This is a genomic window from Pantoea sp. RIT413, assembly GCF_003057675.2.
Taxonomy (GTDB): Bacteria; Pseudomonadota; Gammaproteobacteria; order Enterobacterales; family Enterobacteriaceae; genus Pantoea; species Pantoea eucrina.
The window spans coordinates 282,823-340,493 of record NZ_QBJB02000002.1; the positions used below are offsets into that span (position 1 = coordinate 282,823).

The following is a 57,671-nucleotide window of genomic DNA, read 5'->3' on the forward strand; positions in this document are numbered from 1 at the left end:
TGCTGCACATAACCCCCATCCATTTTTGAAATTGCTTAATGTTTGTAATATGTCAGGGACGCCTGTTACTAAAAATCGTGACGACAGCACAGTAGCTTAATTAGGAAATGCGTATTTCCTAATAGCGCAGCAGCGTTAATCCAGCAGGCGCAGCGCCATCTTAATGGTTTCAGCGCCATTAGTCACATCCTGAATTTTTCCCAGTACGCGCATACCAAACGCAATACAGAGCAGTAAACCGGCAGTCGTATCGGCATCCAGATGACTTGCTATAGAACCATCAGCCTGGCCCTGCTGAATCAGCGACATCAGGAAAGCGCGGTTGCGCAGCACTGCCTGGCGTACCAGATGAGATAACTCTTCATCAAGCGTCTGCAGCTCCACGGTGCTGCCTACCACCAGACAGCCGCGCCGTCCCTCTATCTCGCTGGCGGAATCGAGATAGAACTGGAGTAGCTCAGCGACGCGTTCACGACCCGTAGAGAATGCGTTCAGACGTTCGCGCAGATCGGTATTGCGAATGGCAATGTAGCGCTCGAACACGCGCAGAAAAAGCGAGCGCTTGTCCTGAAAAGCTTTGTAGATACTCCCCGCAGTAAGCTGCATAGCATCACCAAGGTCGGCAATAGAGGCAGCGTGAAACCCTTTCTGGCGGAAAACGATCATCGCATTATCAAGCGCAACATCAATATCAAAATTGCGCGGCCTGCCGCGTTCGCGGGGAGCTGTGGCAGAGGATTTTACTGGTGGCATTTTCAGCCCTTATGAAGCGATTATTTCCAAATTATCCCGGTTGCGTCCGGGCCGGTCAACGCCGGAGATTTGCGCTAGAGTTAAGTGGTTAAATTACATCGTATTGCGATAAATATTTCAGCCTTTGTGACAGGGGGATCAGCATGAAAGATGTCTTTATTGTGGGTGGTGCAGGAAAGATTGGTCGTGAGCTGGGTCAGCAGCTGACCCGTGCCGGCGTGGCGGCACGGGCGTTGTGTCGTACCGCTGAGCAGGAAGCCAGCCTGCAGCAGCAGGGTATCCAGGCTGTCAGAGGCGACCTGGTTGCCCTTGATGAACAGCAACTCACCGAACTGATGCAGGGATGTGGAGTCGTGGTCTTCACCGCTGGTGCCGGCGGAAAAGGCGGAGAGGCGATGACAAATGCCGTTGATGGCGACGGGCTGGCTAAGTCAGTTGCAGCCGCACAGCGGGCCGGTATTGAACGCTTTATTCTGGTCTCCGCCTTTCCGGAAGCGGGGCGTGGCAGGCAGCTTTCTGACACTTTTGAAAACTATATGCGCGTAAAAAAACAGGCCGACGTGGTTCTCGCCGCCAGCGCGCTTGAATGGGTTATTCTGCGTCCCGGCACGTTAACAGATGAGCCGGCAACCGGCAAAATCAGCGCCGGACCGGCAATTGCCTATGGCACGATTGCCCGTGCCGATGTTGCAGCCACCCTGGCGGCGCTGGTCCATCAGCCTGCCGTATCCCGCGTCATTATTGAGCTGACGGCGGGAGAGACACCCGTTGCAGAGGCGATAGACGCGCTGGTTTCACGCTAACCGGTTCAGCCGCGAGGAGACGTTATGGCACATTTACCGGATGCGCATCTGCAGGCAATCTGGCAAAAGCTGACTCATGCGGTCAGCGCGCGCTCAACCTTTACCCTGATGCAGCTGGCCAGCGTGGCAGAGAATGCACAGCCTAAGATCAGAACCATAGTGCTGCGCGATTTCAGCCTCGCGCCAGCTTCCTTACTGTTTACCACTGACGTGCGCAGCGCCAAAGTGCAGGAGATGAGAGATAATCCGCAAGTTTCGCTGCTGGGCTGGGATGCGGAGAACAGCTTTCAGCTGCGTCTTGAGGGTAAGGCAGGCTGCGTGGATGAAGGCGAACTGCGCCGTACCGTCTGGCAGAAGCTGCGGCCCGCTGCGCAGCAGTTATTTTACTCGCCTGATTCACCCGGTGAGATCCTTGATGATCCGGATGCGCTGCGTAGCGGACACGCCTCCGCTCCGTTAGCTGACCCCCCGGAAAATTTTGCGCTGATACGCATCATGATAGAGCGTGTTGAGTCGCTTGATGTTAGTAGCGAACCTCATCAGCGCTGTGAGTTCTTACTGCAGGCGAACGGATGGACAGGACGGTGGCTGGTGCCTTAGCTCGCCTGACTCAAATATTTTCAGCTAAGTGAAAATGTGGATGTTGAGATTTATTCATCCTGATTAAACGGGGTGCAGATTAATCAAGCCTTAAAAAACATAAGGTTATGCGCCTTTCGGTTCACGCCTGCCTTCATTTCAATTTAGTTATGGGCTTAATGAAGCCGCTGCCCATCTGAACATGAAAAAGCTTCAGGTTCGGTGAAATTTAATCACTTTTTTTCAGCAGGGGAGTAAGGCATAAAAGAGTCAGCCCATTGAGGAAATGGTTATATCAAATCAGCATTCAGCGTCGGTTGTACAGGCAGACAGAGAAGCAGGTTTACATCAGAAATTGAGGTGAGAAATTACGATGAACAAAGAATTTACCTTTTCAATTAAAAGCCTTCGTTTTGACGAAAACTATAATCCTTCTGCAAACACGCGTATCACAACTAACTTCGCCAATCTGGCAAGAGGTGAAATGCGTGAGGAAAACCTGCGCAACGCACTGAAGATGATTGATAACCGCTTTAACTCGCTGGCGCACTGGGACAACCCGAAAGCTGACCGCTATGCCGTTGAGCTGGATATCATCTCTGTTGAGCTGAATATCGATCCGGCGGGAAATGAAAAGCCGTTTCCGGTCATCGAAGTCCTGAAGACAACCGTAGTTGATAAAACAAGCGGGCAGCGCTTTGAAGGCGTCGTCGGGAACAATTTCTCTTCCTGGGTGCGCGATTACGATTTCAGCGTTGTGTTATCTGAGCACAATAAAAACCAGGCCGGTTTCAGTACGCCGAAAAACTTCGGTGATCTGCACGGCAATATCTTCAAAGGCTTCGTCAGCTCAGATATCTATAAAGCCAGCTTCAGCAAGCGTCCGATTATCTGCCTGAGCGTCTCCAGTAAAAATACCTATTACCGTACCGGTAATCATCATCCGGTTCTGGGGATTGAATATCGGCAGGACGCGGATTCGCTGACCGATCACTACTTTGCCAAAATGGGCCTGCAGGCGCGCTATTTCATGCCGCAGGGCAGCGTTGCGCCGCTGGCTTTCTATTTTGCCGGCGATCTGCTGCGTGATTACAGCGATCTGGAGCTTATCAGCACCATCAGCACGATGGAGACGTTTCAGAAAATCTATCGTCCGGAGATCTACAACGCGAACTCAGCGGCCGGACAGGAGTATCAGCCGAGCCTGTCACACAAGGATTATTCACTGACACGCATCGTTTATGACCGTGAAGAGCGTACGCATCTGGCGGTTGAGCAGGGTAAATTCACCGAACAGCATTTTATCAAACCTTACCAGACTCGTCTGGAGCAATGGTCTGCTGAGTTTGCGCACTGATTAATGGAAAAAAGGTTATCTATAGTGAAAAAGTTATTACCGACATCGACGTCTGGCAGTTTACCGAAACCTTCATGGCTGGCGCAGCCGGAAACATTATGGTCCCCGTGGAAACCGGCGGGTGACGATCTGGCAGATGCCAAGCGCGATGCGCTACGTCTCTGCCTCGACGACCAGCTGCGGGCCGGTATTGATATCGTCAGCGATGGTGAGCAGACGCGTCAGCATTTTGTGACGACGTTTATTGAGCATCTCAACGGCGTGGATTTTGAAAAGCGCGAAACGGTGCGGATCCGCAACCGCTACGATGCGAGCGTACCGTCGGTGGTAGGTGAAGTTTCACGCACTAAACCTGTATTTGTTGATGATGCAAAATTCCTGCGTCAGCTGACCACTCAGCCGATCAAATGGGCGCTGCCTGGCCCGATGACCATGATCGACACGCTGTATGACGGTCACTATAAAAGTCGCGAAAAACTCGCCTGGGAGTTTGCCAAAATCCTCAATCAGGAAGCCAAAGAGCTGGAAGCCGCAGGCGTGGATATCATCCAGTTTGATGAGCCTGCCTTCAACGTCTTCTTTGATGAGGTTAATGACTGGGGTATTGCGGCGCTGGAGCGTGCCATTGAGGGATTACAGTGCGAAACCGCTGTACATATCTGCTATGGCTACGGCATTAAAGCCAATACTGACTGGAAGAAAACGCTGGGTTCTGAGTGGCGCCAGTATGAAGAAATTTTCCCGCGCCTGCAGCGCTCAAATATCGATATCGTCTCACTGGAGTGCCAGAACTCCCGCGTGCCGATGGAGCTGATTGAACTGATCCGCGGGAAAAAAGTGATGGTCGGTGCCATCGATGTGGCAACCAATACTGTCGAAACGCCGGAGCAGGTAGCGGAAACGCTGCGTAAAGCGCTGCAGTTTGTCGATGCGGATAAGCTCTATCCCTGCACCAACTGCGGTATGACGCCGCTGTCGCGTCAGGTTGCTCGCGGCAAGCTGGATGCGCTGAGCGCCGGTGCTGATATCGTGCGCCGCGAACTGCTGGGCCAGTAATACGCCTGAGGGTGTATCAGGGCTGACGTCTGACGTCGGCCCTTTTTTTTATCATTCTTAACCGCGCCGTACGCTTTTGCGGCTATCCCGGCCAGGCGGTTCATTAGACAAACAAATATATTTATACGCAGGCGCTGAAAATAACTGTGCGGCGGCGCAGCAATATGCCATTCGCGCGTTGCTTCCGGCGTAATGCATCCCTTACGCTAGCGGCAGGCCCGTTAAACACAGGATTCCGGCAATGGCGGATGGAAGCAATACGATTACCGATTTAAGCGCGCTTGCAGCGTGCTACGGCGCGGTGGCGAAACCGTCGCTGACCAAAGTCACCGATCATATTCACCCGGCGTATCGTCCCTTTATCGCCGCCTCACCCTTTGTCGCGCTGGCCACCAGCGGACCGGATGGGCTGGACGTTTCACCCAGAGGCGATCCGGCAGGTTTTGTGCATATTGAGGATGAGCGCACGCTCTTGCTGCCGGACAGACGCGGCAATAACCGTATCGATAGCCTGCGCAACATTTTGCATGATAATCGGGTAGCGCTGCTGTTTCTGATCCCGGGTATCGGGGAGACATTGCGCGTAAACGGAACCGCCACCATAAGCGTCGATCCCGCCTTACTTACCCGCTTCGCGATGAATAATCAGCTGCCAAAAACGGTGTTAACCATCACCGTTGAGAGCGTCTTTTTCCAGTGCAGCCGGGCCATCATTCGCTCCCGGCTCTGGGATCCGGCAACGCAAATTACGCGGGAGGCGCTGCCAAGCACCGGTTCCATACTGAACAGCATTTCGCAGGATATTGACGCCGGTGCCTACGATGCGGCACTCCCTGGTCGCCTGAAAGAGACACTCTATTAATCCGGCCTGATGCCGCACAGCAACCTGCACTCTACAGCCTGCCAGCAGGCTGTTTTCAGTTCCGCAGACTACCGGGTTCTCAGACGGTAAATATCAGCAAAGTAAAGATGGCCTTTACGGGCATACTGCGCCTGCAGGGTAGCTTTTTCGCTTTCGGTGAGTACATCTCCATTGAGCAGGTCATGAATAAAGGCTTCGCGAACGTAAACTTCCATGTACCAGTCGCCGGTATAGCAGTTCTTCCATGCGCCTTTATCGATATCTTTTACCCGGTAAGACGGGTTCACGTGAAAAAAGAAAAAGAAGTTACAGACGGCAAAAATGGCACAGCAGACGACATACTCAATTGTGCCGAAGGAGTCGGAGTAGAGTAAAAGTGCCATGGTCAGCACAAACAGGAAACACATCAGGCCATACAGGCCCGGGTACTGACGGATAAACGATACGTCGAAATAGGGTCGATCGTTGCGTTTTTCCGCGCGGTTGATGCTGTCCAGCTCCTGCTGCAGAAGCGCATTAAGTTGATTGCTCATGTTTTAAACCTTATCTGCCCATAATGATGGAGTTAACGTTTTACTGGCTGTTGTTAGCGTCACGCTGCTAAATCGCCATACCGGAAAAGTGGATGGGATCGGCCAGCATGGCGGCCAGAATTTTCAGGCCCTCTTCACACTGCTGCCGCGACTGAGAACCGCCCAGACAGATGCGCAGCGCGTCAGCAGGAAGATTACCAGTGCAAAACGCGGCACCGGAGACGGCGCTGATCCCTTTTTCACGCAGCTTTGCCGCAATGTCGGAGGCGTTGGCGTTGACCAGACCGGGCAGCGGCAGCCAGAGGTGATAGCCTGCGCTGTCAGCCTCAAACGGGTATCCGGTCAGGCAGGCCGCTGCAATCTGCTGGCGGATGCCCGCCTCCTGTCTGATAGCGATCAGCATGCGATCTGCCGTCCCGTCATTGATCCACTGCCGCGCCAGCGCATTAGTGAGCGGGCTGGACATCACCGTCAGCGCCCGCAGCACGCCGGAAAGCAGCTGCATCATCTGTCTGTCAGGGCCCTTCACAAACGCGATCCGCAATCCGGGGCCAAAGCACTTCGACAGGCCGGTAAGATACCAGGTCAGTTCCGGTATTAATCCGGCAAACGTTGGCACCGGTGCATCGCTGAGCGCCGCATAAGCGTCATCTTCAATGACCGTAATGTTATAGCGCTGACAGCACTCAGCCAGCGCCCGCCGGCGCGCTTCCGGGATCGTCATCGTGGTCGGATTTTGCAGCGTCGGGTTGATATAGAATGCGCCGATCTCGCCGCTGCGACACAGCGCCTCAAACGCCAGCGGATCGGGCCCCTGCGCGTCACAGAGCACCGGCTGCAGCCGCACACCCAGATGACTGGCAATCGCCTTCATGCCAGGGTAAATCAGGCTGCTGACACAGACCGCACCTTTCCTGCGCTTCAGCAGCGTCATGATGCCCATCAGAGCGCTGTGAATGCCCGGACAAACCAGCACGTCGGCCTCGCTCTCTACGTGAAGTTTGCGCCCGATCCAGCGCATCGCTGCTGCTTTATCCTCTGCCGTCCCGCCAAAATCCTGATAGCGCAGCAGACTCAGCATGTCGGTCTGGTTAAAAAGGTTGATGGCTCCTGCGCGCAGCGCTTCCTCAACGGCGGCACCGGCAGGCTCTGTCGGCGCATTCATGGTCATTTCATAAGTGCTGGCAGGCAGAGCTGAAGAGGCTGATGCCCGCGCACGAATAAAACTGCCGAGTCCGGGGCGTGAGTCAATTAATCCTCTGCGCCGCGCTTCCGCATAACCGCGCGTTACCGTGGTGTAATTCAGACCCAGCGTTTCAGCCAGTTCACGCAGCGGCGGCAGACGGTAGCGTGAAGGCAACTCGCCTGTACTGATGCCCTCTGCAATGAAATCCGCGATGCGCAGATAGGCCGGACGTTGCGTCTGCTGCTGAAGCAGGGCTGCCCAGCGCGTAAAAAGCGGCGTAATCATATTAAATCCTGTCTCAGGACGTTACGCAGACAGGTATATCACAGCCATAATCAAGGCGTAACTTGATTGCATGGTTGATTGCATCAGTTTTTCCATTTGACTCACTTTGCGTGTTATCTGTACAGCGACAGGACGGGGCAGATTGCCGTAAAAGGAGGCTCTCGCTGCCCGCCGCGGGGAATAACGCTTTACCGATTAAAGATTGCAGGCGGGTCAGCCGATAACGCTTCTGTGCTGCGTCAGTTTTTGTATCGGGTCAGAGAAACAGCGACGTTTTGCCAAATCAGGCAGGCGTAAAATGATTCTCTGACTATCATCGTTCTTTTACGCGCGTGCAGGATAGCAAGCCGGGCGATCGGGATATCTGCCACAATACGTTTTATGCTCTTTGAGTATCGTCAGAATAAACCAGGTCCAGCTATCATGAGCACAACGATCAAACCTATCTTATCCGCCGTTTGGTCCACCAACGCCCTGGGGATCTGCGTCACCAGCCAGGAGTGCCCTGCCGGCCTGATGCCTGCGCTCAAAGGCGTCACGCTACGGGAGTGGCTGAGCATCGCCCAGGCTGATGAGGATGCAAAAATTGCGCTGCTGCTGACTGCGGCCCTGGAGCGCGTACAGCCTTTTCATATTGAAGTGCCGATCAACTGCCTGGATGGCACCCTGCGCCATGTCATCGTGTCAGGATTGCCGGGCGAGCGGGCGGAAGCGCCACACCTGCAGTACAGCGGTTTCGTACTGGATGTCACCGGACAGCGTAAGGCGCTGGAGGAGGCGCTGCGCACGGCCGCTGAATATCGCCTGCTGATTGAAAACAGCACGGATCTTATCGCTCACTGCGATGCCGAAGGGCGGTATGTCTCAATTTCTCCCTCCTACAGCGAAATGATTGGCTGGTCAGCCGAAGAGATGCTGGGCCAGCGGGTGACGGACTTTCTGCACCCTGACGATCGCGCACCTGCAGCCGCGGTGCTGAGTGCTATTTTCGCCGGGGGGGAGCAGCCGGACGTGGTGGAGGTGCACAAACGTCATCGCAATGGCCACTATATTACGCTTGGCACAAAAGCCTGCGGCGTGACCGATCCCTCCACGGGAAAGAACATCGGTGCGGTACTGGTATCGCGCGATATCACCCGCGACAAAGAGAAAATGCTGCAGCTGGAGCAGCAGGCGATGCGTGACGCGCTGACCGGCCTGCCAAACCGCTCCTGGTTTTATAAGCAGGTTGACGCCCTGCTCGCACAGCAGCAGGAGCAGCGCCTTGTCACGGTGCTGTTTCTCGATCTGAACGGATTTAAAGCCGTTAACGATTCAATGGGCCATGCGGCAGGTGACACGCTGCTGTTACAGATAAGCGAGCGGCTGCAGAGCTGCCTGGCGCCGGATGAGTCGGTTGCCCGACTCGGCGGCGATGAGTTTGTGTTAGCAGCCCGATGCCGCGATCGCCGGGAGGCCTCTGCGCTTGCTGAACGTCTGATTGCCAGCTTCAATGCCCCTTTCAGCATCAGCAGCAGGACGATAAGCATCGGGGCCGCCATCGGCATAAGCCAGGCGCGACCTGCGACATTATCCGCTAAATTACTGATTCAGCAGGCTGACACCGCCATGTACCAGGCAAAAGCCCGCCGTGACGTCGCATACCAGTTTTTCTGCCTGCCCTCGCCTCTGTGACGGGCATCAGGCTGGCTAACAGAATTACATCGCGATTTCTCTCCCCCGATCTGGTGGCTGAAAGGGTTACGCGCACGATAAAGCAGATCGCAGCTTTCACTGGTTTACGCATTTGGCTAATCGGTGTGGCTGTGATTTTTCTGAGTGTCGGATTAATAATGTATGTTAATAAACGGTACTTTTATTCTTTTCATTCTTTTTAATAACTAATTGGTTAATGAATTTTTTAGCTCCGCCGAAATAAATCTATGTGAAAGGCTTTTATCTTAATTTATGATTTATGCGCTAACGAAGCGTAAGCCAGGCTGGACAATGCATTAGTAACGTGATGTTATTGTCTGCGCATTGATTAATTTTATCTGACATTTCCAAAATAAATACGCTCTGCCGATGCCTGAAAGCCGTGTTCTGTTTTCAGGTTTTGCTTTTTTCTCAGCTGAGGAAAATATCGTGTTTAAATTAAATCCTGTACTTCTGGCCCTTATTGCAGCACAAGGTATGATGTTTCCGGTTTTAAATGCATCGGCGGAGATAATAAATCCCTATACGCCTGAAAATAATGATTATAAAGCGGGTGCATTGTATTTGCGTGATGGTTCAGTGCGGACGCTGACCGGGCTGCCGCAGTTTACGCCGGGCGTGAGTGGCGTAACCCGCATAACGCTGGGTGAGCTGCAGCGCGCGGGCCGGATCGTTACCGATACGCTGACCGGGCAACCCCGTATTAACGTCGGGCAGCAAAATCTTAATATCGTTATTCCCGATCCCGGGAACAACAGTTATAAATCCTTCCATGTTTATGACAGCTTAGCCTTTACAGATTTACCAGAGATCAATACAGAGACACAGGCAGAGGACTTTTATGCTGTAAACGATCGGCAATATATAGATGCCCGCATCGCCTCAGTTACGCGCGGCACGCTTAATATTAATATCGGGCGACCTGACAAAATCGCAGGTTCGGACACAAACCGCTGGTCAATGGCGGCCAGGCAAAGCCAGCTTTTTACCACGGCACAGCGCGGCCATCTGAACTGGAACAGTAATAATCGTATTACTTTCACCGCCGTTGAGGCACCTCCCGCAAATAATCAGCTGACGCTGAGCAGAGATAGCGTGGTGAGATATACCGGGACTTTCAGCGTAAACACGCGGAATGGCGGAGTCACCACGTTCACGGTAGCCTCCCTTGCGGAATTAAGAAATTACAATGACTGGTTAATCAATCAGCTGCTGAATGACAATATTACGCAGGAAGAGTATGGCAACGCGTTTAATAAAGCGTTTTCGCTTAATGAAGGCCGCGTGGTTTATCGCACCGGTGCCGGCAACCGCCGCGATGAAGTCAGGCTGCCGGCGGGCGACCGGATAGTGCTAAGTGCGAATGGTCGTGACGCCAGCGTGAAAATTTCTGCAGGGCGTACGCTTGAGGTCATCAACGCCAGCACGGCGATGCAGGCCAGCAACGGCGCGACCGCAATCATTGATGGCAAGCTCGCCGTGACCGCCACCGGGATTGCTGAGAGCAGGGCGCTGGCACTTCTCTCGGGCAGCACCGGAATCAACAATGGCACGCTGAACGCCGGCTTCCTGAATAACGCCAGCGGTACGGGCGTCGACCGCAGCACGCTGGGCTATATCGGTAAGGCCGTCGCGGTAAAAAGCGGCAGCCGTTTTACCAATAATGGCGTGATTAATCTTGCCCCCGGCGACGCGCCTGAAGGCCAGGAAAGCAGCGCCATCTGGATTAGTCAGGGCAGTGCGATTAACCGCGGCAGCATCAACGTCGGCGTCACGGATGTGGTTAATAACAGTTCAGCGGCAGGGGTTACGTTAGGCGCTGCAGGGCACTTTATTAACACGGCGCAAGGCACCATCGCCATCGGGCGCTCGCCGCAAAACCGCAAAACGGACAGAACGCAGGATGTCGCGGTTACGCTGAGCGGCGGCGTCAGCGCTATTGAGCAACGCCACAACAGCAGCGCGATCAATAATGGCCGTATTGTCATCGGCTCCCGCGTGCAGAACGCCGTGGGTATGCGCGTGGAAAATGCACCCTCTGCGCTGACGCTGAATAACGGCGTTATCGATATCAACGGACGGGCACAGCCTCAGCCGCTGGAAAACATCGGCATGCTGGTGCTGAATGCCGGGCAGTACGGGCGGGTGGGCAACGCAGGAACAATCAATCTTAACGGTGATAACAGTACCGGCCTGCGCATCCTTGCCATGCAGAACCATCGCGCCAGCGCCTGGTCTACCGGCACCATCAATGTCAGGGGTCATGCTGACCTCCCTGGCGGCACGCAGAATACCGCCGTCTGGGTAACCGGCGAACAGGGCGCTCAGGCGCACGCCGCGCTGGGCGGACGGATCAATTTACAGGGCGATGCGGCTATCGGTGTGCGTGCAGACGGAAACGCCCGGGTGGAGGTGGCCGCCAGCGCGGTGCCGCGCGCCGGAGAGGGCCGTAATCAGATCAGCTTCTTCATCAGTGGTCCGGACGCACGTCTCCGGCTGCCCGCCAGCGGCCGCTACGCCACCTCCAGCCCCGACGGTACGCTATTTCGCTTCGCGGATGGCGCAGACTTCAGCGCCAGCGGTACCACGCTCTCGCTCAACGCACCGGGCGCCACCGGTATCGTGGGCAGCGGCAGGGGCAGCGATATTGTGACGCGTGATGCAACATTCAATGTAGGTGCTGGCGCCAGCGCCATGCGGATAGAAGGCGGTGCGCAGGGTACACTCAGTGCTGCCACCCGGCTGCGCCTGACGGGCAAAGGCGCCAGCGCCGCAACGGTTGACGGGTATAAATATGATCTGAGCGGCCGCAATATCAGCGCTGATTACCTGCCGGATAGCCGCACGCTGCTGACCAGCCATGCCGCTATCAGCGGGCTGGCGGATGCGCAGGTGGGACTGGCGGCAGTAAACCAGGCGCAGCTGGTGAATACCGGTCGCATCACTTCAGGAGGAGAAGGATCGGTGGGGATCCTCGCGCGCCTGGGGGCGAAAGTCATCAACCAGGGCGATATCAGCGTGACGCGCGGAGGAACCGGCTTATACGCCGGGGGATTCGCCACTCCCGGGGAGAACCTCCCGACCACAGAAATAACCACCCGCGGCGTGTTAAATGTGTATGGCGGATCGGGCAGCCAGCAGACAACGCTGGGCGCGATCGCCAGCGGCGAGCAGGCGGTGCTGAACCAGAACGGCATTATCAATCTGTACGGGGCTAATGTGGTTGGTGCCCGCGCCGAAAAGAACGCCATTATCAACAGCGGGGCAACAAGTCGCGTGGTGTTTCATCATGCTAACCAGGTCGGCTATCAGGCGACGGACACGGACAGTATTATTTTCAGCAGCGGAGGCAGCACAGACGTCAGTACAGCCGGCTCAACGCTTTACCAGGCCAGCAACGGAGGCGATGTCTATGCGCGTGAGCCCGGTACGGTAACGCTGAGCGGAGCTGATACGACCGGCGTCTCGGTCTCCGGCAGTACGTCCTACGCCTACCGCACTGACCGGTATAACGTGAACGGCAGAGGGGCTGCGGCGCTGCGCGTCTATGAACTGGGCGAGGGGATTGTCACCAGTCCCATTGCACTTAACGGCAACAATACCAGCGGCGTAATAGCGTCGGGCGATCGGGCAACCGTCTATGCCGCTTCTGACATTACCGGGCGCGGCCGGCAGATCACCGCTTTCGACGCGGGTTACTATTCAGCGATCTTCAATCAGTATCAGGGCGTGGTGAATTTAACCGGCCCTGAGAGTACGGGCGCGCGCGTGCACGACAACGCGTCATTTCTTAACTTTGGCAGCGTGCGTATCGCCTCGGGCACCGGCATCGATGCCAGCAGTGGTTATGGTTACTACTATCCGCGCGAGAGCAGTCGTCTGCAGGTAGATGACGGGATCGCCGCGCTGCGGGTCGGCAACAGTGGCGGTCTGGCGGTTCAGGGTGATGGTCAGGGCTACAGTACCATTACCGCCAGCGGACGCGCCGATGGCGTGCTGCTGGATAACGGGGCGCAGTTTTTCCAGGCCAGCGATATCACGCTGGGCGCTTATGGTCGTGGCAGCGTCATCAATAACCGTGCCGGAATTACCGCTATTTCACTGCAAAATGTGCGGCTGGAAACCGGGCGCGGAGCCGGTATCCGTTCAGCCGTCTCTTTTGACGGCGAAGGGAGTGCGCAGATTGTCACAGGCGAAGGCGGAACCGGCTATCTGTTTGCGAATGAAGATGGTTCAGCAACGCGTAACGATCTGTTTATCGGGCAGGGCTATTCCATCACGGTGCCCGGTAAGGGCACCGCCATACGTGCCAATACAACCGGAGATGTTGTCACCGCAGGAACGATTGCCATTGAGTCCGCTAACGGCGGATCCGCCGTAGTGACGCGCACCGCCAGGCGGGTGATTAACCAGGGCAGTATCACGTCACAAAGCCTGGTGGCACCCATCATCGATTTGCGCGGCGGTGCGTCGGTCTTTATCAATGAAGGCACCGTGACGGCACCCAATCCGCAGACTGTGGTGGTGGCGGGTGGAGCGGCCCGGGATGTTGTTGCCCTGCTGGACGGCAGGGTAACCGGCGATGTGCATACCGGTAACGGAGAGGATACGCTGATTGTCACCGGCGGCACGCTGAAGGGCAGTCTGACAATGGGCAGCGGCGTAAATAACCGCGCCACCGTACAGAACATCAGCCTGGAAAATACCCGGCACATCACCACGGCTGGTGGCGCAGGCAGTACTCTCAACCTCCATGACATTACGGCGCGTGGCGGATCTTTTACCAGTGACGATCCGGTAAAAGGCACCAATATCGGCGCCGGCTGGAGCACGCTGAATTTTTCCGGCACCCGCTGGACGCTGACGGACAACCTTCGGCTGGCGCACAGTACCATCAATATTGACGCGGATTCGACCCTGCTGGCGGGAGATGGTGTTCAGCCGCTGCTGCAGGGCGGTAGCGCCACCTCGCTGCAGGTGAATAACGCCGGTACGCTGGATTTGACCAATGGCAGCAGCCAGGCCGGTAACTCGCTGACGCTTAACGGCGATCTGGCTTCGGCAAACGGCACGCTGCGGCTTAACTCGGCGGCCACCCGCAGCGATATATTGCGCGTTAACGGTAACGTCAGCGGCACGACGCTGATTGATGATGTTCTGCGCGGCGCGCCGCAGCTGGATCGCAACGGTGACGGAATCATCGGGCCGGCGGAGGGGGTTTCGCTTGCGCAGGTGTCAGGCAGAGCCGCTCCGCAGAGTTTTGTTCTGAAGCAGGGGTATGTCGCTTCAGGCCCGTGGCAATACAGCCTGTATAGTTTTGCCCCAGGCAGCAGCGCCGCCAGCGAACGTCAGCTTAGCGGCAGCGTTAATGATTTCCGCGACTACCGTCTGGCTAACACGTTTGTCTGCGCAGACGGCGAGCTTTGTCAGCCGCAGCCAGGCAATGGCAAAACCGGCCTGCGCAGGGCGGTAACGCCGCAGCTCCCGTCATATATCTCAGCGCCGGTTGGCCTGGCACTCTATACGCTGGCGATCACGGACGATCTGCACAAGCGGCTGGGCGAGCTGCGCCAGCAGCACGATCCCGATGCAGCGGGCGGTGAGATGTTTGTTCGCTACCTGGGAGCCAACCTGCACTATCAGAGCAACCGCGGCCTGAGTCACTACGGCTATGACGCTGACCTTGACTACAGCGCGGCGCAGCTCGGCGGTAACGTCATCCGACTGGATGGCGCAGACGATAGCCTGCGCGGCGGTATCGCCTGGACGCGCGGCAACACGCGTATTCGTCCGCACGCGGTGGATGGCTACAGCTCAACCGCTTTCAACAGCGACAGCGTGGCGCTGTATGGCACCTGGCAGCATAGCAGCGGCCTCTATGTTGACAGCTCGCTGTCATGGAACCGCTATCGTGGCGAAACTGACATCATGCGGCAAAAAGCGGTGGCTTCGCCGGAAGGCAGCGGCTGGGCGGCTTCACTGGAGTCAGGCTACGCCATTGAGCTGACGCAGGGATGGCGTATCGAACCCCAGGCGCAGCTGACCTGGCAGCGTCTCGATATGGACAGCCTGACCGATCGGGACCAGACGCGGGTTTCCTGGGATCGTTATGAGCAGACCGTTGGCCGGCTCGGGGCGCGGCTGGACCGCACGTGGCAGGATGAGAGCCTGCGGCAGTACACGCCTTATCTGCGCGCAAACTACTATCGCGGCTGGGGCGGGACGGCGAAAACCCGGGCCGGCTCTGCTGACGGCACGGAGAGTCAGCGTTTTGACAGCGGTAAGTTTGGTCAGATGTGGGATGTCGGCCTTGGCGGCACCGCGACGCTCACCCGGGATGTGTCACTTTATGCCGAAACCGATTATCGCAAAGAGGTTAACGGGAACGGCGCGCACGGCTGGCACTACAATGCCGGTGTTCGCTGGTCGTTTTAAGCGGCGGCCATTGCCGGCCTGAGCAGCGTTTCAGGCCGGCTGCGGCAGGTTTACCGCAGCCGCGCTGTTCAGCGACGGCTCAGGGCCAGACGGGCAGCAAAGGCCAGAAAAATGGCGCCGGTGGTACGATCCATCCAGCGAATGACCTTCTCTTTTCGCAGTATCGTTGCCAGCGGGCGCGTGGCGCTTATCAGTGCCATCGACCAGCTCGTCCCGATCACAATATGGATACCGACCAGAATAAAGGTCCAGAGTACCGGTGAGTGACCCTGCAGAATAAACTGCGGTAAAAAGGAGACATAGAAAATGCCAATCTTAGGGTTGAGTGCATTGCCGAGCACGCCTTTCAAAAACCAGTTTGAGCCTTTTTTAGCGGTATTATCCGCCAGCGCCAGCTGCTTTCTCGGACGCAGCAGCATGTTAATGCCCAGCCAGCTCAGGTAGAGCGCGCCACAATACTTCAGGATGTCGTAAGCCAGTTCTGACACTGCGATGAGCGCCCCCAGCCCGAACGCCACGGCGGCTCCCCAGACCAGACAGCCGGTGCTGATACCCAGCGCCGCGTGAACCGCCTGTTTTCGTCCCTCAACCGTTGCCGTTCTCAATACCAGCGCGGTATCCAGGCCCGGCGTCAGAGTCAGTAACAGCGCGGCAAAGCTGAATGCCAGCAGCGCATCCATTATGGTCATCATATCTCTCCTTCAGGCAACAGGTTGTTCTGGTCGCAGGCATCCATCTGAGGCAAACCTTTACTCAGGCTAATCCGGGCTGCTGAGCAACGGACGAGTGCAGCAGCAGCTTTTCGGCCGACGGGCGAACGGCTTATACAGCTTATAGCGTTTACGATAAACGCTCAATTATCGCCAAGGAGCAACACGCACCTGCTGCGTTACCCGACCCGGAAAAATAAATATCATCCTGGCAACGGCCGTCATAAAGAAATAAATATCAGATGCAGCGATCTGCTGTGAAAAAGTATAAATGCTGCCTGTGATAATAAAACCGGCGGGTGGTTTGAAGGCAGTATATATATATTTACGCGCGGTGACCCCTGCCGCTGGCTATAACGTGCGGCCGCTTCGCAGGAAGCGCTCGCGCTACCGTGAATCGCCCGGCAGGCCGTTGTATTCAGGAAGAAAGTGACCGTTTCGACATCACGCACGTATCACCGGACCGGACAGCCGGCTGCGGGTAAAAGCAGTCTGCCCGCATAATTAAAAAATCTCCTGAAAGAACGTTGCTTTATTTTTATTCTGAACTATCTGTTTATAGGGATATCCGGTTATTTTTTATTTCACGAGGACTAATGTATGAAACGTAAAATAATGGTCGCTGCTGCTCTGTTTCTGGGAACACTTGCCTCTGGCTCTGTTTTAGCTGCGCAGGAGATCACTAAAGAACAGGCCAGCCAGTATCAGGAAGTGGGCAAGATAAGCTCGATGAAAGAGCAGACTGCGCCTTCAGATGCCAAAGCCGATCTCTCCAAAAAGGCAGATGAACTGGGCGGTAAATACTACGTCATCACCTCTGCAAAAGAGGGTTCAAAGATGTCAGCTACCGCTACCGTCTATAAATAACAGCGGGTCTGGTGTATGCAAACGGCAGGCTATGGATGGCCTGCCTGAATGGCACCACGATCTCTCCCGTAATCATCGCTGATCACCTCCTGCACTCTGCCTTTCTCTGAATCGGTATAACCTAAACCACCGCTATTTCCGGGTTTTAACTCCCTATATCACTGAATATTATGATGTTTACATAAAGTTACATTTGCGATGGAATCTTTTAGAGAATTGCTAAAGCAAATGATTATCATTGTCTTTCTCATATGTTGCGGGCCTCTGCCTGCCTGCGCTGAACGGATAAATATAAAAACAGCGCATCACTGCTTAACCTAATACCAATGTTTAAGAGAGAGTTTATGGCTTTTTGTAGCAGGGAATCAGGGTTCAATAACCTCTTCAGCATCTCATTACTGGCACTGACCGTGCATTCCCTTCTCACTCCCGCCCGGGCGGCAGAGGAGGATGCGCAGGAGATGATCGTCAGCACTGATTCGGCCGATAACAGTGCGCTCAGTAACCAGAACTATGCGGTGCAGACCACCCGTGCGGGCACTAAGCTGATGCTGACACCGCGCGATGTACCGCAGTCTCTTAGCGTCGTGACACAGCAGCGCATGCAGGATCAGGATTTGCAGTCGGTTAATGATGTATTAACCAACGTTACCGGCATATCCACTAATCTTGTCGACAGTGAACGCTCTGAGTACTATTCGCGCGGCTTCAAAGTCAGCAATTTTACGTTTGATGGTATTCCGGCTTTAGTCAACGACGCATGGAATTATGGCGATGCGGCTTCCGACTCCGCTATTTATGACCGCATTGAGATCGTGCGCGGTGCAACCGGCCTGATGACCGGCGCAGGCAGCCCGGCGGCTTCAATCAACATGGTGCGCAAACATGCCGACAGCAAAATCGCCACCGGAACGCTGAGTGCCAGCTATGGCAGCTGGAATAAGCAGCGTTATGTGGCCGATCTCTCTTCTCCGCTGAACGGGGATGGCAGCCTGCGTGGCCGCATTGTAAGTGGCTACACTGACCAGCAGAGCTGGCTGGATCGCTATCAGAAGACCAAAAAGTTTATCTACGGCGTCATTGATGCCGATCTCTCTGAAAGCACCACCGTGTCACTGGGATATGACTACGAAGATAACAACACCGGCAACCCAACCTGGGGCGGTTTGCCGATGTTTTACAGTAACAATGCCACCACCCATTACGATCGCAGCCTGAATTCAGCAGCCAACTGGGCGCGGTATAATACCAACTCCCGTAAAGTCTTTGCCGATATTGAACATAACTTTGATAACGGCTGGAATGTTCATGTTAACGGCACGCACGCTGAAAACACATTCAGCGATAAGCTGCTCTATGTGATGGGCAATCCCGATCGGGAGAGCGGTGAGGGTACGACCGGCTATGGCAGTATGGATCGCGGCAAACGTAAACTGGACTCTGTCGATGGCTTCGCCAGCGGCCCGTTTGAGCTGGCTGGTCGTCAGCATCTGTTAATGGCGGGTGCCAGTTACAGCCGGCAGCACAATGCAACGTATAGCCAGGATGGTTTCAGCGATGCAGAAGCGCGTGAGATCACGGCAGCCGATATGGGTATTTTTGATAACCACTGGAGCGGTAATGTAGCGGAGCCGGCGTGGCAGGGCTGGTATCGCAACGCCAATGACACGGTGCGGCAGAAATCCGTTTACAGCGCAGCACGTCTGTCGCTGGCCGATCCGCTGTCACTGATTGTTGGCGCGCGCTATACCCAGTGGAGCACCACCGGCAGCAGCGGAGAGGTGACTAAAAATAACACTACGCCTTATGCAGGGCTGGTGTATGACATCAACGATACCTGGTCCGCCTATGGCAGTTACACTGCTATTTTCCTGCCGCAGACTTATCGCGATACCCGAGGCGGCTACCTGTCACCCGTAACCGGAAAAAGCTACGAAACCGGGCTGAAATCTGCCTGGAACGATGGCCTGCTCACCGCCACCGTGGCGATATTCCGTATCGAAGAGGATGATGTCGGTCAGGCGCTTGATGGTGTCTACCTGAATGGCAGCGAGCAGGCTTATGTCGCCGCTAAAGGTGCCGTGAGTAAAGGCGCCGAGTTTGAACTGAATGGTGCACTGACTGATAATCTGCAACTGACATTTGGTGCCACCCGCTATGTTGCGCGTGACAAAAGTGGCCGCTTTAACAGTTACCAGCCGCAGACCTCCTTTAAGCTATTCACCCGCTATCAGCTGGCCGCTATTCCTGACCTGACTATTGGCGGCGGCGTTAACTGGCAGAATCGGGTATTTAAGGATGTGACCAACGCCAGCGGTGAGAGCGTACGGGTGTATCAGGGCAGCTATCCGCTGGCATCGCTGTTTGCGCGCTATCAGGTGAATAAACAGGTTGCGGTACAGGCCAACCTCGATAATCTCTTTGATCGCCACTACTACAGCTATATGAACAGTTACGTCTATGGTGAGCCACGAAATATGAACGTCAGCGTTTCCTGGCAGTTCTGACAGATCGAATAGTCGATATTCACATTCAGGCATGCAACACGCTGACATGCCTGAATGCTTCCACTATTACCCGCCCGCTTCTCTTCTTTCTGCACGCTCAAACCGCTCATCTATACTGATTATTCCAGCAGGCATGCTGCTGGCAGTATAGATCCCAACACTCAGATAATGTGACCATGTAAATGTGCTTGTTAAATAGCGCGTTCCTGCCTTATATCCCGGCGGAGCGTAAGAGCAAATAGATCTCTCACTATCCGGAAAACCAATAATGAAAATAACGCGTTTTGTTTATTCTGCCCTGATTGGCGTGGTCGCCAGTTGCCGTTCAATGACGCCGATGGCGGCTCTTGCTGCGGCACGTCTTGCGAAGCGCAATACGTCAGGCGCTCTGCTGCTGCTGGATCGGCCGCTCTTTAAATATGGGGCGTTAGCGATGGGAGCAGGGGAGCTGTATGGCGACAAAATGAAATCAGCACCGGACCGCACTGTGTTTCCTGGCCTCTCGGCGCGCGTGGCCAGTGCCGGGATTGCCGGTGCCGCGCTGGCACCTCGTGGCGAAGAGAAGACCGGGGCCGCGGTGGCTATTTCTGCCGCGGTGCCACTGGCTTATGCCACGCTTGCAGCCCGCAAAAAGGCGATAACAAAAATCGGACAGACCCGAAGCGGCCTGATTGAAGATACGCTGGTTGTCGCTCTTGGAGCAGCCGTGGTCTTCTTTGCCACGCGTTCTGACCGTCACTAAACGCCTTCCCCAGCCTGACAGAACAGGAAGTTTGTGATGGGGGTGGGGCAGGTTATTTATCTTTTGCCCGTTCTGATTGGTGTTGCCTGAGTTAACAACCGGGTGTCATCCCTGACAGTTTCTCCGGCCGGTACGCGTCGGACGCGCCCGTTATGAGGTTGGCTTATCTTCGTCGTCTTCCGGCCGGGGCCGGGCAACGGTTAGTGATGTTTTCCGTCGTCGTCCGGGTCTGCTTTCATCTTTAAGTGCAGCCCAGCCTTGTCGCGCATATCAGTTTGAGAGAAACCATTGAGCCAGTGTCTGGCTTTTCTGATTTTCTCCGCCCTGACCGCGTTAGTAGCGTTACCAGCCATCAAATCCAGCTCCGCCGTCAGGGTTCGCTGGTTAATGTCCTGTCCCGCCATTGCAAGGTTGAGTGCTGCCTCTCCGATGACAGGTTTCTCCTGATCGTCGTCGTGATCAAACACTGAATACACCTCCTGATACGAGTCAATGACAACCTCACCGGTAACTGTAGTCCCAAAATGAATACGATGCCTGCCCGAAGAACGCATACGGTTTTGAGAACAGGGGTTAGCAGCCGCGCTCATTTTTTAGCGGTAACAATCCTTTTTCGGTAACAGTCAAAAAGTCTGACCACGCGACTGCTTAAGGCCGCAGGCCTGATAAGTACCTTTCACGTCGCTTAAAAGCCACATTGCTTAAGCGTCATTTACTCTGCGGTAGGTCTGAATCACAGTGAGAGGCTTACAGCGTCCGCTATGAGCGAAATGCGGACGTTTCAAATCCCCAAAATTAAATGGAAACTTTTTCTTAAATAGCTACAAATTAAATAAATATTAAATTCATCACCTTAAGACTATACAAATAGTTAATCGACATTATTTTCAATTTATAACCATTTTAACAAAGGGTCCTAAATTATATCTTCAGCTATGAGTAAAGCCGAAATGTGTCTTTTATGAATATCTTCGTTCCCACAATTACAATCATTAACATGGGGGTGGCGTGCCCATAAACCATTAGCTCTCCTAAGATAGAACTTTCCAGGGCTAAACCCCGCTTTGGTCATTTCTAAGCCGGGATGCATGACGACTAGTTCACAAATTTCAATTAGGTTATGTGCATGATTGATAATGCCCACACCTTTCTAATAGACAGTCTTATACCCCATCCCAGGGTGTTTAATGATTTCATCAATCTCTAAAGCTAAAAAACTGTTACCTTTGAGTAACTTTTCAATTTTGGGAAGTATCAATGGTGCATTTGAATTGGCAGAACCGAAAATAACAATACTAGGCACGTCAACAAATTTACCACCAGTAACTTTACCTCCAGCAGTTTCAATAGAATCAAATAAGTCGCTTATTTTTTCACCACGATAGAAAGCGGTGGATGGTGAGGCGATTTTTTCAAAACTCGTTTGATATTCAGGTAAATCCAAAGCTCGTTTAAATACAGGGACCATAAATTTCGGGCTACGCATTGACTCTATTTCTCTCCAAGGTAGCCCCAAAAGAGCGCTAAGTATTGGGTCTTTAGTTGCAGGAGGAAACATAGAATCCGTGTCTTTAAAACCATGCATGGCTGCATATTCGCGAAAAATAGACCGATCTGCTGTAACTTGAGCAACAAAGCATTCCTTTGGGATTGGTTTTCCTAAAGTTGGACCTAGCAACCATGCCTTTTGTACTTCAGTTCGAGGTAAATAACCATCAATAGTTAATGAAGCTAAATCTACAAGACCAACTTTTTTAGCTATCGACTTATCAATCACATAAAGATGCCCGTCTCCTATTTCATAATTGTAATGGGCAAACTTTTTCCGCTCCCAAATAAAGTTTTCCCCACAATCTTCACACATATCGATACCAGGTTTTTCGATGAATTTATGACTAGCGAACCATGTACTGACTGCTGGACTTGAACTGCAATCAACAAAAAAAGACCGCCAGCCATAATGCTGTAAAATGGCTTGTACATAACAATAGTCATTTACATGTTTGCCAATTACCCCTTCAATTACTTTGCTTGCGTATCGCATCCATTTTATTGTTTCGGATGGAACACAAACTTGTCGATCAAAAGAGGCAATAACAGAAGGGTTATTAGGTTCGCCGTAGTGGTCAAGTTGCCCTCTAAATAGAAACCCCTCTTCAAATTGAGCAAGAACAATCTTTAGTTCATTTAATGAATTTATTTTAAAATACTCCAATTCTTCCTCCCATAAGGCAAGTTTTAATGATTAAATTCATGGCATTTAAATTAAATAATTTAAAATGGAACTTCACCACTATTGATTGAGCCTTCCTGAGAGAATGTTGCTCTAGGCAGAGGAATATTACTTACAGTGTATAGGTTGAGGATGTCCTCTCTGTCCATAAACATTATTTGGCTTCTTTTACTCGCATCAAGTTTCCCTCCAAGCCAATTTCTTGCTTGTTTAGTGATCTCGCCACCTGCAACTATAAAAGCATGGTCAACAAGAACTTTCCTACTGGTTTCTGGGTCAAATATCTCATGGCCAAGCATCATTAAAACTTGGTTATGGATCTCGGATACATTAACGTTAGACGCCTTACTGACACCAGATGCATCAAGCTTCCCCTTTTTTGCTTGGATGCCAAAATAAAGAACGTGCTGAGTTGGGAGTGTGTATCTCATCCAAATGTCTTTACCATATTCTAAAGCTTTATCTTTATGGCCTGTAGCTGACACCCGATGAAATCCAAGTTGTCGGAACAGAGGAAGCAATACTTCCTCAATTAATTCATCTTCAGAGCAAGTTTCAAGGTATTCTATCAGTAAAGATCTACGTTTTATTTCTTGAGGAGAGAAGGGGCGATGTGGATTATGTGTTATCGAAATTGTTTTCGTTCCGTTATGACGAACATATAATAAATTATCATCATCATAAAATGCTTCATATCCTTCACGAATTAAGGGCTTATTTAATTCATTAAGTGCATTTTTCCTTTCAGGGTCTTCATCGCTAGCATCTTCTTTCAGCATCAATGTTCTAAGAACTTGAACAAATCTTTCAGGTAGTGCGTAAGCCTTTGGTTGTGGCTCTTGAAGGAGTTCTTCTAATCGTTCTACCGTCCATGACCATCGGGATGAGCCATCATGAACGAAATTCAAATCGCACTCTTGGAAAAACTCAGTTATATATAAGCTGGATCTATAGGTAAAAACCTGATTATCTCCAATAATACACTCCGCAATCGCTCTAAGGTTTCTAGCTCTAAATTTCATATGCACGTTTCTCCTCAATACACTCAAGATAGCGTATGTTTTTGCAGCTGAAAATAGCTTTATTTATGATTAATTGAAAACTTTAACTACGTCCGCTTTTGGCACAAAGCGGACGTTGACGGGTACAACGACATAACAACCAGCACGGAGGTGTATTAATCAACGGAAAACAGGTCTGTTTATTGTGTCAGCCCTACTTTTACGAAAGGGTTACCATGACTGCGCGGTTTTTTGATTAACTTGCCCAGATATAATTCTCTGACTTCTGGTGATGCAATTCGTCCAACAAACTCTGAACGGTTGGTTTCAGGAGGGATGATCAGTTCTCGGGTAAAGTATTGCTGAGAGCCAGCCTTGATCCAGCCATGGATCTCGTAAACTTCCATCACCAAACCACCATAAGTGGCGTAAGCAAATTTCAGGTTCTCATCTTTTGGTACTTTTGCCCAGATGCCACGTGTAGCTTCATATAATGCAAGTGCACTCATGCCAGATTTGTAAGTACTGTTTAGCAAAAAAGCGAGCCCTGCATGTTCAGGTGCGACTTCCGTCTCTTGTTTAAGAAGGAGATAGTTGAGCTCATCCAGCGTGATTCGCCCCATAAGGGAGCTGCTTCCTCTTACTTTGTTAGTCAGCTCCCCTACACCCAAGAGATCAATACAGGTTGCTTCAACAAGCTTCGCGGTTGCCTCGTCCATGCCATGGCGAAGTATGTCGATACCCAGGTTTCCTGTTTTTAACAGATGATGAATTCGTTCTGATTTCGGAGAGCCGTCACTCGACTTCATATGATCAAAACAGCGTTCTGACTTGCCTTTACCTATATAAAACGGCCTCTTAGAGGCATCTTCAGTGTCATAAAATGCGTAAACATAGAATTTAGCCATCCCTAATGCTTTCGAATAGTTTGAAAAATCTTTCACAGTCTTGCTTCCTTATGACAAAAATCCTTAACTTTACTATCGGCACTTTATTTCAAAACTTAAAAGCAGAACCCTCTGCTGGCAGGTCAACCTGGCGATCGCTGAAAGAAATTTCCAGTGCCAGCCCGGGATGCTCTTTTGCCAGCGCGGCTAATAGCGGTGCCACACAAAAATGTCCGAACAAAACCGGCACAGAGGCTCTTAGTTTACCGCTTGCCTGCAGCTTGCCGCCTTCCAGCATCTCCTCTGCCATTCTGATTTCATCCAGCGCCCGACGGCAGAATTCATAATAGAGCGCGCCTTCATCCGTCAGGGTCTGACGACGGGTGGTGCGGCTGAAAAGCGTAACGCCCAGCCTGCCTTCCAGCCGGCCGATGGTTTTTGCTACGGCCGAACGCGTGAGGTGCAAGTTTTCGGCGGCCTGAGAAAAACTTGCTGACTCAGCAGCAGCCACAAAAACCGGAATGCCGCTCATTTCACTTTTCATATTGTCGCACAGTACGGCCAGGCAACAGGCACCAGGCACCAGGCACCAGGCTCAAGCCGACTTATCAGGGCTCAGTGGTGACTACCAGCAAACTGCTGCGCGGCGCTGCTGATACTGATCGGTTTCTTTTCCTCAACGGTTTGGTGTAACTTCGTCGCTGGGATACTCGATAAAACCGCATGAAAATAGCAGGATGATAATGATTAAGCTGACGGGTCGTTTGGTGTGTAAAAGTGCAGAAGAAGCGGATCTTGTTCGCCAGTACCTTCCTGAACACAAGCAACTAACCAGGAAAGAAACCGGATGCGTATCATTTGAGGTTACTGAAACAGCAGACCCCCTGGTCTGGACCGTCGAAGAGCTTTTTACAAACCAGGCTACTTTTGACGCCCATCAGAAAAGAACCAGGGCTTCGGTCTGGGGAAGAGAAACCAGCGCGATCGCCAGAGAGTATGAAATCTCAGAGAGTGAGTAACTTTACCGAAACCGAATCACGATACGTTTATAAAAGGCCGCTACCCAGCGGCTTTCTTACATCTGCAGATAGAGCCGCATCAAACATAACATCGCTGTTGCGAATCAAAGAGCTCTCAAAGTATAACAACGCATCAGGTTCAGAATTCTTACGCGGTCAACAGGTAAAAACCAATGATTTCTAAGGCTAATGCTGAGCATTATGTATGGGGTGATAAGTGCGATGGCTGGTATCTGGTAAACCGGCAAGACATGCTGATTATTCACGAAAAGATGCCGCCGGAAACATGTGAAAAGCGACACTACCATTCGGTATCCAGACAGTTTTTTTTCGTTCTGGATGGTGTGTTGACCATGGAGCTGGAAGGAAAAGCGCATCGAATTGTCGCTCAGCAGGGCATCGAGATCCCCCCTGGGTCAAAGCATCAGGCCAGAAATGACACGGATTCCGCAATCGAATTTATCGTCATTTCACATCCAACACCGCGCGGAGATCGAACAGACCTTACCTGACTGTGTCTTAAAAAACGTTTCTGGTTGCGCTACTCAAAACGCCCCGGAGCCTTTTAAAGGCGTAAAGGGCATTTCCGGCACCTTTGCCATCCGATGAAAAACAGCCTGAAGATTCCGATGGAGTACATGGCTATGCACTGTCAACGGCTCGCCATTGATGAGTGCATTCAGGTTTAGTCATCTCCGCTTTGAGTGAGAAGCGGACATTAGGACAATAAATAAGAAGTTCTGTATGGAAATTATTTTAATGCGTCATGGAAAGCCCGCTTTTACAGCTTCTGCGAAAGTAACGAGCCGTGAAATGTGCAACTGGATTGCAGAATATGACCGTTCTGATACAGGAGAAGATACACCGCCCGATTCCAGCAAATCATTAGCGGTCAGCGCATCGCGAATCATAAGTAGCCCTCTTCCCAGAGCACTTTCTTCCCTGAAAGCATTAGGGCTTGAACCGGAGGTTATTGATGAGGTGTTCAGGGAAGCAGATCTGCCGGTATTTCACCTGCCCGGTTTCAGGTTATCTCCAGCCGTGTGGGCTGCTTTTTTTCGCGTTATGTGGCTAAGCGGCCTGTCCCGTAATGTGGAGCGTGTGGGAAAAGCTAAGCAACGTGCTGCTCAGGCTGCGAATAGCCTCGTCGGGTTGGCAAAAGCATCCGACGGGCCTGTGCTTCTTATGGGACATGGGGTGATGAATCGGCTAATTGCAGGGGAACTGAGGTCTTTGGGTTTTAAAGAATATTGTAGTCAGGGTAATGGTTACTGGAACGCGAGCATCTACAGACTTCAGTAATTAAAGATATCGGGTTGGGGGCACGTCCGGAGTCTCCAGACATTGAAAATTAGTAGTTTCGCTTTCGGCACAAAGCGGACAGCCAAAGCCTTAACCTAACCTAAATAGAATTTCATATTATCAATGATCTGTTTTGCCAGGATAGCGTGGTCCATTTCCCAGCGTGCCGGGCTGAATAATTCTGCTGACCACACGCCATCAAAACCGGTGGCTTTTACCGCATTGCTCCATGCCTGAATATCAATATCCCCCTCGCCGGGCATATAAGCGCGCAGCACCGTTTCGTTCCATTCTTCACCAGGGCGGGGCTTACGGCCATCACAAAAGTGCACGCCGTAGATAAGGGCAGGATCGAGCTGTTGAATATCTTCCGGCGTAGTATGCCCGGTCGCAAAGAGGTGCCAGAAGTCGATGACTAAACCGATATTAGGTGCATTTATACGCTGAATCACCTCCAGTACCTGATTGAGCGTGTTGAATCGCGTATGCGCGATAACCTCAATCTGATAGCGCACCCCATATTGCTGGCCAATAGTGGCAATCTCAGCAATATTTTCGGTAATAATATCGAGAATTTGCCTCTCTGGCAGATGATCAATGCCGTGCTGCGCCAGAATCTGAATGGTCGGGCAGGCCAAATCCGCCGCAATCTGCGTCAGTCGCCTGGCTTCAGCCAGCATTTGCTGCTTTTCTGCGCCCTGATAGCGTTCAATATTTATCAGGGCATTAAGACACAAGGTCTGTAATCCATGACCCCGCACCAGCGTGTTAAGTTGTGCAGTACTGCCGCCGTGTTCGAGATAACGCAGCAATTTATCATGCAAAAACTCCAGACCATCATAGCCCGCTTCCGCAGCTATACGTGCTTCAGTAACCACATTGCAGTAATGGGTTGAAATACCGTGAAGAGCTTTGAGCATAATTTCCTCTGAATCAGAATTTGATATAGCGGGAATCAACAGGAGATAGAAAGCCTGCATACGGTCACGCAATATTACCGGATGCGTCTTAAACTGTATGAGAAAAAGAAAACCGGAAGCATCTTAGAACAGATCAGGGGCAGGGTGATCGTGCCGCACACAAAGTATCCATGTAACTTATCTTTTTATCTGCCCGGTTATCCAGAATTTTTTATAACGGGCAGGCGGAATGCCGACAAGATTATGAAAGATTCGGTGGAAATTGTTTACGTTATCGTAGCCTACAGCACTTGCTACATCTATGACTCCCAGGTCAGTGCTTAATAATAAGTTTTGTGCCTCGCCGATACGGCGGCGGGTCTGATACTGTTTTGGGGAATAACCCGAATAGGCTTTGAAGACATGCGCCAGATAGAACTGATTCATATTCATCGCTGCAGTAATCAAACTCAGGGAGATATCTTCTTTATAATGGTTGTCGATATAGTCCTTCACGCGCTGCCCTAATAATACGCTGGCGCTTTCCTGTTGCGGTTTGCTTTCTATCCAGATATTCCGGCACAATAATAACAGCACGCTGAGTAAGCTATCGCCAATTTCTGTGCTGTACAGACGCTTATTACTGACATGCGACCACATCTGTTCAAACAACTGGCAAATTTCATGATAATAATTGCCGGCTGGCATGACCGCGGTTTGCGAGCGAGGCGTAAGGACGTTCAGTGGCAAACCATCGACCTTCAGTTGCTCAACGCCACAGCTGAATATCAGCAGGTCATCTGAGGCTTCCGGGCATTCATCATGAAGCACGCTGGCATTGAACAGTAATATATCGCCAGATTTAACGACATAGCTACGGCCGTCGATATTATAAATACCCTTGCCTGAGCGGATAAACATCAATTCAAAGCGTTCATCATGTTTGTGCATTACGCGAGGAATCGCTTCCTCTTTGCCTTCAGCTTTGCATATGAAGCTCAGGCGCGGTCGCAGGCCACTGTCGAAGCCGCGTGCGGAAGGATGCTCGTTAAGACTGAAGGTGATCATAATGTCTCCTGTCGTGATGGCGCTATTCTGACACGACTTTACGCGCTGGTAATCATCAACTTTGCTTTTTCTTCCTGACTAACCCACTGATATATAATGCCAGAATGAAATTCCTTTATCCTTAACTCTCTTTAATTGTTATGACCGCTCTGGTCACGCAAGGAGACATGATTGTCATCACGTTCTTTAAAAAGCAGCCTGATGCACTCATTCAGATTAAGACAGTAACAAGCTAACTCTGTTAAGAGGGGTATTTTCATTAAACGGTCAATAATCATCAAAATTGCTATTTTATTTCTTACAAGTAAGCCACCACAGTGCTGGTAAAAATTGACTTTTCAAACTCTCTTCAATCTTGTTATGTCAACGTTCATATTTGACGGCGTGATGATTATCACTGCTTTTCACGAATGTAATTAAAAATATTTGATCGCCAGCACGCTGGTAAATAGTACGGAGAGACGTGTCTGGCTTTTGATTTTCACTTTGATATAACGTTGTCGTAACGTTTGAGGGTCACAGCAGCCTCTTCACGCTGAAATTAAAATCATACTTACACAGCCAGTAAGTTAACTGCTCTTTTTAACGTTTTAAAACAACATAGCTTTATTCTGACTATAAACGGCTTGCAACGGTATTACCTTACAACCAGATGGAAAAACTATGTATAACAAAACTCACCTGCAAAATCCTAAGCGCATGCGTTTGATTACGCTTGTATCAACCATTGGCGGCTTATGTTTCGGTTATGACACCGGCGTTATCTCCGGCGCATTAATATTCATGAAATATGATATGAATCTGACACCGGCTCAGGAAGGATTTATCACTTCATTTCTGCTGTTTGGTGCCGCGCTGGGCTCGCTATTTGGTGGATATTTATCAGATAAGCAAGGACGTCGTAAAAATTTGCTTTGGGTGGCAGCTGTTTTTATGTTCGGCGCGTTAGGCACGGCGTTTGCGTGGGATGTGCCATCAATGATTGTTGCGCGTTTTATCCTGGGCTTAGCGGTGGGCTGCGCTTCTGTAACCGTACCCATTTATATTTCCGAACTGGCACGAGCCGATCAGCGCGAGCGGTTAGTCACCGTCAATGAGCTAATGATTGTTACCGGCCAGTTCCTCGCGTATTCCGTTAATGCAACGCTTGTGAATGTCTATCCCGAGTTGCAGCACAACTGGCGCATTATGCTGGCTATTCCGGCACTGCCTGGCGCGCTATTGTGGATCGGTATGCTTATGATGCCGGAATCACCGCGTTTCTTTATTCGTCGCGGTGAAACTGAAAAGGCCATAAGCGTATTGAAAACGCTTCGCCTGCCGGAAGAAGTTGACCGCGAAGTGAAAGATATCCAGCAAATCATCAAAGCCGATCAGATGAAATTAAACCTGTTTGACGAACTGAAAAAACGCTGGGTGATTCAACTGGTGTTAACGGGCTTAATGATCGTACTCGCAACGCGCGTTACCGGGGTCAATACCATCATGTACTACGCGCCAACGGTATTGAAAGCCACGGGCCTGGGCGATGCGGCAGCTGTCACTGGCGCAGTAGCCAATGGCATTATCTCTGTACTGGCTACCCTCCTTGGCATGGCGTTAATTGGCAAACACTCACGCCGGAAAATGTTTTTTACCGGACAGGCCGGCGTCACGCTGAGCCTGCTACTGATTAGTTTAGCGTTTAAGTTCCTGTTTCACACTGAAGTTGTGGATGGTGCAGAAATTCTGCATGCGAATTTTGCCAGCGCACCCTATGTGATCCCTGGCTTGATGCTGGTTTTTCTGGTGTTCATGCAGGGCTGGATAGCACCGGTGTTCTGGCTGATGCTGGCAGAAATCTATCCTCTCAGAATGCGCGGTATCGGTATGGGCTTTGCGGTATTCGGTTTGTGGATATTCGATTTCATAATCCAGTCTATTTTCCCTTTCCTGCTGAACCATTACGGAGGCGGCCTGACCTTTGGCTTCTTCGGGGCAACTAACATCATTATGTTGATTCTGCTGGTGAAATATCTGCCGGAAACACGCGGTCTGACATTAGAACAAATCGAAAAGAAATTTCGTTTCTAACGCTTTAGTAACTGAGGGTAAATAAATGACTGTCAAAATTGGCCTGATTGGTCTGGGCATGATTGGCCAGGATCACCTGAAACGTTTTCAAAATACAATTACTGGCGCGCAGGTTACTGCTGTTTGCGATATAAACCATACGACAGCCGATGTGGCGGCCAGAGAATTTAACGCTACGGCGTTTTATGATGCTGAAGAGATGATTAATTCGGAGCTGGTCGATGCAGTGTTTATTTGCTCAATAGGTCCGGTTCATAAAACGCAAATCCTTGCGGCATTTAATGCCGGCAAGCCGGTATTTTGTGAAAAGCCATTAACACCAACTGCTGATGAATCAGCAGAGATTATTGATGCTGAAGTCAGAACCGGTAAGCGTCTGCTTCAGCTTGGCTTTATGCGCCGTTTCGATCCAGGTTATCAGGCGCTGAAAAAGACAATTGATGACGGGAAACCCGGCGATATCCTGCTGATCCATTGCGCGCACAGAAATCCCTCTGTGCCGGAAAGCTATAAGCTGGAAATGGCGGTGAATGATTCCGCCACGCACGAAATCGATATCATCCGCTATTTGCTTAATGAGAATATTATTTCGGTGCGCGTGGACAAACCCCGTAAGAAAACCCGGCGTGCGCTGCCGCATTTACAGGATCCGTTAATCATAATTTTCGAGACCGAATCTGGTGTGCGCATCGATGATGAGCTGTTTGTAAATTGCCATTACGGCTATGACATTCGCTGCGAAGTGATTGGCGAAAACGCGATTGTCGCGCTGACTGAACAGCAGCTGATTAGTACGCGTTCGCTGAACGGCAACGCACAGCATATTGCACAATCCTGTATGGAACGTTTCGCCACGGCATACGATCGGGAGGTGCAGCATTTTGTTGATAACGTGCGTAACGGGCGCGAGATGAGCGGCCCCTCCTCATGGGATGGTTACGTAGTGGCGCTGGTTTGTGATGCCGGTTTAGCCTCGCTGAAAGATGGCGAAAAACACGATGTCATTATTCCACCGCAGCCCGCGCTCTACCGTTGATTAATGCACTCTTGCGCCATCAGTGAGGAATAAATCATGTTGAATTTAACGGAAGACGCGCTGCATTTGCAGTGCCGGGCAACGCATAAAAATGAGGCAATACATATTGCCGCCAGTGCTCTGGAAAAAGCGGGTTATGTCAAACCCGGCTTTGAACAGGCAATGCTCTCGCGGGAAATGAGTGTTTCAACCTACATTGGAGCAGGTATTGCGCTTCCCCATTGCGCAAGGGAAAACCTCGATCTGGTCATTCAATCTGGCTTTCAGGTATTTCAATTTCCCGATGGCGTTAGCTGGGGTAAAGGGAAAATTGTTTTTATTGTTGTCGCTGTAGCTGCAACGAAAAATGAACATATTCAGATTCTGGCGGATATTGCAGATTTACTGGGTGATGAAGTCAAAACCACCCTATTAGCGAACGCCAGAACTAAATCCGGGTTTATCGATCAGTTTGAAAGAGCGTAACTCACGCGAAATATTGGGGATAATAGAATGGAACTTGCATTGTGTACTGATGTTCTGGCGGATTTACCTTTTCCGGCAATGCTGGACAAAGTTAAAAGTTATGGGATCAGTGGGGTTGAAATGACCGCAGGCGGCTGGTCACCCTGTCCACATGTTCAAACCGAAGCGTTATTAAATTCGCCCGAAAAGCTTGAGCAATTCAAACAGGAACTGGCTGAGCGGGAGATGCGTATTGTCGCGCTGAACTGTTCTGGCAACCCGTTAGCGCCTGGTGAACTGGGTGAGACCCATACCAAAAGCAGCTACCGGGCGGTTGAGTTAGCAGGCAAGCTGGGTGTTAAAAAAATTGTGATGATGAGCGGTTTGCCAGGCGGCGGGCCAGAAGATCGCGTGCCAAACTGGATAACATCAACGGTTTCATGGCCGGATTACATGCCGGGTGTAATCGATTATCAATGGAACGATGTCGCGATCCCATGGTGGAAAAAGTTTGTGCAGCACGCAAAGCACCATGGCGTAGAGCAAATTGCTATCGAAGAGTTTCCCAGCCAGCTGGTTTATAACCCATCCACCTTACTGCGTCTGCGTCACGCCGTAGATGACATGATTGGCATCAACCTGGATCCCTCTCATCTGATAGCTATGGGCGCTGACCCCATAGCAGCAGCGCGTAAGCTGGAAGGCGCGGTTTTTCATGTTCATGGTAAAGATGCGCGAATCGAGCGGGGTCTCGCCGACATTGATGGACTGATGGAGTACCAGCCCGTTACCGATACTAAAACCCGTACCTGGAACTATGTCGCCGTAGGTTGCGGGCAGGATCTGAAATGGTGGAAAGAGTTTTTTTCAGTATTGCGTATGACTGGTTATAACGGTGATGTGTCACTTGAAATGGAAGATCTGACGATGAGTGTTGAAGCTGGTCTGCAGACGTCTATTGATGCCTTACTCGGCACCCTGAGTCGCTAGAAGCGCAGTGCCTGTCAGTAAAGGCAGGCACGTCACCGGACGCCGCAAAGTGATTCTGTTCAGAAGGAATAGCCTCCTGTAAGGTTTCGCTCAGCGCAGGCAGACTCATGGAAGTTCAAAAATTAACCAGGGTGGTAACCTCACAGGGGCGCGTCAGCGCGGATTCGACAAAACCGGTGGCGTTTAACTCTTCATTAGAATGTTCAGCCGCACAGGAAGCGCTCGCTCAATCTGTTTACGATGATAAGGAGAAAGCTTGCGCCATTCTTTTGCCTCTTTTAGCGTGCGGCCACATCCTTTACACCAGCCTTTCGACTGTTCAAAGATGCAAACGTCGGTGCAGGGAGATTTAATGGCCATACCGGTTCCTCAAAAGTTTCTTGCCTGTCTTCAGTACACTTTCATAAGTAAGCAGTGGAAAGAGAGCCAGGTCGTTTATAAATAGAGTGGTTAAACATATTGTATGTTTATGGCACCGTTTCCCGGTTGGTTAACCAGTGCGTGAACTTTCCATGTGGAATGAATAAGCGCTGGCGTCAGAACGCTCTCCGGAGAGCCTGTTGCAATAACTTTGCCCTGCTGCAGAACGACCAGATGCTGACAATACCTGGCGGCCAGATTCAGATCGTGCAGCGCAATAACCACCGTTACAGGCAACGCAGTAATAAGCCGCATTAATTCGAGCTGAAACTGAATATCCAGATGATTTACCGGCTCATCAAGCAGGAGGATATCGGGCTTTTGCGCCAGCGCGCGTGCAATCTGACAGCGCTGTCGTTCACCGCCTGATAAGCGCTGCCACGGCCGGCTGACCAGACTGTTTAACTGCATCTGTGTAAGCGCTTCCTGCACCGCATGATTATCCGCATCCCGCCATCGACTGAATGCGCTGCGATGTGGCGTACGCCCCAGACGCACAATATCAATGACGCTCAGTTCGTTATCAGCTTCTGCATGCTGTGGCACAAAGGCCAGCTTCCGTGCAAGGTGGCGGCGTGGAAACTGGCAGAGCGACGTACCGGCGATTTGAATACGATTGCCGGAAGCGGGAAACAAACCCGCCAGCGACCTGATCAGCGTTGATTTACCGGAGCCGTTCGGCCCAAGCAGCCCAACAGTCTGCGCAGGTCCGGCGCTAAAACAGATGTCTGACAGGATAGTGTTGTTTTGCAATTCAACATCAAGATGAGTGACCACAATATTCATATCGACTTCCCCCGGTTGCTGTAGAGAATAACGGCAAAAACAGGTGCACCGACCAGAGCAGTCACCACGCCGACAGGTAAGACCTGATGCGTTATCAACGTTCTGGATAGGAGATCGGCGAGGATCATAAAATGACTGCCAGCAATAAACGTTACGGGAATGCTAACCAGATGCCGGTGGCCCACCAGCATCCGCGTTATATGAGGAATGACCAGGCCGATAAATCCGACAGCGCCAATCGAACTGACGATAACGGCCGTGACCAGAGCGGTAACCAGCAGTAGCATTATGCGGACAAAAAGCACACGCGTGCCCAGTGTGGCCGATATCTCAACGCCAAAAGTAAACGTATCCAGCGATCGTGCATGGCCAATAACCAGCATTAAACCGGCAAGTGAAACAAGAGAACAGAGTATGGCATCAGGCCAGCGCACGCCGCTGAGGCTACCCAGTAGCCAGAACATCACACCGCGCGACTGCTCGGCATTCGCGGCGGTACTGACAATATAAGAGGTCAGTGCATTAAACAGCTGAGTGCCCGCCACGCCAGCGAGGATGATTCTTCCGGTGTGATTCTGTATGCCGCCAGATAACAGCAAAATCAGCCCAAACGCCAGGCATGCACCGGTAAACGCGCCGGCGCCGACAGTGACAATCCCGCCGCCAACGCCTAACAGCATAATACAGACGGCACCGGTTGAAGCACCGGCTGAAATCCCCAGCAGATAAGGTTCAGCAAGCGGATTACGCAAAACGGACTGTAGCACCAGCCCGCACAGCGCCAGTCCGCCACCGCTGCTGGCCGCCATTAACGCTCTGCTCATTCGATACTGCCAGACGATGCCCGCCTCAACCGGCGGGAGGTCATAATGTGACAGGCCCAGCCCGTTGGCGATCGCCTGAGCGGTAACGGTAAAAGAAACGGGCATGTCGCCTGTTGAAGCGGCTACCACCATCGTCACAGGCAGGCTGAGCAAGCCTGCCAGAATGACTATCGCTGTCTGCGCTGGCGAAGAGATCTTATTTGCCATGTTTGTTTCTGTATGCGGACAGTTGTTTGCCAATTAGCTCTACTGCATCCACGTTGCGCAGTGAGGGATTGAGCGACATTGCCGGTACGACGATGATGTGGCCTTGCCTGACCGCATTGATTTCGCGCGTGACAGGGTCATTCTGGAGAAAGGCCTTTTTTACCGTGGCGTCATCAGCGGGATAAAGCCGTCTGTCCATGCTGGCGATAACGATCACGTCGGGCTGAGAGTGAGCAATATGCTCCCACGTCACCGCAGGCCACTCCTCTGAAGAGTGAATGATATTCTGCAGGCCAAGGGTCTTGCTTATCCAGCCCGGCGCGCCGTCATTACCCGCCACCCACGGATCGCCTTTCAGCCGGCTGCTGGAAAACCAGAAAACGACGTTAAGCGGAGGTCCTGTCTGCGCGTCTGCCTGCTGCTGCGCGTGAGCGATCCGATCCGCCAGATTCTTTTTGAGCGCCTCTCCGCGATCGGCGACATCGAAAATTTGTGACAGTTGAGTGATCTCATTCATGACGGAGTTCAGCGTATAAGGCGTAGTACGCGCGCCGTCGCCGTTCGACATCTCTGTGACGGTTTTGCCCGTGCAGTCAGCAGGGGATATCCATGTTCTGATGCCCAGTTGCTCAAATTGTTCACGCGTGGCCACTTCACCCTGTGGACCGACATGCCAGCTGTACTGCGCCAGTACCAGCTCTGGCTTTTGCGCCACAACCGTTTCAAACCCGGGCGAATTATCAGCAAGGCGCTTCAGGTCTGCGGCCCTGCTTTCAAGCTCGGGCGGAAGCTTGCCGAACCAGACCGAGGTGCCGGCAATCGTTTTTTCCAGGCCCAGCGCCAGCAGAAGTTCAGTTTCGTGTTGTCCAATCGTAACGACGCGAGCGGGCGGCTGCCTGAATGTTTCAGAAACGCCGCAGTTCTCAACGGTCAGTGGCCAGGTGCTGGCGAATGCGGTTGTGCACGAGAAAGCCATGAACGCCGGAGCGAGCATTTTAAAAGGAAATTTCATCATCATCTGCCAAGGTAACGTTATAACATAACATTATCAGATTTTTATCTGGCTTTTGTCAATCACCGGCGAGCTTTGTAGCCTGCTGCAGTATCTGTTTTCCCGGCAGGTAGCGCGTGTAAAAAACGCTCTGAAATACCTGGCGTTAACTCAATACGCATTTGAGTCAATGACAAGCGCGAAGGTTATGTTATAACATAACAATAAATAAATCTGTCGTCCGGCTTGTTTGTCAGCTCGCTGGCGACCACGAACTCAGCAGTTCATTTCAGGAGAGCATGTCATGTCTGATTGCACGCCACACGCTGGCCAGTTTAAAAAGTTACCTGTTACCGTTCTGTCCGGATTTCTGGGCGCAGGGAAAACGACGTTACTGAATCACATTCTGAATAATCGCGAAGGCCGTCGCGTGGCCGTTATCGTCAATGACATGTCAGAGGTCAATATTGACGCAGCGCTGCTCAGAGAGGGCGGCGCAGAACTGTCGCGCACAGATGAAAAGCTGGTAGAGATGAGTAACGGCTGTATCTGCTGCACGCTGCGCGAAGATCTGCTGCTGGAAGTTAACCGGCTGGCGCAGGAAGGGCGCTTCGATAATCTGGTGATTGAATCCACCGGTATTTCTGAACCGCTGCCGGTGGCGGAAACCTTCACATTCGCCGATGACAGCGGCCAGAGCCTCTCCGAAGTTGCCTTGCTTGACACCATGGTAACGGTTGTTGATGGCTACAATTTCCTTCGCGACTATGAGTCTGATGAAAGCATCCAGGCTCGCGGCGAGTCGCTGGGTGAGGAAGATGAGCGCACGGTCGTGGATCTGCTTGTCGACCAGATCGAATTTTGCGATGTGTTGATCCTGAACAAGATAGATTTGATCAGCGAAGCAGATAAAACGCGTCTGATGGCGATTCTGCACTCTCTTAATCCCCGAGCCAAAATCGTTAACGCCGAATTTGGCAGGGTCGCACTGGATAACGTACTAAATACCGGATTATTTGATTTTGACGCGGCGGCTCAGGCGCCGGGCTGGCTCAGGGAGCTACGGGGCGAACACACGCCTGAAACAGAAGAGTATGGCATTCATAACTTCGTCTTTCGCGCCCGTCGTCCGTTTCATCCGGACCGTTTCCTGAACGTGATTGAAAACGATATGAAAGGCATTGTGCGATCGAAAGGCTTTTTCTGGCTTGCCAGCCGGCCCGGATATGCCGGCTCCTGGTCTCAGGCGGGAGGCGTGAGTCGTCAGGGGCTGGCAGGCATGTGGTGGGCCAACGTGCCGCAACAGCACTGGCCGGAAGATAGAGAGTCACGTGATTACATCATACAAAACTGGGCTGAGGATACCGGTGATGCGCGACAGGAGCTGGTCTTCATTGGCATCGGTATGGATGAACCTCAGCTTCGGCTGAAACTGAACAGCGCGCTGTTAACCGACGAAGAGATGCAGGCCGGGTCTGACAGCTGGGCAACGCTTCACGATCCTTTCCAGCCCTGGTTCAACTGATAACAGAAAGCTGGCTCAGGGCCAGCTCTTCTGATTTGCTGCTGCCCTAAGGGGATATGGTTTTTGGTCTGTAATTTGATCGCGATTGAGTGCTACTGGTTTGATCCAGTGCGAAGGATGGTCAGGAAAATTTGCGCCTGTCAGACAAGTTTTGACTATTTTGAATAACAACGTGTTTGCCTCAGGCGCTGCGTCAGAAACTCAGCATCTTAACGAATCGGGTCAGGAAGTAATTAAATGTAATGTGTGATCAGGTAGACGGAAACTCCATTTGTAATCGATTACTTTATACATATTCAAAAATGTAATCGATTACTTTAAAGTGTGAGGAGAGTATGACTACTACAGCAACAGGCAGGGAGGAGGCAATGGCACAACAGCGTTTACTGATCCCTCGCCTCTCATTGATGATGTTCATGCAGTTTTTTATCTGGGGAAGCTGGTCCGTTACGCTCGGGCTGGTGATGGCGCAGCATAATATGTCGTTGTTGATTGGTGATGCTTTTTCAGCAGGGCCGATAGCCTCGATCCTGTCTCCTTTTGTGCTGGGCATGCTCGTAGACCGGTTCTTTCCTTCGCAAAAAGTCATGGCGGTAATGAATCTTGCCGGCGCAATGATCCTGTGGTTTATCCCGTCTGCGTTGGTGGCCGGGAACGGTGCGCTGCTCATCGCCCTGTTATTTGGTTATACGCTGTGCTTTATGCCCACCCTGGCGCTTGCCAATAACATTGCCTTTCACAGCCTGGCCCGCAGCGACAAAAGTTTTCCGGTGGTGCGCGTGTTCGGGACGATTGGCTGGATTGTGGCCGGCATTTTTATTGGGTTTGCCGGCATTTCTGCCAGCACGTCGATCTTCACCGTTGCGTCGGTCTGCTCTGTGGCACTCGCGATCTATAGCCTGACGCTACCCCATACCCCGGCACCCGCCAAAGGGTTACCGCTAAAGGTCCGCGATCTGTTCTGCGCGGATGCGTTTGCACTGCTTAAAATCCGGCACTTTTTTGTGTTCGCGCTGTGCGCCACCCTGATCTCTATTCCACTGGGCACATACTATGCCTATACCGCCTCATGGCTGGCAGACGCCGGCGTGTCAAATGTCAGCACCGCGATGTCCTTCGGTCAGATGTCTGAAATTTTCTTCATGCTGGTGATCCCATTACTGTTCCGCCGCCTCGGCGTGAAATACATGCTGCTGGTCGGGATGCTGGCATGGTTCGTGCGCTATGCGCTGTTTGCGATGGGTATGAACGATGAGGGCCGCGCGCTGATCTACCTGGGCATTCTGCTGCACGGTGTCTGCTACGACTTCTTTTTCGTGGTGGGGTTCATCTACACCGACAGGATCGCTGGCGAAAAGGTCAAGGGGCAGGCGCAGAGCATGGTAGTGATGTTCACCTACGGCATTGGCATGCTGCTGGGCTCACAGATTTCTGGCGCACTTTACAACAACCTGGTTGCCGGCCAGGGCACGGCAGAAAACTGGGCAACGTTCTGGTGGGTCCCGGCTATTGCAGCAGCGGCGATCGCCATTCTTTTCCTCTTCTCCTTTAAATACCGGGATGAAGCGGTTTGATTAACCGGAGGTGTACGTGAAAACGTTAAAAGGACCTGGCATTTTTCTTTCGCAGTTTATCGGACAACAGGCCCCGTTTAATTCGCTGGAGGGGCTGGCGAAATGGGCTGCAGACCTGGGATATCGGGCATTGCAGATCCCCTGTAATCATCCGGCCATTTTTGACCTTGAGCGTGCTGCAGCCAGCCAGTCCTATTGCGATGAGGTCACGACATTACTGGCAGGATACGGTCTGGAAATCAGCGAGCTTTCAACGCATCTGGAAGGACAGCTGATTGCGGTTCATCCTGCGCATGATGCGGCATTTGATGGCTTTGCACCGGAACACGTACGCGGAGATAACGCAAAGCGCACGGCCTGGGCTATTGAGACGATAAAAAAGGCTGCGGCGGCTTCGGCAAAGCTGGGGCTGCGCGCGCATGCAACCTTTTCCGGTTCGCTGGCGTGGCCCTATGTCTATCCCTGGCCGCCGCACAATCCGGCTCTGCTGGAAGAGGCGTTCGCCGAACTGGCGCGCCGCTGGCTGCCGGTTCTGGAAGAGTTTGATCGTCACGGCGTTGATCTCTGTTACGAGCTTCATCCGGGTGAAGACCTGCACGATGGCGTGACGTTTGACCGTTTTCTGGCGGCGGTGAATTATCATCCACGCTGCAACATCCTGTTCGATCCCAGCCATCTGTTGCTGCAGCATATCGACTATCTGCAGTTCATTGATATTTATCATCAGCGCATCAAAGCGTTTCACGTGAAAGACGCCGAGTATCTGCCTAACGGTCGCAGCGGCGTGTACGGCGGCTATCAGCGCTGGATCGATCGTGCCGGGCGTTTCCGCTCACCGGGCGACGGTCAGGTTGATTTCAAAGGGATCTTCAGCAAGCTGGCGCAGTACGACTACGACGGCTGGGCGGTGCTCGAGTGGGAGTGCTGCCTGAAAGAGAGCGACACCGGCGCACTTGAGGGAGCCGAATTTATTCAGCGCCACATTATTCCGGTTGCCGATCGCGCATTTGACGACTTCGCCGCACGACAACAGGATACCGCCGGGGTACGCGCCCAGCTGGGTCTGAAATAAGAGGGGATTTAAGTGATTAACACAGGGATTATCGGCACTGGTTTTATCGGACCGGCGCATATTGAGGCGTTACGCCGTCTCGGCAACATTAACGTGGTGGCCATCTGTGATACCAGCCAGAGCGCGGCCGAGGCGCGTGCAGCAGAGCTGAACGTGCCGCACGCCTACAGCGACGTCGCGGCGTTTTTACAGCATGAAGGGCTGCACGCTGTGCATAACTGCACGCCAAATCATCTCCATGCAGCAATAAACCGGCAAATCATCAGCGCCGGCAAACATGTTTTCTCTGAAAAGCCCCTGTGCATGACCATGGATGAAGCGCGTGAGCTGGTTGAGCTGGCTGAAAAGGCGGGCGTGGTAAACGGGGTCAGCTTTGTCTATCGCCAGTTTGCCATGGTACAGCAGGCAGCCAGTATGGTGCGCTACCAGCAGCTGGGGCGTTTGTTTTCGGCTCAGGGTAGCTACCTGCAGGACTGGATGCTGGAAGAGACCGACTATAACTGGCGCGTGGATGCAGAAAAGGGCGGCGCCTCGCGGGCCGTAGCGGATATCGGTTCGCACTGGTGCGATACCATTCAGTTTGTCACCGGACGTAAAATCGTGGAGGTGATGGCCGATTTATCGATAGTCTGGCCCACGCGCAAAGCCAGCCTGGCTGCCGCCGGCACTTTTGGCACGCAGAACGAGGAGGCACAATATGAGTCCCGCGAGGTCACCACAGAAGACATGGGCTTTGTGCTGTTCCGCTTTGATGACGGCAGTAAAGGGAGCTTTAGCGTCTCGCAGGTTTCAGCCGGTCGCAAAAATCGCCTCAGCCTGGAAGTGAATGGCAGCCAGGCGTCGCTGGCCTGGGATCAGGAAACACCCCAGCAGCTGTGGCTGGGATACCGGCATAAGGCTAACCAGCTTTTGTCAGACGATCCTGCCCTGATGAATCCTGACGTGGCCCGCCGCGCACGTTTTCCCGGGGGACACATCGAAGGCTGGCCGGATGCGTTCCGCGCCATGATGCAGCAGTTTTATCAGGCAGTGGAGCAGGGAAGAGCGCCTGCTCCGCAGGATACCACCTATGCCACCTTTCGCGATGGTGCTCAGGTGATGGCGATCGTTGAAGCCATCGTGCAGAGTCACAGGGAACAACGCTGGGTCAGCGTTAATTGCTGATACACAACCCGGTCCGTCCTGCACAGACCGGGTTAACTTATTGTTCGCGCGGTTTTATGGTAGCCTGTGTGCTATATGTTTCGGTCCGGATCCTTCCATGTCCATTCAAAAAATCGCCCGTCTGGCGGGTGTTTCCGTTGCAACGGTGTCACGCGTATTAAACAACAGCGATACGGTTAAAGACGCCAACCGCGAAAAAGTGCTTCAGGCCATCAAAGCGAGTAATTATCAGCCTAACCTGCTGGCACGCCAGTTGCGCACCGCGCGCAGCTCAATGATTCTGGTTATGGTGTCCGACATTTCGAATCCGTTTTGTGCCGAGGTGGTCAAAGGCATCGAAGAAGAGGCAGAGAAGAACGGTTACCGCATTCTTCTGTGCAATTCCGGTTCGGACATTGAGCGCTCCCGTTCCAGCCTGCAGCTGCTGTCGGGGAAAATGGTTGACGGTATCATTACCATGGACGCTTTTAGCAAGCTGCCGGAGCTGAGCCATCTGATTGCTGATACGCCCTGGGTTCAGTGCGCAGAGTATGCTGATGCCGGTGACATATCCTGCGTCGGCATTAACGACAGCGAGGCATCACAGCAGGTGGTGGGTTATCTGGCGGATCAGGGTCGCAGACGTATAGCCCTGATAAATCACGATCTCAGCTATAAATATGCGCGCCTGCGCCAGCAGGGATATCTGTCTCAACTGGACGAGCACAATCTGGACTGGCAGGGCATCAGCTATGCCAGTGAACTGAGTTTCAGTGCAGGCAGGCAGGCAATGATGACTCTGCTTGCCGCTGATGAGATCCCTGATGCGGTATTTGCGGTATCAGACACGCTGGCAGCGGGTGCAATGGCGGCAATACAGGCCTCTGGTTATAGCGTGCCCGGTGACATAGCGGTAGCCGGGTTTGACGGCACTGAGCTGGCGGAGATGATCTCGCCGCCGCTGACCACGCTGGCACAGCCCTCGAGGGATATTGGCCGTGAAGCTTTCAGGCTGATTCAGCAGAAGATAGACCAGCCTGACTCCGCGGCGCAACGCGTCATTCTGCAGGGCCACCTGATTAAGCGAGCCAGCGCATAAACAATCTCAATGCGGCTGTTTTTGCAGTGCGGCCCGGAGGTTACGCAGTGACGTGCTGATAATGCTCCACGCGTCTTTTGGTTTGTCATGCTCAATGATAAACCACTTTACGCCGCTGTTTTTGGCTGCAGGCAGAATGGCTGACCAGTCCAGTAATCCCTCACCCAAGGGCGCAAAGTTCATTTCATCGTCCCGGATGCCGATTGAGGCATTGTCTTTAGCGTGAATGGCATAAACCCGTCCCGGATAGGCGTTGAGAAAACGAAGCGGATCCTGACCACCGCGCGATACCCAGGCTGCGTCCATCTCAAGTTTGAGATTATCCGGTGAAGAGTGATTCAGGATAATTTCCAGTGCCGTTACACCCCCATATTTTTTCATTTCAAAGTTATGATTGTGGTAAGCAAGTTGCAGGCGATCATGGCGCAGTTTTGCTCCCATCGCATCCAGACGTCTGGCAAAGTCGATCCAGCCCTGAGAACTGTCAGGACGATCCTGCGGCTCAATCCATGGGACAACGATAGTGCTATTGCCAACTGATTTATTAAAGGCGACCGTTTCGGCGTAATTTGTTTCCAGTGCTGAAAGCTGCACGTGCGCTGAGGTAACGGTAAGATCGTTCTTTTTCAGCAGGGAGCTTAACTGTTTAGCGCTGAGGTCGTGCGTTCCGACTATTTCTACGTGCTTAAACCCGGCATCATGCGCCATGGCAAATTGTTTTTCTGCCGGACCGGCATTGCGCAGGGTATACATCTGCAGAGCGATACTGTCATCCACATTCACTGCCAAAGCAGCAGTGGAAGTCATTGCTGTTGAAGCCAGAAGGCAGGTGCTAAAGACTAAGTGACGAAGCATAATTTTTCCCGTTTCCAAAAAGTAATCGATTACAAAATTAACGCAAAAAGTAATCGATTACTTTTGGAATGCTCAACGGATACAAAAATTTGTGACTGAACTCATATCTTAAAGCAGGGTGGTTCTGGAAATTTGCGGCAGCGTGATTTTCCGGTATTTAAAATTGCGCGTCATCACATCATTTTTATCCAGATTTTTCGGAGAATGGCAGGCCTTCCATCCATGTTCCTGAATCCACAGAATCTGAACAGGCCTTTCGGGGCCTGGTTATCTGGCAGAGCATTGCGTCTGCCTGCTCAGAAATAGTTCGATAGTGTGCCGCTGTACACCTGTATAACAGGCTCTATTTTACCTTCAGGCACTCTTTCGCCGCTAATCCTGTTAGCTTCAGGATGATAACCCGCTCAGTGAAACTTTTAATGCTTCAAGAAAAAGAGTTACGCGGCAGGGAAGATAGCGTTTAGTTGGCAATAGTGCCCAAATTGCCAGCATGTGTGGCTCTGCATCTTTCAGCGGTATTTCGATAAGCTCGCCTTTCGCCAGCTCCTGCTCAACATCAACTTTTGTCAGCTGAGCAATTCCGGCCCCTGCTTTACACATTGATCGTACACCCTCAACGCTATTACAGGTGAATCGTGGGTCAAAAACATAATTTATGGTTGCGGTATTCTGTATAAACGTCCATTGCGCCACCATTGCCGTTTTGAGACACCAGTGATCAGAAAGGTCTGCCAGAATTACAGGCTGGCCATATTGCGAAATATATTCTGGTGATGCACAAAGGATACGCGGGTTATTACTGAGTTTATGTGCAATCAGATTGGAATCTTTGAGTGGTGCCACTCTTATCGCTACGTCATAACCTTGCCCTACAATATCAACCACGTCATCGCTAAGGTTGAGATCGATTTTCAATTTTGGATTTTTTTTCATCAATTCCGGAAGCAGGGGCAGAATGTTGCGCCGGCCAATACCTGACGGAGCCGACATCTTTAGCAAGCCTGATGCCCCGGCAATTTCATTATTGAACATGACCCGGGCGCTTTGTTCCGCCTCGGTGATAGTTCTGGCGTAGGGAAGAAACTCTTCACCTTCACTGGTTAGCGACACAGCACGGGTTGTGCGCTGAAACAGCCGTACGCCCAGATCCTTTTCAAGCTGAGCAAGGTGCCGGGAAACGGTCATTGCGCTCATGCCCAGTCTTCGCGCAGCCCGGCTCAGGTTACAGGTTTCAGCAAGAACGATGAATAATTCAATATGCTTTACATTCATTATATCTGATTCCGTTATACAGTGATGCTTTAAGTCGCGTTTATATTCTCCTTCAGTCTCTATTATAATGGCATTCATTATAATTAACTGAGAGTATTTTCCATGCCACATACTTCACTGTTCGATACTGCTTCTATTGGAAATGTCATATTTAAAAACCGGATTATGGTCGCTCCCATGACGCGTATTTCCGCTTCGGAAAGCGGTGTGCCGGGAGAAAAGATGCTGAATTACTACACCCGGTTTGCGCGTGGTGGATTTGGCGCCCTGATTACTGAGGGTATCTATATCGATACGGCATGGTCGCAGACCTATGCGTTTCAGCCGGGCATAGTTAATGATGAGCAGATATCAGGCTGGAAACAGATTGTCAGGCATTCTCATAACGCCGGTGCGCGCATTATTGCTCAGCTGATCCATGCTGGCGCGCTGTCTCAGCACAATATTTATCGCCCTGGTACCGCGGCGCCTTCAGCCATAAAACCTAAAGGTCAGCAGCTGGAGTTCTATCATGGTTCTGGTGAGTACGGCATACCTGAGGCACTGGGTGAACAGCAGATTCAGGCAATTATCACCAGTTTTGCTGATAGCGCCGGGCGGGCCGTGAGCAAGGCCGGATTCGATGGAGTGGAGATTCATGCGGCTAATGGTTATCTGCTTGACCAGTTCCTGACAGATTATACCAATGCGCGCAGCGATGAATGGGGTGGGACACTCGAAAATCGTCTGGCTATTACGCTAAGCGTTATCCGCGCGGTGCGCAAAGAAATCGGTACGGATAGCGTGCTGGGCGTCAGAATTTCGCAGGGAAAAGTAAATGATTTTCATCATAAATGGAAAGAGGGTGAGAGCGGAGCCAGAACAATTTTTACTCTGCTTGCCGCAGCCGGCGTCGATTACATTCATATAACTGAATACAAATCGTGGTTGCCTGCGTTTGAAGATGGTCAGAGAAGTCTTGTTGAAATTGCGCGGGAAGCGGCTCCGGATACTGTGATTATCGCTAATGGCGGCCTTGATGATGGTAAGCTGGCAGAACAACTGCTCGGTATGGGCGCTGATTTAGTTGCTATCGGTAAGGCTGCGCTGGCTAATCCTGACTGGCCTCACAAAGTTGAGAGCAATTTACCGCTTGAGAGTCTGCCTGAGGATATTCTTTCGCCAGTTGCGGACATAAAGGAAAAAGAACAGATCTGATATTCAATCTGCGCAGGTGATATCAGAAGATAAATAGTGGATGACGGAACAAAGAAAACTATTTTTTTTGAGATGCATGGCATCTTTAAGCGTCCGTGAGCAGGTTGCCCCTGCTGAATGAGTAAACGTTCTGTCTGAAAAATCCGGGTCTTATTACCAGGGAGGCCCGGACTGATATAAAACCTGCCTGTTCAGTTGATTAATATAAAATATCTTCATTGTATTTTTTAACACGAGCTGGTTTTTTTGCGGCTCGCTTTAAATGATCTTATCGTGACCTGTCTCCAATAGATTGCGCGGAATTCAGCGCGGTAAAACCCCCTCTCTTTATCACTGTCTATACTGATTAATGCACTTCTGATTTCCCTGCATGGCTGCGTATGGTTAATAGCCAGACGTCAGCCACCTCATCGATATTCTGGAGAATAATATGCATAAGAATAAAACGTTGAAAACAGTACTGGTTCTGTCAGCAGTTGTCGCCATGTTCAGCACAGCTGGCGTATATGCTCAGACGCCAGCCAGCACCGTGCAGGATGGTGCTGCAGGCCAGAGCGCAGCGGGCGGCAAACTGAGCGCCAGCGATGAAAAAGCGCTGAAGGATATGGCGCAGGCTAATATCAATGAAGTCGCTGCCGGCAAAATTGCGCTGACGAAAGCGGAAAGCAGCGAAGTGAAGGCCTATGCACAAAAAATGGTAGACGATCACAGCGCTGCGCTGACCAAAGTTCAGACGGTCGCCGGGCAAAAAGGCGTAACGCTGCCGACTGAACCGGATGCGAAGCACAAAACGATGGCCGCTCAGCTGGAAAAACAGAGCGGTGCCGCATTTGACAAGATGTATATGACTAACGCCGGCACGAAAGATCACAAGATGGTGCTGTCGACCCTGCAGAGTGACGCCAAAATGATTAAGGATCCCGATGTCAAAGCACTGGCTGACGCACACACGCCGGTTGTTGAAGAGCATCTGAAGTCTGCCGAACAGATGTCACAAGCCGGTAAATAACTATCTTGCGCGCTCCCGCAACCTGCGTTGATGGCGTTGCGGAAAAAAGCGCAGCCGGTAATACCCTATAAGCGAGATTGCTGAAAAAGGGACAAACCGGGCTATCACCCGGTTTTATCGTTGGTATAATCGCTGCACGCGGCATATCTACTGGCGGGTATGGCTGACGGACCAGATGAGATAAAACAATTAACGTCCTGTTCACACATCCTGTTCGCGCAACGTTTTACCAACATTGCCACCCGGATGAACGTTCAGCAGCCGCTTCTGATCGAAGCCGTTACGCAGCATAATGTTGCCGCACAGCGCATCAAACACCGCCAGCACCAGCACAATAGAGGTAGTGGCTAACATATTAAGCGGGTCGATTTCACGCTGGATATGTGTTTTAACCACCAGCGTGGCGGCGCGGGCAATGGCTGAGTCCGGGTTCTCCGTCACGCTAATAATCGTCACGCCTTTGGTTTTAAGCGTCGGTAGCAGGCGCGTCAGTTCTTCAGAGTTGCCGCCTCGCGATATCAGGATCATCAGGTCGTTGCTGCGCATGAAGCCCAGATCGCCATGGGCCGCATCGGTAGCGCTGAGATACACTGCCGGCTGCTCGACGCATGCCAGCATGTGGGCGATTTTTCGGGCGGCGATGCCCGAGGTGCCAACGCCCGTCACGGCAATTTTTCCCTTGCAGCCGGTGATCAGCATCAGCAGCTGCTGCCAGGTCGCGGCATTGAGATGACGCTGCAGCGCCAGTAACTCCTGACTGTAGGTCTGCCAGCCCTGACACGCCAGGGCAAATTCTTCACCCGCATTCATTGCGTTTCCCCCTGCATCAGATGCCGGTATTTCATACTGTCATGATACATCTCATGGAAGACGCGGTACTTACGATCGTAATACTCTTTGATTTTGTTTGTCTGTGGCGTGATGGTCTTACCAATGCGGCTCATGGCAGCCATCGCTTCTGGCAACGATTCATAAGCGCCCGCCGCGACGGTGCCCATCATTGCGCTGCCAAGCAGCATCGCTTCACTCTCTTCCGGCAACAGCATCGCGCAGCCCGTCGCATTGGAATGCTCCTGCACAAAGATTGGGTTTTTGATGCCGCCACCACACGCCATCATAGTATCAATGCAGTAACCATTCTGGTTCATGGTTTCAATAATGTGGCGAGTGCCGAGCGCCAGCGCCTGAATGGTGGCGAGGTAATGCAGCGCCATGTCTTCCGGCGTACGTGATAATTTCAGGCCCGTCAGCGTGCCAGTCAGCGTCGGGTTGGCGCGCGGTGAGCGATTGCCGTGAAAATAGGGCAGCATATGAATGTCTTTAGTCAGAAACGCAATATTCTCTGATTCGCCCGCCATGCTGCGCAGAATGCCGTTGAGAACCTCATAGATGTTTTTACCGCTGTCTTTACCCTGTTTAAGCAGATCCTGATAGCAGGGATGCGACTGAATCACATGATCAATCAACGCGCCGGTAGTGGATTGTCCGCCTTCATTCAACCAGCAATCCGGCAGAATTGCTGAATAATACGGCCCCCAGATGCCGCCAATATAGCGCGCGCTACGCGACATCGCCATATGCGCCGTAGATGTGCCGCCAATGAGTGCGATGCGGTTGTCAAAATCCGCTGATTCGCCGGATACACCACTGGCGCCAAGAATGCCAAGACTGCCTGCGTGAGCATCAATAATCGAGACGCTGACTGCGGTACCCGCTATCAGTCCCATCTCTGCGGCAGCGCGCTGTGTCAGCCCATGCCCCAGCGGCTCACCCATAGCTTTCACTTCGCTGCCGATTTTTGATGCGTTGTTTTCCAGCAAATCGTCCAGACCGATCTGACGAAAATAGCCGGGATCCCAGCGGTCTTCGTGACCGATATATGTCCATTTGCAGACGGTGGAACATAACGAGCGCGTGGGGTCCTGCGTGGCGCGCCAGGTAAGAAAATCAGGCAGGTCGAACAGATGTCCGACGTTGCTCCAGGTGGTCGGCATGTGCTGTTTTAGCCAGAGCAGTTTGGGTGTCTGCATCTCCGGAGAGATAATCCCGCCGACAAACTCCAGTACGCGATGGCCGGTGGCATTGATGCGTTCTGCCTGAGTGATGGCGCGATGATCCATCCATACAATAATATTTTGTTCACTGCGTCCTGATGGGCTGACAGTCAGGGGATTGCCCTCTTTATCCAGCACCACCAGCGAGCAGGTCGCGTCAAAACCGATGCCTTTCACCTGAATCGGGTTAATATCCGCCTGACTGACTACGTCTCTTACCGCGTTACAAACGGCCTGCCAGATCTCGTCGGAAGATTGCTCAACAAAATCGGCTTTCGGGCGGTATAATGTGATCTCACGGCTGGCCTGACCGAGCATACGACCACTCATATCGAAAACCCCTGCGCGGGCGCTGCCGGTTCCTACGTCTACGCCGATAAAATAACTCGCCATGTTCTTTCCTTTTTTTAGAAAGCTTTCGCTTATGATTTTCTGTTTTGCAGAGCGATAAACAGGATCAGAACGCATCCCCACAGCGCCATGGTCAGGTAACTGCTGACGCCCATCAGATTCAGGCCGCTCTCCAGCATTTGCAGAACGATTAGCGCCAGCACCAGCCCGAGGACCCGGCCAAAACCGCCGTCAGGGTTAATTCCGCCGAGCACAGAGGCCAGAATGGTCACCAGTAAATAGGCATCGCCGTAACCCGCTTTCGCCGAGTTAAATTTGGACATCATCAGCAGTGCTGCACCCCATCCGAGCAGCGCCGAAAGCACGTACACTGCGATGGTGACTTTGTGCGTATTAACACCGCTAAAGCGCGTAGCCTGTTCATTGGAGCCCATCAGATACAGGCTGCGACCCAGCGTGGTATGTTCCAGCAGGACCCACAGCAGCAGTGCTACCAGCAGGAATAACAGCAGCGCAACCGGAATGCCCATCAGGCTACCGTTACTGAGATACTGAATGGCCGCTGGAAAACCGGAAAGCACTGTGCCGTTGGTCAGCAGAATATTCAGCCCGGCGATAAGTGTCATAGTACCGAGCGTCGCCAGAATCGGCGAAACGCCGATATATGCGATCAGCGCACCATTGAGCACGCCAATGACTACCGCTACGGCCAGTCCGGCGAGCATCGCCAGTGCGAAATAGTGCGGCTGGTCAGGGTGGGCCACCAGAATGGCCGCCATCACCAGCGAACAGGCATTGGCACCGGCGATGATCGAAAGGTTGATACCGCCGGTAAGCATGGTAATGCCCATCCCCAGCGCCAGCATGCCCAGAATCGGTAACTGTGAAGCGATTGACTGGAAATTGCCGACGCTGTAGAAGCTGCCGCCCAGCGTGAACGAAAACAGTACGGCAACGGCTACGATAATCAGTAACTGCAAACGAATGATGCGGTCGCCGGGGAAGAGTCGGTTTATGGTTGTCATGTCACATTCCCTTTGCCAGTTTGCGTTTTTCATTCCACGCGGTGCTGCTGATGCTGACCAGAATGATTACGCCGCTGAATACCTGATGCCAGTAAGCTGAAATGCTGAGTAAGGTCAAACCATTCTGCAGGAAGGCCAGCAGCATCACGCCCAGAATGGTGCCGGTCAGCGAACCACGCCCGCCGGTCATGCTGGTACCGCCTAAAACTACAGCGGCAAGGACCGTCAGCTCATAACCGAGCAGGGAGTTAGGCGCGACTGACTGAGTGATTTGCGCCTGCACCACGGCAGCAATTCCCGCCAGCAAACCCATAAAACCGTAGACGTAGAAATGCAGCCGCAAAATATTCAGACCAAGACGCGAAGCAGCATCACGATTGCTGCCCATAGCGTAAATCTGGCGACCCACGCGGGTCCGGTTCATCAGTACCCCGGTGGCGATGATCACCCCCAGCAGGCTGAGAAGCGGCAGAGTGAGGCCATAGTCGTAGCCGTCGGCGGCGGTGAAGGAGAACCAGTTAATGCCGTTCATAAACCAGTCGGGGAAACCGTACAGCCAGGTGCCGTTAGTGAGATACACCAGCAAACCGTAGAACAGGTTCAGTGTGGCGATGGTGATGATGATGGCCGGCACGCGCAGCCAGTAAACCAGAAAACCGTTGACCAGCCCAAGTAGCAAACCGGTACCCATCGACAGAGCAAATGCCAGTGGGAAGCTGCCACCGTGATGGATGATGTAACTCGCCATAACGTATTGGCCGATGGAGGTTACGGCCGGGAAGGAGATGTCGATACCTCCGGCGATCAGCACCACAAACAGACCGCAGGCCAGAATGCCGAGAATGGCGTAGCTGGTGGCGACGTCCGTCAGGTTACCCAGCGTCATAAATTTGCTGGTGCGGACGCTCAGACCAATCACCAACAGCAGAACCAGTAATCCCAGCCAGAATTCGTGCTGTGAAAACAGTTTTGAGAGCGATTTATTACCCATTAATCACCTCCGCAATCTGCGCTTCGCTGCTCTGATGCGGCGCAAATTCCGCTACCAGTTTACCTTTGCGCATTACCAGCACGCGATGGCTGTTGTAATACGCTTCCGGGATCTCATCGCAAATCATCAGCACCGCCATGCCGGACTCCGCCAGATCGCGTGCGATGCGGTAAATTCCCTCTTTGTTGGCAATATCCACACCGACCGTCGGCGAATCGAGGATCAGGATACGTGGCTGCGTCGCCACCCATTTGGCGATGGCGATACGCTGTGCATTACCGCCGGAAAGCGTCTTCACGGGTAAACTGCTGTCCGAAACTTTAATGTTCAGATCGCGGATCAGCTCTTTTACTACCAGGGCGGCTTTGTGATGATCCATCAATCCTGCGCGGGTATGCAGCTTGTCGAAAATGGATACCAGCGTGTTATCGTAAATGGATTGCTCCATTATCAGCCCCTGCGTCAAACGGTCTTCTGACACATAGGCAATACCGTGCCGGATAGCATCGCGGTTAGAGTGGAATTTCACCGTATTACCGTTGATGCGGATCTCGCCGCTGTCTGGTTGACTCATGCCAAACAGACTCAGGCAGAGTTCCGTACGCCCTGAACCGAGCAGACCAACAATCGATGCGATCTCGCCCTGGCGCAGCGACAGCGAGATATCATGATACTGACCCTTGCGGCTCAGATGGCTGATCTCCAGTAACGGCGTAACTTCGGCAGGTGCCCGGTGCGGCAGGTGGCTGTAGGTAAAGCGCTGACCGGTCATCAGGAACGCCAGCTCGTTGCTGTCGAGTTCGCTCGCCGGCCAGGTGCCGACCATTTTGCCGTCGCGCATCACGCTGATACGGTCAGCCACTTCCATTACTTCATCCAGACGGTGGCTGACAAACACCACGCAGATACCGGCGGCTTTCAGCTCACTTACTACCCGCAGCAGGCCATTGACCTCGGTTCGGGTCAGTGATGCCGTGGGTTCATCCATGATCACCAGCGTGGCATCAGCGGCGATGGCGCGGCATATTGCCACTAACTGACGGTCGGCGATCGAAAGTTTTTCTACTTTACGATCCGGATCCAGAGAAACGCCGACGCGTTGCATCGCCGCTACAGCCTTTTTGCGCATTGACTCACGATGTACCCAAAAATCACCGCCCGGGAGATAACGGTTAATGGCAATATTTTCGGCTACCGATAAATTTGGAAAGAGGGACAGATCCTGATAAATAACCTGAATACCGTACCAGGAAGAGAGCTGCGGCGTCAGGGTATGAAATAGTTTTCCGTCCAGCGTAATCGTCGCACCTTTTTCCGGCTGGTAGACGCCGGAAATAACTTTAATTATCGTGCTTTTGCCACAGCCATTCTGACCGGCCAGACAATGCACTTCGCCTTTATTGAGCGTCAGGCTGACATTATCCAGTGCTAATACGCCGGGGAATTTTTTACTGATCTTCTCAAGACTGATAAAGGCTTCAGCAGGGGCAGGGGGCGCGTTGAGCATATCCATCACAGGTCCTTAAGCATACCGGTTATATTCGGGCTGGGGCTTTGGCTGCACTTACTCCTGCGGATCACTGACGGATGTGATCGCAGGAATTCATGCACACCCAATCCGGGTTATACAGGATATAGGTTTTCAATCTCTCAGTAGAAATTCAGATACAGCACAGCATACAACGCCGTATCTGTTTCTATTTGCCTGGTGTAGCGCGGGAGATAATATATCTCCGGAAAATAAAATAATTAAAATGGCCCATCAGAAGCCAAGTGATTTCGCATTCTCTGGTGTGACTTCAAGAATTTTATTAAAGCGGATCACTTTTTTGTCCATATCTACATCGGCTTTGCCCAATTTTTCAATACTCAGCTCTTTAGTCACCTCTTTACCCTGAAGCAGCTGATCGGCAACTGTCACCAGGGCGTAACCGGCATCTTTCGGATCCCACAGCAGAACTTTCTTAATATCACCGCGCATCAGGTAAGGAGCCGCCTGGCCTGGCATAGCGATACCGACAACTGCAATTTTGTTTTTTGCACGTTTCTGCTGAACAGCCTGACCGGCACCGATAGGACCGAGCGAGCCGAAACCGATAATCCCCTTCAGGTCAGGGTAGGTTTTCATTAAATCCAGCGTGGTGGAGTATGACTTATCAATATTTTCGGCCACCGGCAGACGTGAAGTCACTTCATGCATGTCCGGATACTTCTCTTTCTGATATTTAATCGCAGCATCCGCCCACGCATTGTGCAATGGCACGGTCAGAGAGCCGACATAAATGGCGTAACCCCCTTTGCCACCCATATCTTTTGCCAGCTCATCCATGTTGGCCTGAGCATATTTCTGGCTGTCGATGGTTTCGACATCCCACTGGCCAATTTGCTGATCCGGCGATTCATGCGTTAATACCACGATGCCCTGATCGCGGGCTTTTTTCAGCACCGGTTCCAGCACTTTAGCGTCATTGGGTACCACAATGATTGCGTTAACTTTTTTAGCGATCAAATCTTCAATAACTTTGACCTGCTGGGCCGGATCCGGGGTAGACGCACCGACCTGGTATGCGTTGACATCCAGTTTCTGCGCGGCTTCTTTTACGCCGACCTCCATACGGGTAAACCAGGGAATGCCCGTAACTTTGGCAACGACGGCGATATCGTAAGGTTTGGCGGCAAATGAAGGTGTTGTAAATAACATGCATGCTGAAACCACACATGCACTGACTAATGCGAGGTTAAATTTCATTTCGGTACCTTTCTTATGAGGTTCTGATAAAGGGGACAGGCGACAGCTTTCACATCCACGTTCTGAGATTAACGTAAGGGGGTATCGCTTTTCGCTCGCCCTTGAGCGAAATGTGAGCAATGCCCACATTTGTTAAATTTAATGGTTTTTTATGTAAAAAATAAGTTATAAAAATCCGTTTTGAGTCGGGTTGCTATTCTACGGGGCCGAAAACCTGCATTTTATTAACATAAATTAGTCAATATATTAACAATAAATTAACTTAACGGACCATCGGCGGTGTTTTTATCATCATTCTGGTAGCGGCTATGCTTTTTATTTGAACAGAGTGTGAACAGGGTCACGAAGGCAGCGGGCAGACCCCGGTTTCGCCTTGCGGCAAACCGGGAAGCGACGTAAACCGTCCGGTTGTGGCGCTAAGCGGACTGACATCGGGCTGATGTCCGCTATGGGCGAGAAGCGGACATCATGACGGTGTGAGGTGTGTATTAAGGTATTTACTTTTTCATACAGTGATTATCACCTGACATATCATCTCATCGATCAGTATCAATCCTGGACAAGGTAGTGGTGCGTCATATGTTTATCGCGTTAGTCTGACCGCCTGGAAGGACCATAAGCAAGAAGCGTTGTATGGAAATTATTTTAATGCGTCATGGAAAGCCCGCTTTTACAGGCTCTGCGAAAGTAACGAGCCGTGAAATGTCCAACTGGATTGCAGATTATGATCGTTCTGATACAGGAGAAGATATACCGCCTGAGTCCAGTGAATCATTGGCGTTCAGCGCATCGCAAATCCTCAGTAGCCCTCTTCCCAGAGCACTTTCTTCCCTGAAAGCATTAGACCTTGAACCGGATGTCATTGATGAGGTTTTCAGGGAAGCAGATCTGCCGGTATTTCCTATGCCCGGTTTCAGGCTATCACCGACCGTATGGGCTGTTTTTTTCCGCGTCATGTGGTTATGCGACATATCCCGTGACGTAGAGCGCGTCGGAACAGCAAAGAAACGTGCTATTCAGGCTGCGGGTATCCTTGCAGCGTTTGCAAAAAGATCTGACGGTCCCGTGCTGCTTATGGGACATGGAGTAATGAATCGGCTAATTGCAAGGGAACTGAGGTCATTGGGTTTTAAAGAATATCGTTGTCAGGGTAGTGGTTACTGGAACGCAAGTAGCTACAGGCTTCAGTAAGTAAATATGGAAAGGGCATATCTGGCCTATTCAGACATTGGAAATGAGTCGTTTCGTTTCCGGCACACAACAAACAGATACAACCGCTACGGTTCGTTTTGATTGAAAATTATACTATCAGTCGTTGTGCTGCTTGTCTGGGGACATGTATGCTTTCTGCCCCTTCTGAATGTTAAGAAACACATATGCTCTCTACGTCAGGATCATCTTCCTGATGCCTTAGCACGCGCTATACCTGCATATGCACGCTCACAATCCGCAACCACAAAGATAACCTGCATCGTCATTTTTACGGCCGGACCGGTGAGAGCTGCTCTACCCAACGCCGGGCCGTGACCGCGTAGTTCTGACATAGAAATCAGCTCAACGGTTTTTCTGTTCTCCGGAGCACGTCGTCCAGGGTGTCTAAGCATACAGGAATAGAATCTTTTCTGACTGCAACAGCAGTACCCGGGTCCGGACAGTAGTATGTTCAATTAAGCCATTCAGATATGTTTGCTCACAGCGAACATTCAGGTTTTCTATAATTGATATTGGTTTACGATGCAGTCGCGCACAGCAGGTAATTGTATGATAAAAAAAGCAGATCACGTCGGATTTTCAGTCAGAAGCATTGAAGAGTCATTATTTTTCTGGACTGATATTCTTGGCGCAAAGTTATTACGCGAAGGAAAAATGTCTGGGCCTATCATTGATGAAGTGACAGGCGCAAGGGGCGCTGATGTGCGAATGGCGTTGCTTGAACTGGCTGGCATCAAAATTGAATTACTGCAATACGATAACATCAAACAGCCAGAAGAACCTTCAGTACCTTATATCCCTGGCTATGCTCACCTTGCATTTATAGTTGAGGATATTGATACGCTCTTGAGTAAAGCATCTGAGTATGGCTGGAAGACACCAGGTAAACCTCAGACAATCTTATCAGGCCCCATGCAGGGAACCAGAGTAATCTATTTACAAAGCCCCGATGGACAGACACTAGAGTTGATGGAGCAGGGTCAATAAAGTCCACATCGTGTCACCGCGTACTGGTATGACGCACATGCAGGCGGTCGCCGGGCCAGGCATCATTCTGCAGCGCGACGGCCGGAGCTGCTGAACAGGGCTGGACTATTCAAGGTCAATCACACGCAGTCCTGACCAGCACCGCTCTCCGGCACCGGTTATCAGCACGACGGGCGCCTCACTGAAGCTGCTCAGCAGGGTGCATACCCGGCTCATTAAATCCGTAATCTTTTCAGAACCCACGCAGACGAACTCGTCCGTCGGCAGGGCATACGTGAACCCCCGCCTGCAGACGACGCTTCGTGAAAAACCGTTCTCAAGCATGGCAAACATCAGCTCAATGTGCGCTTTTTCGGTCTGCTCCTTTAGCTCAATCCGGACTGTATAACTGGCCATAGCGATACCTGACAGATGTATAATTTAAGATAACTTAAATTATAGGTGTTTCTGAACAAATAACGGGCAATTGAGATATGTCCTAAGCAAATGTGCTTACTGTTCTGAGCCCCCGTCCCGATCAACTCCGGGAGAACTCAGCCCGCTGCGTACCTTAACGTCCGCAAAGAGCGAGAAGCAGACATTCGGCCCTATCCTTTTTATCGCACTCTCCATAACCGCTTATTCTCGATTGAATTCTTTGATTTATTGTCTTTCAGGCAGACTTTACAAATTTAAACCTGTTTTAAACCGAATATTTATGTAACCTGTCGTACTCATGTACTAGTCAGGTGGTTTAAAGTGAATTTTTCGTCAATTGAGGAAGTCAGGAATCGTATTGATCAGATTGACAGCGAACTGGTTAAAATGATTGCGCAACGCAGTCATTGTGTTAAAGCTGCAGCTGCTTTCAAAAGTGACCATTCAGCCGTGCGTGCTCCAGACCGCGTTCAGCAGGTCATCGATAAGGTAAGTAAACAGGCGAATGAAGAAGGACTTCCCACAGTAATTATCGAAAAGGTCTACCGGGCTATGATCGGCGCGTTCATCGATTATGAACTCGATCAAC

At 51.8% G+C, this 57,671-nt stretch carries 51 protein-coding genes and 1 pseudogene (2 of these 52 only partly in view); 27 read left to right on the forward strand and 25 right to left on the reverse strand.

Annotated elements, in window-relative coordinates:
• Together DBY66_RS04995 and DBY66_RS05000 are read right to left on the reverse strand one after the other, a co-directional pair.
• Positions 1 to 23: the 5' portion of a hypothetical protein gene (locus DBY66_RS04995; protein WP_233499567.1), read on the reverse strand. Its footprint begins 196 nt before the window's first position; only the first 23 of its 219 coding nucleotides appear in the window; it begins with the start codon at positions 21 to 23; the stop codon falls past the left edge of the window.
• Between the two features lie 112 nt (positions 24 to 135).
• The gene (locus DBY66_RS05000; protein WP_108569790.1) at positions 136 to 753 is read right to left on the reverse strand and encodes a TetR/AcrR family transcriptional regulator; all 618 of its coding nucleotides are present in this window, start codon (positions 751 to 753) and stop codon (positions 136 to 138) included.
• A gap of 143 nt (positions 754 to 896) precedes the next feature.
• Between DBY66_RS05000 and DBY66_RS05005 the strand changes: the two genes are divergently transcribed.
• From DBY66_RS05005 to DBY66_RS05025, 5 genes are all read left to right on the forward strand, one after another.
• On the forward strand, positions 897 to 1,556 hold the full coding sequence (locus DBY66_RS05005; protein WP_108569789.1) for an NAD(P)-binding oxidoreductase: 660 nt from the start codon (positions 897 to 899) through the stop codon (positions 1,554 to 1,556).
• A gap of 24 nt (positions 1,557 to 1,580) precedes the next feature.
• Positions 1,581 to 2,156 carry a pyridoxamine 5'-phosphate oxidase family protein gene (locus DBY66_RS05010; protein WP_108569788.1) on the forward strand — a complete coding sequence of 192 codons (576 nt, stop codon included), beginning with the start codon at positions 1,581 to 1,583 and terminating at the stop codon, positions 2,154 to 2,156.
• A 352-nt stretch (positions 2,157 to 2,508) separates the two neighbouring features.
• Positions 2,509 to 3,492, forward strand: a complete 984-nt coding sequence (locus DBY66_RS05015; protein ID WP_040113825.1) for a DUF1852 domain-containing protein — start codon at positions 2,509 to 2,511, stop codon at positions 3,490 to 3,492.
• Positions 3,493 to 3,516: 24 nt separating this feature from the next.
• A complete protein-coding gene (locus DBY66_RS05020; RefSeq protein WP_071668139.1) occupies positions 3,517 to 4,548 on the forward strand; it encodes a methionine synthase in 1,032 nt (343 codons plus the stop codon).
• A gap of 241 nt (positions 4,549 to 4,789) precedes the next feature.
• Positions 4,790 to 5,410, forward strand: a complete 621-nt coding sequence (locus tag DBY66_RS05025) for a pyridoxamine 5'-phosphate oxidase family protein (protein WP_071668140.1) — start codon at positions 4,790 to 4,792, stop codon at positions 5,408 to 5,410.
• Between the two features lie 68 nt (positions 5,411 to 5,478).
• On the opposite strand, the gene DBY66_RS05030 is transcribed toward DBY66_RS05025, so the two are convergent.
• Together DBY66_RS05030 and DBY66_RS05035 are read right to left on the reverse strand one after the other, a co-directional pair.
• Positions 5,479 to 5,943 carry a YlaC family protein gene (locus DBY66_RS05030; RefSeq protein ID WP_040113832.1) on the reverse strand — a complete coding sequence of 155 codons (465 nt, stop codon included), beginning with the start codon at positions 5,941 to 5,943 and terminating at the stop codon, positions 5,479 to 5,481.
• A 67-nt stretch (positions 5,944 to 6,010) separates the two neighbouring features.
• A complete protein-coding gene (locus DBY66_RS05035) occupies positions 6,011 to 7,414 on the reverse strand; it encodes a PLP-dependent aminotransferase family protein (protein ID WP_040113834.1) in 1,404 nt (467 codons plus the stop codon).
• A gap of 423 nt (positions 7,415 to 7,837) precedes the next feature.
• On the opposite strand from DBY66_RS05035, the gene DBY66_RS05040 reads away from it, so the two are divergent.
• Together DBY66_RS05040 and DBY66_RS05045 are read left to right on the forward strand one after the other, a co-directional pair.
• Complete coding sequence (locus DBY66_RS05040) at positions 7,838 to 9,088, forward strand: sensor domain-containing diguanylate cyclase (protein WP_108569891.1); 1,251 nt, start codon at positions 7,838 to 7,840, stop codon at positions 9,086 to 9,088.
• 585 nt (positions 9,089 to 9,673) lie between these two features.
• Complete coding sequence (locus tag DBY66_RS05045) at positions 9,674 to 15,544, forward strand: autotransporter outer membrane beta-barrel domain-containing protein (protein ID WP_233499568.1); 5,871 nt, start codon at positions 9,674 to 9,676, stop codon at positions 15,542 to 15,544.
• Between the two features lie 68 nt (positions 15,545 to 15,612).
• Here the strand turns inward: DBY66_RS05045 and DBY66_RS05050 are convergent, their stop codons facing one another.
• Positions 15,613 to 16,233 (reverse strand): LysE family translocator, encoded by a 621-nt coding sequence (locus DBY66_RS05050; protein ID WP_108569889.1) that lies wholly within the window; start codon positions 16,231 to 16,233, stop codon positions 15,613 to 15,615.
• A gap of 621 nt (positions 16,234 to 16,854) precedes the next feature.
• On the opposite strand from DBY66_RS05050, the gene DBY66_RS05055 reads away from it, so the two are divergent.
• The 3 genes from DBY66_RS05055 to DBY66_RS05065 all read left to right on the forward strand — a co-directional run bounded on the left by DBY66_RS05055 (position 16,855) and on the right by DBY66_RS05065 (position 20,370).
• On the forward strand, positions 16,855 to 17,121 hold the full coding sequence (locus DBY66_RS05055; protein WP_071668142.1) for a YdgH/BhsA/McbA-like domain containing protein: 267 nt from the start codon (positions 16,855 to 16,857) through the stop codon (positions 17,119 to 17,121).
• Positions 17,122 to 17,447: 326 nt separating this feature from the next.
• Positions 17,448 to 19,628: a ferric-rhodotorulic acid/ferric-coprogen receptor FhuE gene (fhuE, locus tag DBY66_RS05060; protein ID WP_223811786.1), complete on the forward strand. Its 2,181-nt coding sequence runs from the start codon at positions 17,448 to 17,450 to the stop codon at positions 19,626 to 19,628.
• A gap of 268 nt (positions 19,629 to 19,896) precedes the next feature.
• A complete protein-coding gene (locus DBY66_RS05065) occupies positions 19,897 to 20,370 on the forward strand; it encodes a hypothetical protein (protein ID WP_094110818.1) in 474 nt (157 codons plus the stop codon).
• Positions 20,371 to 20,570: 200 nt separating this feature from the next.
• Here DBY66_RS05065 and DBY66_RS05070 read toward each other — a convergent pair whose 3' ends face one another.
• From DBY66_RS05070 to DBY66_RS05090, 5 genes and pseudogenes are all read right to left on the reverse strand, one after another.
• Positions 20,571 to 20,837, reverse strand: a complete 267-nt coding sequence (locus DBY66_RS05070) for a hypothetical protein (protein WP_071668145.1) — start codon at positions 20,835 to 20,837, stop codon at positions 20,571 to 20,573.
• A 683-nt stretch (positions 20,838 to 21,520) separates the two neighbouring features.
• Positions 21,521 to 22,585 carry an FRG domain-containing protein gene (locus DBY66_RS05075; RefSeq protein ID WP_199559914.1) on the reverse strand — a complete coding sequence of 355 codons (1,065 nt, stop codon included), beginning with the start codon at positions 22,583 to 22,585 and terminating at the stop codon, positions 21,521 to 21,523.
• A 59-nt stretch (positions 22,586 to 22,644) separates the two neighbouring features.
• A complete protein-coding gene (locus DBY66_RS05080; RefSeq protein ID WP_108569786.1) occupies positions 22,645 to 23,625 on the reverse strand; it encodes a hypothetical protein in 981 nt (326 codons plus the stop codon).
• 179 nt (positions 23,626 to 23,804) lie between these two features.
• Positions 23,805 to 24,548: a hypothetical protein gene (locus tag DBY66_RS05085; protein ID WP_108569785.1), complete on the reverse strand. Its 744-nt coding sequence runs from the start codon at positions 24,546 to 24,548 to the stop codon at positions 23,805 to 23,807.
• A gap of 70 nt (positions 24,549 to 24,618) precedes the next feature.
• Positions 24,619 to 25,035: pseudogene (locus tag DBY66_RS05090) on the reverse strand (LysR family transcriptional regulator); the annotation flags it as partial.
• 199 nt (positions 25,036 to 25,234) lie between these two features.
• Here DBY66_RS05090 and DBY66_RS05095 point away from each other — a divergent pair.
• The 3 genes from DBY66_RS05095 to DBY66_RS05105 all read left to right on the forward strand — a co-directional run bounded on the left by DBY66_RS05095 (position 25,235) and on the right by DBY66_RS05105 (position 26,812).
• Positions 25,235 to 25,510 (forward strand): antibiotic biosynthesis monooxygenase, encoded by a 276-nt coding sequence (locus DBY66_RS05095; RefSeq protein ID WP_071668157.1) that lies wholly within the window; start codon positions 25,235 to 25,237, stop codon positions 25,508 to 25,510.
• Positions 25,511 to 25,683: 173 nt separating this feature from the next.
• Positions 25,684 to 26,022 (forward strand): cupin domain-containing protein, encoded by a 339-nt coding sequence (locus DBY66_RS05100; RefSeq protein ID WP_071668158.1) that lies wholly within the window; start codon positions 25,684 to 25,686, stop codon positions 26,020 to 26,022.
• Between the two features lie 232 nt (positions 26,023 to 26,254).
• Entirely contained in the window at positions 26,255 to 26,812 is a 558-nt protein-coding gene (locus DBY66_RS05105) for a histidine phosphatase family protein (RefSeq protein ID WP_233207438.1), read from the forward strand.
• Positions 26,813 to 26,907: 95 nt separating this feature from the next.
• Here the strand turns inward: DBY66_RS05105 and DBY66_RS05110 are convergent, their stop codons facing one another.
• Both DBY66_RS05110 and DBY66_RS05115 read right to left on the reverse strand, forming a co-directional pair.
• Positions 26,908 to 27,792: a sugar phosphate isomerase/epimerase family protein gene (locus DBY66_RS05110; protein ID WP_233499569.1), complete on the reverse strand. Its 885-nt coding sequence runs from the start codon at positions 27,790 to 27,792 to the stop codon at positions 26,908 to 26,910.
• 117 nt (positions 27,793 to 27,909) lie between these two features.
• Positions 27,910 to 28,779, reverse strand: a complete 870-nt coding sequence (locus DBY66_RS05115) for a helix-turn-helix domain-containing protein (RefSeq protein WP_108569783.1) — start codon at positions 28,777 to 28,779, stop codon at positions 27,910 to 27,912.
• 663 nt (positions 28,780 to 29,442) lie between these two features.
• Here DBY66_RS05115 and DBY66_RS05120 point away from each other — a divergent pair.
• From DBY66_RS05120 to DBY66_RS05135, 4 genes are read left to right on the forward strand one after another with little or no spacing between them, the layout of a single operon-like run.
• Positions 29,443 to 30,852 carry a sugar porter family MFS transporter gene (locus DBY66_RS05120; protein ID WP_108569782.1) on the forward strand — a complete coding sequence of 470 codons (1,410 nt, stop codon included), beginning with the start codon at positions 29,443 to 29,445 and terminating at the stop codon, positions 30,850 to 30,852.
• Between the two features lie 25 nt (positions 30,853 to 30,877).
• Positions 30,878 to 31,888, forward strand: coding sequence for a Gfo/Idh/MocA family oxidoreductase (locus DBY66_RS05125; RefSeq protein ID WP_108569781.1), 1,011 nt, complete (start codon positions 30,878 to 30,880; stop codon positions 31,886 to 31,888).
• A 36-nt stretch (positions 31,889 to 31,924) separates the two neighbouring features.
• Entirely contained in the window at positions 31,925 to 32,353 is a 429-nt protein-coding gene (locus DBY66_RS05130) for a PTS sugar transporter subunit IIA (protein ID WP_108569780.1), read from the forward strand.
• Between the two features lie 27 nt (positions 32,354 to 32,380).
• Entirely contained in the window at positions 32,381 to 33,322 is a 942-nt protein-coding gene (locus DBY66_RS05135; RefSeq protein WP_108569779.1) for a sugar phosphate isomerase/epimerase, read from the forward strand.
• A gap of 183 nt (positions 33,323 to 33,505) precedes the next feature.
• Here the strand turns inward: DBY66_RS05135 and DBY66_RS05140 are convergent, their stop codons facing one another.
• The 4 genes from DBY66_RS05140 to DBY66_RS05155 all read right to left on the reverse strand — a co-directional run bounded on the left by DBY66_RS05140 (position 33,506) and on the right by DBY66_RS05155 (position 36,577).
• Positions 33,506 to 33,682 (reverse strand): DUF1289 domain-containing protein, encoded by a 177-nt coding sequence (locus tag DBY66_RS05140; protein WP_094110826.1) that lies wholly within the window; start codon positions 33,680 to 33,682, stop codon positions 33,506 to 33,508.
• 90 nt (positions 33,683 to 33,772) lie between these two features.
• The gene (locus DBY66_RS05145) at positions 33,773 to 34,528 is read right to left on the reverse strand and encodes an ABC transporter ATP-binding protein (RefSeq protein WP_108569778.1); all 756 of its coding nucleotides are present in this window, start codon (positions 34,526 to 34,528) and stop codon (positions 33,773 to 33,775) included.
• Positions 34,525 to 35,559, reverse strand: coding sequence for an iron chelate uptake ABC transporter family permease subunit (locus DBY66_RS05150; protein ID WP_108569777.1), 1,035 nt, complete (start codon positions 35,557 to 35,559; stop codon positions 34,525 to 34,527). Before DBY66_RS05150 ends, DBY66_RS05145 begins: the two co-directional genes overlap by 4 nt.
• Complete coding sequence (locus tag DBY66_RS05155; protein WP_108569776.1) at positions 35,549 to 36,577, reverse strand: ABC transporter substrate-binding protein; 1,029 nt, start codon at positions 36,575 to 36,577, stop codon at positions 35,549 to 35,551. Before DBY66_RS05155 ends, DBY66_RS05150 begins: the two co-directional genes overlap by 11 nt.
• 277 nt (positions 36,578 to 36,854) lie before the next feature.
• Between DBY66_RS05155 and zigA the strand changes: the two genes are divergently transcribed.
• The 5 genes from zigA (at position 36,855) to DBY66_RS05180 (ending at position 42,963) form a co-directional block, all read left to right on the forward strand.
• Positions 36,855 to 38,075, forward strand: a complete 1,221-nt coding sequence (gene zigA / locus DBY66_RS05160) for a zinc metallochaperone GTPase ZigA (RefSeq protein WP_071668169.1) — start codon at positions 36,855 to 36,857, stop codon at positions 38,073 to 38,075.
• A gap of 335 nt (positions 38,076 to 38,410) precedes the next feature.
• A complete protein-coding gene (locus DBY66_RS05165; RefSeq protein WP_108569775.1) occupies positions 38,411 to 39,649 on the forward strand; it encodes an MFS transporter in 1,239 nt (412 codons plus the stop codon).
• 16 nt (positions 39,650 to 39,665) lie between these two features.
• Positions 39,666 to 40,721 carry a sugar phosphate isomerase/epimerase gene (locus DBY66_RS05170; protein WP_108569774.1) on the forward strand — a complete coding sequence of 352 codons (1,056 nt, stop codon included), beginning with the start codon at positions 39,666 to 39,668 and terminating at the stop codon, positions 40,719 to 40,721.
• Positions 40,722 to 40,733: 12 nt separating this feature from the next.
• A complete protein-coding gene (locus DBY66_RS05175; RefSeq protein WP_108569773.1) occupies positions 40,734 to 41,885 on the forward strand; it encodes a Gfo/Idh/MocA family oxidoreductase in 1,152 nt (383 codons plus the stop codon).
• A gap of 97 nt (positions 41,886 to 41,982) precedes the next feature.
• Positions 41,983 to 42,963 (forward strand): LacI family DNA-binding transcriptional regulator, encoded by a 981-nt coding sequence (locus DBY66_RS05180; RefSeq protein ID WP_071668173.1) that lies wholly within the window; start codon positions 41,983 to 41,985, stop codon positions 42,961 to 42,963.
• A 6-nt stretch (positions 42,964 to 42,969) separates the two neighbouring features.
• Here DBY66_RS05180 and DBY66_RS05185 read toward each other — a convergent pair whose 3' ends face one another.
• Both DBY66_RS05185 and DBY66_RS05190 read right to left on the reverse strand, forming a co-directional pair.
• Positions 42,970 to 43,770, reverse strand: coding sequence for a sugar phosphate isomerase/epimerase (locus DBY66_RS05185; protein WP_233207436.1), 801 nt, complete (start codon positions 43,768 to 43,770; stop codon positions 42,970 to 42,972).
• Positions 43,771 to 44,205: 435 nt separating this feature from the next.
• Positions 44,206 to 45,090: a LysR family transcriptional regulator gene (locus DBY66_RS05190; protein ID WP_071668195.1), complete on the reverse strand. Its 885-nt coding sequence runs from the start codon at positions 45,088 to 45,090 to the stop codon at positions 44,206 to 44,208.
• A gap of 102 nt (positions 45,091 to 45,192) precedes the next feature.
• Here DBY66_RS05190 and DBY66_RS05195 point away from each other — a divergent pair, with 102 nt between their 5' ends.
• Both DBY66_RS05195 and DBY66_RS05200 read left to right on the forward strand, forming a co-directional pair.
• Positions 45,193 to 46,287, forward strand: a complete 1,095-nt coding sequence (locus DBY66_RS05195; protein WP_108569772.1) for an NADH:flavin oxidoreductase — start codon at positions 45,193 to 45,195, stop codon at positions 46,285 to 46,287.
• Between the two features lie 430 nt (positions 46,288 to 46,717).
• Entirely contained in the window at positions 46,718 to 47,296 is a 579-nt protein-coding gene (locus DBY66_RS05200) for a DUF4142 domain-containing protein (RefSeq protein ID WP_071668176.1), read from the forward strand.
• 201 nt (positions 47,297 to 47,497) lie between these two features.
• On the opposite strand, the gene DBY66_RS05205 is transcribed toward DBY66_RS05200, so the two are convergent.
• The 6 genes from DBY66_RS05205 to DBY66_RS05230 form a co-directional block, all read right to left on the reverse strand.
• Entirely contained in the window at positions 47,498 to 48,106 is a 609-nt protein-coding gene (locus DBY66_RS05205; RefSeq protein ID WP_108569771.1) for an SIS domain-containing protein, read from the reverse strand.
• A complete protein-coding gene (locus DBY66_RS05210) occupies positions 48,103 to 49,743 on the reverse strand; it encodes an FGGY-family carbohydrate kinase (protein WP_108569770.1) in 1,641 nt (546 codons plus the stop codon). The genes DBY66_RS05205 and DBY66_RS05210 overlap by 4 nt, the downstream gene beginning before the upstream one ends.
• Positions 49,744 to 49,772: 29 nt before the next feature.
• A complete protein-coding gene (locus DBY66_RS05215) occupies positions 49,773 to 50,726 on the reverse strand; it encodes an ABC transporter permease (protein WP_071668180.1) in 954 nt (317 codons plus the stop codon).
• 1 nt (position 50,727) lies between these two features.
• The gene (locus tag DBY66_RS05220) at positions 50,728 to 51,717 is read right to left on the reverse strand and encodes an ABC transporter permease (protein WP_108569769.1); all 990 of its coding nucleotides are present in this window, start codon (positions 51,715 to 51,717) and stop codon (positions 50,728 to 50,730) included.
• A complete protein-coding gene (locus DBY66_RS05225; RefSeq protein ID WP_108569768.1) occupies positions 51,710 to 53,230 on the reverse strand; it encodes a sugar ABC transporter ATP-binding protein in 1,521 nt (506 codons plus the stop codon). The genes DBY66_RS05220 and DBY66_RS05225 overlap by 8 nt, the downstream gene beginning before the upstream one ends.
• A gap of 249 nt (positions 53,231 to 53,479) precedes the next feature.
• Complete coding sequence (locus DBY66_RS05230) at positions 53,480 to 54,466, reverse strand: autoinducer 2 ABC transporter substrate-binding protein (RefSeq protein WP_065647618.1); 987 nt, start codon at positions 54,464 to 54,466, stop codon at positions 53,480 to 53,482.
• A 633-nt stretch (positions 54,467 to 55,099) separates the two neighbouring features.
• Here DBY66_RS05230 and DBY66_RS05235 point away from each other — a divergent pair.
• Together DBY66_RS05235 and DBY66_RS05240 are read left to right on the forward strand one after the other, a co-directional pair.
• Positions 55,100 to 55,657: a histidine phosphatase family protein gene (locus DBY66_RS05235; RefSeq protein ID WP_233499570.1), complete on the forward strand. Its 558-nt coding sequence runs from the start codon at positions 55,100 to 55,102 to the stop codon at positions 55,655 to 55,657.
• A gap of 570 nt (positions 55,658 to 56,227) precedes the next feature.
• Entirely contained in the window at positions 56,228 to 56,665 is a 438-nt protein-coding gene (locus DBY66_RS05240; RefSeq protein WP_108569767.1) for a VOC family protein, read from the forward strand.
• A 105-nt stretch (positions 56,666 to 56,770) separates the two neighbouring features.
• Here the strand turns inward: DBY66_RS05240 and DBY66_RS05245 are convergent, their stop codons facing one another.
• Positions 56,771 to 57,061 (reverse strand): hypothetical protein, encoded by a 291-nt coding sequence (locus DBY66_RS05245; RefSeq protein WP_108569766.1) that lies wholly within the window; start codon positions 57,059 to 57,061, stop codon positions 56,771 to 56,773.
• Between the two features lie 342 nt (positions 57,062 to 57,403).
• Here DBY66_RS05245 and DBY66_RS05250 point away from each other — a divergent pair, with 342 nt between their 5' ends.
• On the forward strand, positions 57,404 to 57,671 hold the 5' portion of the coding sequence (locus tag DBY66_RS05250; RefSeq protein WP_108569765.1) for a chorismate mutase. 29 nt of this gene lie beyond the right edge of the window; 268 of the gene's 297 nt are visible here — the first part of the coding sequence; it begins with the start codon at positions 57,404 to 57,406; its stop codon lies beyond the right edge, outside the window.

Coding starts and splice junctions, on each gene's coding strand:
- DBY66_RS05240 (WP_108569767.1), top strand. CDS start 56,228: ATGATAAAAAAAGCAGATCACGTCGGATTTTCAGTCAGAAGCATTGAA.
- DBY66_RS05115 (WP_108569783.1), bottom strand. CDS start 28,779: ATGATCACCTTCAGTCTTAACGAGCATCCTTCCGCACGCGGCTTCGAC.
- DBY66_RS05185 (WP_233207436.1), bottom strand. CDS start 43,770: ATGACTTCCACTGCTGCTTTGGCAGTGAATGTGGATGACAGTATCGCT.
- DBY66_RS05210 (WP_108569770.1), bottom strand. CDS start 49,743: ATGGCGAGTTATTTTATCGGCGTAGACGTAGGAACCGGCAGCGCCCGC.
- fhuE (WP_223811786.1), top strand. CDS start 17,448: ATGTTTAAGAGAGAGTTTATGGCTTTTTGTAGCAGGGAATCAGGGTTC.
- DBY66_RS05180 (WP_071668173.1), top strand. CDS start 41,983: ATGTCCATTCAAAAAATCGCCCGTCTGGCGGGTGTTTCCGTTGCAACG.
- DBY66_RS05080 (WP_108569786.1), bottom strand. CDS start 23,625: ATGAAATTTAGAGCTAGAAACCTTAGAGCGATTGCGGAGTGTATTATT.
- DBY66_RS05215 (WP_071668180.1), bottom strand. CDS start 50,726: ATGACAACCATAAACCGACTCTTCCCCGGCGACCGCATCATTCGTTTG.
- DBY66_RS05000 (WP_108569790.1), bottom strand. CDS start 753: ATGCCACCAGTAAAATCCTCTGCCACAGCTCCCCGCGAACGCGGCAGG.
- DBY66_RS05195 (WP_108569772.1), top strand. CDS start 45,193: ATGCCACATACTTCACTGTTCGATACTGCTTCTATTGGAAATGTCATA.
- DBY66_RS05110 (WP_233499569.1), bottom strand. CDS start 27,792: ATGCAGGCTTTCTATCTCCTGTTGATTCCCGCTATATCAAATTCTGAT.
- DBY66_RS05055 (WP_071668142.1), top strand. CDS start 16,855: ATGAAACGTAAAATAATGGTCGCTGCTGCTCTGTTTCTGGGAACACTT.
- DBY66_RS05130 (WP_108569780.1), top strand. CDS start 31,925: ATGTTGAATTTAACGGAAGACGCGCTGCATTTGCAGTGCCGGGCAACG.
- DBY66_RS05225 (WP_108569768.1), bottom strand. CDS start 53,230: ATGGATATGCTCAACGCGCCCCCTGCCCCTGCTGAAGCCTTTATCAGT.
- DBY66_RS05040 (WP_108569891.1), top strand. CDS start 7,838: ATGAGCACAACGATCAAACCTATCTTATCCGCCGTTTGGTCCACCAAC.
- DBY66_RS05135 (WP_108569779.1), top strand. CDS start 32,381: ATGGAACTTGCATTGTGTACTGATGTTCTGGCGGATTTACCTTTTCCG.
- DBY66_RS05030 (WP_040113832.1), bottom strand. CDS start 5,943: ATGAGCAATCAACTTAATGCGCTTCTGCAGCAGGAGCTGGACAGCATC.
- DBY66_RS05145 (WP_108569778.1), bottom strand. CDS start 34,528: ATGAATATTGTGGTCACTCATCTTGATGTTGAATTGCAAAACAACACT.
- DBY66_RS05155 (WP_108569776.1), bottom strand. CDS start 36,577: ATGATGATGAAATTTCCTTTTAAAATGCTCGCTCCGGCGTTCATGGCT.
- DBY66_RS05005 (WP_108569789.1), top strand. CDS start 897: ATGAAAGATGTCTTTATTGTGGGTGGTGCAGGAAAGATTGGTCGTGAG.
- DBY66_RS05150 (WP_108569777.1), bottom strand. CDS start 35,559: ATGGCAAATAAGATCTCTTCGCCAGCGCAGACAGCGATAGTCATTCTG.
- DBY66_RS05235 (WP_233499570.1), top strand. CDS start 55,100: ATGGAAATTATTTTAATGCGTCATGGAAAGCCCGCTTTTACAGGCTCT.
- DBY66_RS05025 (WP_071668140.1), top strand. CDS start 4,790: ATGGCGGATGGAAGCAATACGATTACCGATTTAAGCGCGCTTGCAGCG.
- DBY66_RS05050 (WP_108569889.1), bottom strand. CDS start 16,233: ATGACCATAATGGATGCGCTGCTGGCATTCAGCTTTGCCGCGCTGTTA.
- DBY66_RS05015 (WP_040113825.1), top strand. CDS start 2,509: ATGAACAAAGAATTTACCTTTTCAATTAAAAGCCTTCGTTTTGACGAA.
- DBY66_RS05125 (WP_108569781.1), top strand. CDS start 30,878: ATGACTGTCAAAATTGGCCTGATTGGTCTGGGCATGATTGGCCAGGAT.
- DBY66_RS05100 (WP_071668158.1), top strand. CDS start 25,684: ATGATTTCTAAGGCTAATGCTGAGCATTATGTATGGGGTGATAAGTGC.
- DBY66_RS05200 (WP_071668176.1), top strand. CDS start 46,718: ATGCATAAGAATAAAACGTTGAAAACAGTACTGGTTCTGTCAGCAGTT.
- DBY66_RS05220 (WP_108569769.1), bottom strand. CDS start 51,717: ATGGGTAATAAATCGCTCTCAAAACTGTTTTCACAGCACGAATTCTGG.
- DBY66_RS05140 (WP_094110826.1), bottom strand. CDS start 33,682: ATGGCCATTAAATCTCCCTGCACCGACGTTTGCATCTTTGAACAGTCG.
- DBY66_RS05105 (WP_233207438.1), top strand. CDS start 26,255: ATGGAAATTATTTTAATGCGTCATGGAAAGCCCGCTTTTACAGCTTCT.
- DBY66_RS05065 (WP_094110818.1), top strand. CDS start 19,897: ATGAAAATAACGCGTTTTGTTTATTCTGCCCTGATTGGCGTGGTCGCC.
- DBY66_RS05230 (WP_065647618.1), bottom strand. CDS start 54,466: ATGAAATTTAACCTCGCATTAGTCAGTGCATGTGTGGTTTCAGCATGC.
- DBY66_RS05165 (WP_108569775.1), top strand. CDS start 38,411: ATGACTACTACAGCAACAGGCAGGGAGGAGGCAATGGCACAACAGCGT.
- DBY66_RS05120 (WP_108569782.1), top strand. CDS start 29,443: ATGTATAACAAAACTCACCTGCAAAATCCTAAGCGCATGCGTTTGATT.
- DBY66_RS05010 (WP_108569788.1), top strand. CDS start 1,581: ATGGCACATTTACCGGATGCGCATCTGCAGGCAATCTGGCAAAAGCTG.
- DBY66_RS05035 (WP_040113834.1), bottom strand. CDS start 7,414: ATGATTACGCCGCTTTTTACGCGCTGGGCAGCCCTGCTTCAGCAGCAG.
- DBY66_RS05245 (WP_108569766.1), bottom strand. CDS start 57,061: ATGGCCAGTTATACAGTCCGGATTGAGCTAAAGGAGCAGACCGAAAAA.
- zigA (WP_071668169.1), top strand. CDS start 36,855: ATGTCTGATTGCACGCCACACGCTGGCCAGTTTAAAAAGTTACCTGTT.
- DBY66_RS05190 (WP_071668195.1), bottom strand. CDS start 45,090: ATGAATGTAAAGCATATTGAATTATTCATCGTTCTTGCTGAAACCTGT.
- DBY66_RS05205 (WP_108569771.1), bottom strand. CDS start 48,106: ATGAATGCGGGTGAAGAATTTGCCCTGGCGTGTCAGGGCTGGCAGACC.
- DBY66_RS05095 (WP_071668157.1), top strand. CDS start 25,235: ATGATTAAGCTGACGGGTCGTTTGGTGTGTAAAAGTGCAGAAGAAGCG.